Source organism: Rahnella sp. JUb53 (assembly GCF_004346065.1).
Classification (GTDB): domain Bacteria; phylum Pseudomonadota; class Gammaproteobacteria; order Enterobacterales; family Enterobacteriaceae; genus Rahnella; species Rahnella variigena.
The window spans coordinates 461373-519043 of record NZ_SLYT01000001.1; the positions used below are offsets into that span (position 1 = coordinate 461373).

The following is a 57671-nucleotide window of genomic DNA, read 5'->3' on the forward strand; positions in this document are numbered from 1 at the left end:
GCCCCCTTTGGTGCTGCTTGAAACTAACGGCGTGGGCTATGAAGTGCATATGCCGATGACCTGTTTTTACGAATTGCCGGAGCTGGGTCAGGAAGCTATCATCTTCACGCAATTTATCGTCCGTGAAGATGCCCAGTTGCTCTACGGATTTAACGATAAACAAGAGCGCGCACTGTTCCGTGAACTGATCAAGGTGAACGGTGTGGGGCCGAAGCTGGCACTGGCGATCCTGTCAGGCATGTCGGCACAGCAGTTTGTCAGTGCGGTGGAAAAGGAAGAAATCACCGCATTAATCAAGTTACCTGGCGTCGGTAAGAAAACCGCAGAACGCCTGGTCGTTGAAATGAAAGACCGGTTTAAAGGATTAAACGGTGATCTATTTAACAATCATACTGATATCACGCTACCTGCATCGGCGTCGAAAGCTAAAGAATCTGATGCCGAAGGCGAAGCCGTTGCAGCCCTGATATCCCTCGGATACAAACCACCTGAAGCCAGCCGTATGATCAGCAAAGTGGCCAAGCCGGGTGCGGAATCTGAAACGTTGATTAGAGAAGCGTTGCGCGCAGCGCTGTGAGGTAAACGATGATTGAAGCTGACCGCCTGATTTCTTCCGAAGTCTTCAGTGAAGAAGAAGTCATTGACCGTGCGATACGCCCGAAGTTGCTCAGCGAATACGTCGGGCAACCGCATGTGCGTTCGCAAATGGAAATCTTTATTCAGGCGGCCAAGCAACGCAAAGATGCGCTCGATCACCTGCTGATTTTCGGGCCGCCTGGGCTGGGTAAAACCACGCTGGCCAATATCGTCGCTAACGAAATGGGCGTGAATCTGCGTACCACGTCGGGACCGGTGCTGGAAAAAGCCGGTGATCTGGCCGCGATGCTGACCAATCTTGAGCCGCACGACGTGCTGTTCATCGATGAAATCCACCGTCTGTCGCCGGTTGTTGAAGAAATTTTGTATCCGGCAATGGAAGATTATCAGCTGGATATCATGATTGGTGAAGGTCCGGCGGCGCGTTCTATCAAACTCGATTTACCCCCTTTTACCCTGATAGGTGCCACCACCCGCGCCGGTTCTCTGACGTCACCACTGCGTGACCGTTTTGGTATTGTGCAACGTCTGGAATTTTATCAGGTGGCAGATTTACAGCACATCGTCGGGCGCAGTGCGTCTTGTCTCGGGCTGGAATTGTCGGAGGAGGGCGCGCATCAGATAGCCCGCCGTTCACGTGGTACGCCGCGTATCGCTAACCGCCTGTTGCGCCGTGTGCGTGACTTCGCGGAAGTCAAAGGCGATGGCACCATTAACGGTGATGTGGCTAACGGCGCGCTGGACATGCTGGATGTCGATGCCGAAGGTTTCGATTACATGGACCGCAAACTGTTGCTGGCGATTATTGATAAGTTCACCGGCGGGCCGGTCGGGCTGGATAACTTAGCTGCGGCGATTGGTGAAGAGCGCGAGACCATTGAAGACGTCATCGAACCGTTCCTGATCCAGCAAGGCTTTATTCAGCGCACACCGCGCGGGCGTATGGCGACCAATCATGCGTATAAGCACTTCGGGATTACCAGAGAATCAGAGTAAGCGATTTTGCACGCATAAAAACGGACGCCCTGAGCATCCGTTTTGCTTATTTCAGCCAGCAGAAATTACTGACTGACTTCACAACGGCTGACCATCCGCCAGTGACGTGGCAACTCGCGCACTTTACCCGCCAGAATCACCTTTCCTGTTGCATGAATATCGGCGCTTGAAGAGCCCACCTGAACTTCAACAGAACCCGGTTCGACGATGCGCTTACCGGCGTGACTGGTGAAATTCAGCATGTCGGTCGGGATGCTGAAATTCAGCGTTGCGGTTTGTCCGGCCTCCAGCTCTACGCGCTCAAAAGCTTTGAGTTCCTGCATCGGGCGTACCAGTGATGCCACACAGTCACGCAGATAAACCTGCACCACCTCGCTGCCCGCCTGATTTCCGGTATTGGTGACTTTGATTTGTACTGCAATATCGCCATTTTCGATAGCGACCGGTTGCTGATTGAGTTGCAGATCGTGATAGCGGAACGTGGTGCCGCTCAGCCCGAAGCCAAACGGGTATTTTGCACCGAAGTGGAACGCAATCGGCGTACCGCCACTTTTCAGTTTGTGATTGTAATAATAGGGCATGGCACCGGCGCTTTTCGGTACGGAAACCACCAGCCTGCCGGACGGTGCTTCTTTGCCGCTGACGATATCGGCAATTGCACGTCCGCCTTCCTGACCGGGCGCAAATGCCATCAGGAACCCGGCGACTTTTTCCTCCAGTCCGCCAAGGGAATACGGACGACCGCCGGTCATTACCACAATGGTCGGTTTGCCGGTCGCGACAATCTCTTCCAGCAACAGTTGCTGAACACCCGGTAATTGCAGGCTGTCCGTGTCAGAGCCTTCACCGACGGTGCCGCTCTGGAATAATCCGGCCAGATCGCCGACAAACACTAACGCGACATCACTTTCCTGCGCCAGTTTCACGGCCTGTGGGATAAGCGCGGTACTTCGTGATACCGGCGATTTTTGCATGGCTGAGCCGGCATCGCCGGGGAAGACCGGCGCGCCCGCTGTGCGTTTTTCAAGAATATGACAACCTTTTGCATACCGGATATTTTGCTCGCCGTAGGCGTCACGCAAGGCCTGTAACGGCGTGGTGACATGTTCCGTCTGCGCTTCCATTTCGCTGATGATCAGATGCACGGGGAAGCTGTAACCGCTGAGCAAGGCCAGCGGATCGTCTGCCGTCGGGCCGATCACTGCAATTTTCTGCCCGGATTTGGGTTTCAGCGGCAGGATGCCATTATTCTCCAGCAGGGTGACGGAACGGACGGCGGCTTTCCAGGCCAGTTCACGCGTGGCGGGTTGTTGCATTTGTGGCTGCGGATCAAGGGCGTAAGGCTGTTCAAACAGCCCGAGGCGGAATTTTTCGGTCAGCACGCGGGCGACGATCTCGTCAATTTTCGCCATATCAATCAGGCCACGTGAAACCGCATCGGCAAGATGCTGCGCGCAATCGCCTTTCGGCAACTCGATATCCAGTCCGGCATTAAACGCCAGCGCGGCGGATTCCGCGTCGTCATGGCTGACACCGTGATGCTGATGCAGCAGGCTGACGCCGCCGTAATCGGCAACAATCAGACCATCGAATCCCCACTGTTCGCGCAAAACTTCTGTCAGCAGGAAGTGATCGCTGTGACAAGGCTGCCCGTCGATGTCGTGATAAGCCGGCATCACCGAACCGGCATTCGCCAGCTTTACCGCCATCTCAAACGGCAGCAGAAAGGTGTCATTCAGCTCGCGAAAACCCAGATGTACCGGCGCATGATTGCGAGCCCCTTCGCTGAATGAATGCCCGACATAATGTTTCAGCGTGGCCAGCAGGTCACGTTTTTCACCCTGCAAACCACGCACGTAAGCCGTCGCCATGATGCCAACCAGATAAGGATCTTCGCCAAAGGTTTCCTCAGTTCGTCCCCAGCGGACATCGCGGGAAACATCCAGCACCGGCGCCAGTCCCTGATGACAACCAACGCTTTGCGCTTCATCGCGGATAGCGCCTGCAATTTGCTCCACCAGTTGCGGATCCCACGTCGAGGCATAACTCAGGGAAGAGGGGAACAGTGTGGCGTCTTTGCACAATAAACCGACCAGACATTCTTCGTGGAACATCGCCGGAATGCCCAGCTGTGTTTCTTCAACCAGCATTTTTTGCAGCCGGTTCAGGGCGCGCACGCCTTCTGCCGGGCTGACCACGTGCGTTCCCAGGGGGCGCGTGATTTGTCCCGCGCCCAGCGCCAGTTGCTCCTCCAGTGCCAGAGTCTGTTTATGCCCGGCAAAATCATCGCTCAGATCGGACCGTTCTTTATGCTTCCCGTTGCTGTCGAGGATCAGCCAGAACGCGTGCATCTGGGCATATTTCTCAGCGGGCGTCATGCGGGCAAGCAGGTCGGCGACGCGGGTAGCGACGGGCTGTGAAGCATCCTGATACAGGTGAGTCATTTTATATCTCCTTGATTTTCCGGATGGGAACGCAGGGATAACGCGTTAAAAGGCGAAATATAAACAGAAGTATTGAGAATGGACTGCGCGTAAACAATTGAGGAAACGAATATGCATTTTACGTTATTTAATTTTGTTTCCGGTTTGTGAGCAGGATCAGATTGAGGCTGCTCCGGTCAGATGCCTGCTTTTAGCACGAAATCTGAAGCCGATCACAGTTTCATCATCCGGCGAATATTACGACTTGTTTCTGTCTGCGATTCGCCAGAGAATCCGTTTCAGAAAGCAGGATTGTTACTGTCTGACAGGCAAAACCTAAACTTCTCGTTTCTTCGTGTATGACGAAGAGACCGGACGTTTAGGTTTTTTTTTGGCCTGAATTCAGGGGCCGGCCGCCCCTTTGAAATACACCGGCAATGTCGTGCACGACGCCATTACTCTGATGAGATAACACCATGGAATACAGTACATTAGCCGATGAAATTCTCCGCGGAGTGGGCGGAAAGGATAACGTCAACAGCGTGGTGCATTGTGCCACCCGCTTACGTTTTAAATTAAAAGATACCAGTAAGGCCGACGCTGCCGGGCTAAAAGAAAACCCGGGTGTCATCATGGTTGTCGAGAGCGGCGGCCAGTTTCAGGTGGTGATCGGCAACCACGTCGGTGCGGTGTATGAAGCGCTGGTGAAAGGCAGTGCGCTTTCCGACAGCGGCGACGATGACAGCGGTGATAAGGGCAGTTTATTTGCCCGGGCGATTGACGTTATCTCCGGCATTTTTACCCCGTTTATCGGCATCATGGCCGCGTCGGGGATCCTGAAAGGTTTTCTGGCACTGGCGCTGGCGTGCGGCTGGATGGTGCCGGAAAGCGGTACCTATAAAGTCTGGTTCGCCGCCAGTGACGCCATGTTTTACTTCTTCCCGCTGGTGATCGGTTTCACTGCCGGTAAAAAATTCGGTGGTAACCCGTTCGTTACCATGATGATTGGCGGGGCAATGGTGCATCCGCTGATGATCGCCGCGTTTGAGGCACAGCAACCTGGTGCGCAGGGCGAGCATTTCTTCGGTATTCCGCTGGTCTTTATTAATTACGCCTCATCGGTGATCCCGGTGATCCTGGCTGCGTGGGTATCAAGCTGGCTGGAAAAACGGGCCATGAAAATCCTGCCTTCTGCGCTGCGTAACTTTATCACGCCGCTTATTTGCCTGATGGTCGTGGTGCCGCTGACCTTCCTGATTATCGGCCCCGTCGCCACCTGGGCCAGCCAGCAACTGGCTAACGGCTATCAGTTTGTGTATCACATCAGCCCGATGATTGCCGGTGCCTTTATGGGTGCACTGTGGCAGGTGTGTGTGATTTTCGGTCTGCACTGGGGGCTGGTGCCGCTGATGATCAACAACTTCAGTATTCTCGGTCACGACACCATGCTGCCGCTGTTATTGCCCGCCGTGATGGGGCAGGTCGGGGCAGTGATTGGCGTGATGCTGCGCGCCAGAGATGCGCGAACGAAGGCGCTGGCGGGTTCAGCCATCAGCGCGGGGATTTTTGGGATTACGGAACCCGCGGTTTACGGCATCAATCTGCCGCGTCGGCGTCCGTTTATTTTCGGTTGCGCCGGTGGTGCACTGGGTGCGGCGATCCTCGGGTATTTCCAGACCACGGCGTATTCCTTCGGATTCGCCAGCATCTTCACTTTCACGCAGATTATTCCGCCAACCGGCTTTGATAAAACGGTGACCGCCGCCATTGCCGGGACGCTGATTGCCCTGGTGTTTGCTGCGCTGGCAACTTACTTCTTCGGCATGAAAGAAGAAGCGGCAACGCCGGAAATCACCGAAAAGGCCAAAGCGGAGGCCGTTCAGGCGCCACGCGGAAAAACCCTGATTGCCAGCCCGATGACCGGTGCCTGTATCGCACTCGATCAGGTTAAAGACCCGACGTTCGCCAGTGGTTTGCTGGGCAAAGGCGTGGCGGTGGTGCCAGCAGTGGGGCGGGTTGTATCGCCGGTAAATGGTACCGTGGTTTCCCTGTTCAAAACCCATCACGCCATAGGGATTGAATCTGATGAGGGTGCAGAGATTCTGATCCACGTCGGCATTGATACGGTGAAGCTGGACGGCAAATTCTTTACGCCACGCATCGCGGTTGATGCGGTGGTGAAGCAAGGCGATTTGTTGCTGGAATTCGATATGCAGGGCATTTCCGATGCCGGCTATGACCTGACCACGCCGGTGCTGGTCACCAACAGCGATGACTATCTTGATGTCATTCCGGCAAGCGTTGGTCAGGACACCAGCGAACAAGCGCCATTACTCACTTTATTACGATAACGACCAGAGCCAGGAGGTTCACATGAACAAGCAATTCCCAGACAGTTTCTTATGGGGCGGCGCAGTCGCAGCCAATCAGGTGGAAGGTGCATATCTGACTGACGGTAAAGGCTTATCAACATCTGACCTGCAACCGCAAGGCGTTTTTGGTCCGGTGCAGGAACGTACTGAAGGCGATTTCGGCGTGAAAGATGTGGCGATTGATTTCTATCATCGTTATCCGGAAGACATGAAATTGTTCGCCGAAATGGGCTTCACCGTGCTGCGTACCTCAATTGCCTGGACGCGTATTTTCCCGCAGGGCGATGAATTGCAGCCAAATGAAGCCGGTCTGGCCTTTTATGACCGCCTGTTTGATGAAATGGCAAAATACGGGATTACACCGCTGGTGACGCTTTCTCACTATGAAATGCCGTATGGTATCGTGAAAAACCACGGTGGCTGGGGCAGTCGCGACACCATCGGTTTCTTTGAAAACTACGCCCGTACGGTGTTCAGCCGTTACAAAAATAAGGTGAAACACTGGCTGACGTTCAACGAAATCAACATGTCGCTACATGCGCCGTTCACCGGGGTCGGATTGCCGGAAGACAGCAGCAAACAGGAAATTTATCAGGCCATTCATCATCAGCTGGTGGCCAGCGCCAGAGCGGTAAAAGCCTGCCACGAGATCATTCCTGACGGCAAAATCGGCAATATGCTGCTCGGCGGAATGTTGTATCCGCTGACCTGCAAACCGGCCGATATGATGGAAACCTTGCAGCAAAACCGCGACTGGTTATTCTTTGGCGATGTTCAGGTGCGCGGCGCTTATCCGGCATACATGAAGCGTTTCTTTAAAGATCGTGGCATGGAAATTAATATTACTGCTGAAGATAAAGCGGCACTGAAAGAAACGGTCGACTTTATTTCATTCAGTTATTATATGACCGGTTGTGTAACCACTGACGAAGAGCAAAATATTAAAGCGCGCGCCAATATATTAAATATGGTGCCTAACCCGCATCTGCAAAGTTCCGAATGGGGATGGCAGATTGATCCGGTAGGTTTGCGCTTTTTAATGAATGAACTTTATGATCGTTACCAGAAGCCATTATTTATTGTGGAAAACGGATTAGGTGCACGTGATAAAGTCGAAGCAGATGGCAGCATCAACGACGATTACCGCATTGAATATATCAATGACCATCTGGTTCAGGTACGTGAAGCCATTGAAGACGGTGTGGAAGTGATGGGCTACACCAGCTGGGGGCCGATTGATCTGGTCAGCGCCTCGAAAGCCGAGTTCTCCAAACGCTATGGTTATATCTACGTTGACCGTGATGACCAGGGGAATGGCACGCTGGAACGTCGCCGTAAGAAAAGCTTCTTCTGGTATAAAGAAGTGATCAATTCAAACGGCGCGGCTTTAAAATCCTGATCTGAACTTAACCTTTAATAATAAATAACTGATGCGGCTTATAAATTTATAAGCCGCCTGTCCGCCCTTGTATTGCCCAAAAAAAATAATGATGATTTAAAATAATAAAACGGAAATATAAAGATGAAAATTTCTCAGACTTCTGCAACACCTACCTGTAAAGTTAAAAATAATAACCGGTTACTAAAAACCAGTGTTCTGGCGCTGTGTATTTCAATCACAGGTATTCATTCAGCACAGGCTGCGGATAACTGGAATGGTACGGTATTAGGTTTTGAAGCGCCCGGCGAAGGCATGTTCGGCGATATGCTGGGTATTCGCCCGATTATTGAAGACCATGGATTTCATTATCAGCTTGGTTATCTGAGCGAGTCGTCTTATAACGCAGGCGGCGGTTATAACCATGATAAACATCTGGCGTATATCGATCAGTTCTCGCTGACGTTTACCCAGGATCTGGAGATGTACACCGGCATTCCTGACGCGGCCATTGAAGGGAACATTGTTAACCGTAACCACGATGACAACCTGACGTCCAAACGTACGCAGGATCCGCGCGTCGGGTTTAACGATCTCGCCCAGGAAAGCTGGGGCGGACAGTCGATAACCCGTCTGGGCTGGCTGACGTTTGGTCGTAGTTTCGATGACCGTAAACTGCACTGGCGCATCGGTATGATGAACAAGAATCAGGATTTCGATCAGATTATCCCGTGTGATTTCCAGCTGCTCAGCCAGTGTGGCGGTAAATCGGCTAACTCGATGACCTGGTATAACTGGAATAAACATTACTGGGGCACCACTTTCCAGTACAAGCTGACGCCAGAACTGACGCTGAAAACCGGTATTATGGAACAAAACCCCGATGCCTCTGACCGCAAATACGCCTGGAGCGGTTCGCTGAAAGGCGCACGCGGCATTCTGTTGCCGATGGAGGCCGAACTGAAAACTAAAGTGAATGGTTTGCCGGGCATTTATAACGTGGGTTTGCTGTATACCAACTCGCCGCAAACCGATTTATCGGAAGGGAAAACGCAGAGCGTGGGCGCAACAGATCCCGAAGGTTATCGCAAACACAGCAGCACCTGGTTTATGTATACCGGTTTCAACCAGCAGGTGACACAACGTGGCGACGATCCGAACCGTGGCATGAGCGTGTCATACAGCCTCGGGCTGGGGGATCAGCGCAGCAACGCCATTCATCATACGCAGGCTGCTTCCATGCGCTATCGCGGGTTGTTTGATGCGCGTCCTGACGACTGGCTGGGTTTTGGTATGACGTATATTAAAATGAGTAATCATTACCGCCAGAATCAGGAAAACCTGAATACGATTTATCAGGTGGATGATTACGGCAATCCGCTCTATACGCCGCTGTCCGGTCACTCGGTGAACGCCGATTTGTACTATCAGATAAAAGTCCGTTCGTGGCTGATTCTGCAACCGGATTTGCAGTACTGGTACCGTCCGGGCGGGGTGAAGGAAACGCAGGATGCGTGGGTGACAGGATTGAAAGCCATCGTCACGTTCTGAGTGCAAATTTTACGTCTGGCTGAGGATCGGATCTGGTAAAATTATCAGGCAGATCCAAAGACTGCGGCAGACAAAACCTGACCATCCATTCGGACGGTCGGGTTTTTCTTTTCAGGGAATAACAATGAAAATCGCCAAAATACTCAATAATAACGTGGTGGTGGTTGTCAACGATCAGCAGCGGGAACAGGTCGTCATGGGCCGCGGGCTGGCGTTTATGAAGAAAACCGGAGACGAACTCGATGACAGTAAAATCGAAAAAATCTTCGCATTACAAAGCGACGAACTGGTCGCGCATCTGACAGAACTGCTCTCGCATATTCCGATGGAAGTCATGACCACCTGCGACCAGATCATCACGCTGGCGCGCGGACGGCTGGGGAAATTGCAGGAAAATTTATACATTGCGCTCACTGACCACTGTAACTTCGCCATTGAGCGACAGAAAAAAGGCGTGCCGATCAGCAACGCGTTACTGTGGGAAACCCGCCGCCTTTATCCGAAAGAGTATGCGCTGGGACTGGAGGCGCTGGAGATTATCCATTCGCGCCTGGGTGTGCGCCTTCCGGTGGATGAAGCCGGGTTTATCGCACTGCATCTGGTGAACGCTCAGCTTAATGGTGAAATGCCGGAAGTGGCGCAAATCACCCGCGTGATGCAGGAAATCCTCAATCTGGTGAAATACCAGCTGCGTATCGAATATGACGAAGAATCGCTGAGTTATCAGCGTTTCGTCACCCATCTGAAATTCTTCGCACAGCGCATGCTCAGCCGCACTGTTGTCGCGGATGACGACATGACCCTGCATGTGGCCGTGAAAGAGAACTATCCGCAAGCCTGGCAGTGTTCGGAGAAAATCGGCGATTACCTTGCCGCCCAATATCAGCGGGATCTGACGACGGAAGAGATCATGTATCTGTCGATCAACATTGAGCGGGTGAGAAAAGAATGTTCGCCTAAAGAAACCCCGTAACCGCACGCATGCGCAAAATTCGTTGCGCGAAATATGACTGTTCACAATTTTTTATGACGGTTTTTTTTGCCACGGTTAATGAGAAAAGGTAGCATCCTTCGCCGTTATTGCACCAAAACAGTTCCGGCTAAAAAAACTACAGTGGGTAAACCCCATAAACGTTGAGGCTTGCAATCGTTTGCTTGCAGCACCCGACGTCAGGTGAAGGTTATTTTTGGAGAACAAGATCGAATGAAGTCTCATAAAAAATCGGCAGAGGCGAAGCACGCGGCGAAAAGACGCTGGCTGGACTCGCACGAACACGGGTATCACAAAAGTATGGGTAATCGTCAGGTTCAGATGATTGCCATTGGTGGTTCTATCGGCACCGGTTTATTTCTCGGCGCAGGCGCGCGTTTACAGATGGCTGGCCCGGCGCTGGCAATCGTGTATGCGGTGTGTGGTATTTTCTCATTCTTTATTTTACGTGCGCTGGGTGAACTGGTTTTACACCGTCCGACCAGCGGCAGTTTCGTCTCTTATGCCCGCGAGTTCCTGGGCGAAAAAGCCTCTTACGTTGCAGGCTGGATGTACTTCCTCAACTGGGCGATGACCGGCATTGTCGATATCACCGCAGTGGCTCTTTACATGCACTATTGGGGAACCTTCGGTGATGTCCCGCAATGGATGTTTGCGCTGGGCGCGCTGGCGATTGTCGCCACCATGAACATGATCGGCGTGAAGTGGTTCGCTGAGATGGAATTCTGGTTTGCGCTGATCAAAGTCGCGGCGATTGCCCTGTTCCTGGTTGTCGGCGTGGTGTTCCTCGGCACCGGCAAACAGCTGGACGGCAATACCACCGGTTTCCATCTGATCACCGATAACGGCGGTATTTTCCCGCACGGGTTGTTACCGGCGCTGGTTCTGGTGCAGGGCGTGGTCTTCGCGTTCGCGGCCATCGAACTGGTCGGTACGGCGGCAGGTGAAACCAAAGATCCTGAGAAAGTGCTGCCGAAAGCCATCAACAGCGTGATCTGGCGTATCGCATTATTCTACGTCGGTTCCGTGGTGCTGCTGGTTCTGCTGTTACCGTGGAATGCGTATCAGGCGGGGCAAAGCCCGTTTGTGACCTTCTTCAGCAAGCTGGGCGTGCCTTACATCGGCACGATCATGAACATCGTGGTACTGACTGCGGCGCTGTCGAGTCTGAACTCCGGCTTGTATTCCACCGGTCGTATTCTGCGTTCCCTGTCGATGGGCGGTTCTGCGCCGAAATTCATGTCGAAGATGAGCGCACAGCAGGTGCCTTACGCCGGTATTCTGGTCACTGTGGGTATTTATGTCATCGGCGTGGTACTTAACTACTACGTACCATCGCAGGTATTTGAAATTGTCCTGAACGTCGCGTCACTCGGCATCCTCAGTTCATGGGCTTTCATCATCGTATGTCAGATGAAACTGCGTAAGGCTATCAAAGAAGGCCGTGCGAAAGACGTCTCCTTCAAAATGCCGTGGGCACCGGTCACCTCGTGGCTGACGCTGGCATTTCTGGCGGGCGTGCTGATCCTGATGGCGTTTGACTATCCGAACGGCACTTACACCGTGGCGACGATTCCGGTACTGATTATCCTGCTGGTTCTGGGCTGGATTGGTCTGCGCAAACGTGCGGCGGAAGTCCATGCTGAGCAGGCCGCTCACGAAGAAGCACATCACGAAAGTCTGGATGCGAAGTAATTAATTTACTTCAGAGATTTTCAGCAAAGGGCTGCCGCAAGGTGGCCCTTTTTCGTGACATGCAGCACTAAAAATGTTGTTGCCTGTAAAAAATCCGAAAGCGTGAAAGTATCCCTCATTTTTGACTAGGCTTACTCTTTAGTTAAAAGAGGCAAACTATGTTTAAGATTATGTTACAGATTTTCTCCAGCCCGGAAAAATTCCTTGGGCTGTTCAGTGCAGCAGACATGGAAGATACGATTGAGGAGGGTGAGCGTATTTTGATTGATGAAAACGGTACCGCCTCGGTGAATCCGGCAAATCAGGATATGCGTGAAGACTTCGACCGCCATGTCAAACGCATGAGCGTGCTGTAATGGCGACAGCGGTTTTCATGGTGTTAATGGTTTGCGGGTACTGGTACACCACCCGCGACATCTCATCGCGCTTCAAACTCAAACGTACCTTCGGCTGGGACGTCTATTTTCTGGTGGCGTTATACGGCTGCATTTTTGTCCTGCAGGGTGTGCTGGTGATTGCGCTGGTTTATATGGCGCTGTGGGGAATTTCAGAAGTCGTTAACTGGCTGCCTGCTATCCCGCATTTGCATCAGGATGTGCATTACCACAGAGATTTCATCAACTGGAGTTTCTTAGGCATTCAGGCGCCGGTCGTCATCATGCTTGGTGTTTCCGTGATGCTGTGTCTGGTGCGCACCACCTGGTCGCCGGGCTTGCGGCTCAATACTGCCGGACGCAAACAGTTGTACAAACAGCTCACCCGCGCCAACGGTGTGGAAGGGCTTTTGTATCAGTGCATGGAAGAGGGCGATATGGTGTTTATCACCTTACAGTCGCGGCGCGTCTATATTGGCATGGTGCATACCGCGCGATGTGAAACCAGTTCGTCGGACAATGTGGTGGTGATCCCGATGGTCAGCGGGTATCGCGATAAAGATACGCTGGAGCTGCGCGTCGAGCATAACTATGCCCGTTATTATCAGGAACACGGCATTACGCCGGTATCGGATCCGGTGAATGCGCTGAAATTTCGCAAAGTGATTTTACTCAGTCAGATTGAAACGCTGTCGCTTTTCGACCCTTCAAGCGCCTGTGCATTTGAGAAGTTAATCCCGATTATCGAGGAAGAGAATCAGAGAAAAATCGGAGAGAAGGACGCCTGAAGCCAGACGTCCTGAATGAATCACACGATGGTGAAGCTGAAATCGCTCAGGCCTTCGATACCACCGGTAATCACATCACCGCGCACCACAGCGCCAACGCCTGCCGGTGTGCCGGTGTAAATCAGATCGCCAGGTTTAAGTTCAACGGCCTGCGACAGATAACTGATGACATCCGCCACCTGCCAGATCTGATCACGTAAATCACCGCGCTGACGTTTTTCACCGTTCACATCCAGCCAGATTTTACCGCTGGCAGGATGACCGGTCTGACTGACGGGCAGCAGCGGGTTGGCCGGTGCGGAATCATCAAAACCTTTGGCGAAATCCCACGGACGACCTTGCTTCTTGGCCTGCGCCTGAATATCGCGCCGGGTCAGATCCACGCCGACGGTATAACCCCAGACATGCGACAGCGCATCTTCAGCCGTGATATTTTTGCCACCTTTGGCAATCGCGACAACCAGTTCCACTTCGTAATGCAGATCTTCGGTCAGTGTCGGATAAGGCACGTTACCGCTGGCAGGGATAACGGCATCAGCGGGTTTGCCAAAGAAGAACGGCGGCTCGCGATCCGGATCATGACCCATTTCGCGGGCGTGCTCGGAATAGTTACGGCCAACGCAGTAAACGCGGCGCAATGGAAAACGGGCGCTCTGGCCTTCGACGGCGAGAGACGGAACTTCGGGTGCAGCAATTACATATTCGGTCATCGTATTCACTTCACAAAGTTGTCGAATTAACATATTTGCAAAGCGAATCAACATTGACCAGTAAATTTATGTTACTGGTCAATGTCTCACTGTCAGGCTTTGTAACGTGGTGCCGCGTGAGCTTGCAGGAAGTTCGGCACCATCGCGCCGCGCAGGGCATCAAAGTCGTCCCACTGTTTTTCGTCCTGCAATGGCGGAATAGTGATTTTTTCTTTGCGGTCGAAGCCCAGCAAGGCAGCATCCACCAGTTCACCGACTTCCATTACCCCTGGTACTTCATCAATATTTTTACCCGAACGTTCCCAGATTTCTGTACGCGTTGCGGCAGGTAATACGGCCTGAACGTACAAACCGCGCTCTGCCATTTCAAATTGCAGCGTCTGGCTGAAGGTCAGCACAAAAGCTTTCGTCGCGGAATACACAGCAGATTGCAGCTCCGGCGTCAGCGCCATTACCGAGGCGATATTAATAATCGCGCCGTCTTTATGCTTGATCAGGCCATCAAACGCTACGCGGGAAAGGCGTGCCACCGAGGTAACGTTCAGGGTGATCAGATTCTCGATGGCATCGGCATCACTGTTCTCAAAACCGGCTTTGAGTGACGCCCCTGCGTTATTGATCAGCAGGGAAATTTGCGGCGTCGCGCGGATAAAATCTTCGACCCGTGACAGATCTTCGCTGCGGGTTAAGTCTGCGGGTAACACAGTCACTTTTACGCCGGACTCCTGTTGCAGCTTTTCAGCCAGCGCATTCAGGCGCTGTGCATCACGGGCCACAAGAATAAGATCATAGCCGCGTTTAGCGAGACGATCGGCGTATGTTGCACCAATACCGGTGGATGCGCCGGTGATTAACGCCAAAGACTGAGAACGAATGGAATCTGACATAAGAACCTCTGGGTTGATTAAGTGGTTTAATAATGAAACTAGATGATTTTTAGCACTGGTGGTTTTATAATGCAACCAGATTCTTTAAGCAGGAGGTGCCATGAAACGAACACGTCTGGAAAACACGCCTTGTCCGGCTGGCCGCGCATTGGATCTCATTGGTGACTGGTGGACGCTGCTGATTGTCCGCGACGCCATGCGTGGCATTTCGCGTTTCAGCGAGTTCCAGCGCAGTCTGGGTGCGGCAAAAAACATTCTCAGCGCACGCCTGAAAGCGCTGGTGGCCGAAGGTATTTTGAAAATTGAACCGGCGGCCGATGGCTCGGCGTATCAGGATTACGTACTGACCGAAAAGGGGCTGGCGCTGCAACCGGTGCTGGTCGCGCTGGGACAGTGGGGAAGTGAATACCTGTTTGAGGAAGGCGAAGCCTGTACGCAGCTTGTGGACAATGAAAACGGCCAGCCACTGCGCAAACTGCAAATCCGAGCGCAGGACGGACGGGTGCTGGAGAGCCGGGATATTACGGCGATCATTCCTGAGATTTAAAATTTGAACTCGATCCGCTCCCTCACCTGCGAAGGGTAGAGCTGGAGTGGGGTATTAATGGCATCTCAGTCACAACCCTTTTTTTCGGGCTGCCTCTAACTCTTTGATTTTAATGAAACACATGAGCCGCACAAAAAAGAGGGTTTTTTTGGCAAAACAGGGATAATCTCTTGCAGTTCAAAGCATAAAGCTTAAAACTCAACTGTTCACTGCCGTACAGGCAGCTTAGAAATATGTTATATAAAATAAAGGCTCCCGCAGGAGGTTCACTGCCGTACAGGCAGCTTAGAAACAAACGGGACTTGCCTCAGCTAATGCAGTTCGGTTCACTGCCGTACAGGCAGCTTAGAAAAGCATTTTTTAAGTCTGCGACACGTCGAGTAAGTTCACTGCCGTACAGGCAGCTTAGAAAAGAAGAGCCAATCACAATGGCGCAGGCGGTTGGTTCACTGCCGTACAGGCAGCTTAGAAATTCGACACTTGAAGCCATTGCGTCAAAAATAGCGTTCACTGCCGTACAGGCAGCTTAGAAAGTGACAGGCGATGACAAGCATGACGCGAAACAGTTCACTGCCGTACAGGCAGCTTAGAAAGTGGTGGCGATTCAGGCAAGGTTTGCAGATCGGTTCACTGTCTTACAGGTAGCCGCGTGCAACTCACTGCAAACCATAAAAACTCTCTGGAAGCAGTATCTCATCCCAGCATTTTGCCCATTTTCTATGTGTGGATATCCAGTTATTGTCTGCTCGCTGCGGCAAAATCCGCAGTCGGGTGTAGGAACCTGAACCCTCGTGGCGGAAGTTTTAATTTCGCCATCGCTTTGTATTACCAGAAAATAACGAATTATTATCGTATATTATTGGTAACTCGGGCGGGGCAGCTTTAGGGCTGGTCGGAGAGGGTAACCGATATTCCTACCCCCGCCTGAGTTACCACCCAAGAGCGTAGGAACTTAAGTGGTAGCGTGGCACGCAATCTAATATTAGGTTCTGTTCAAATGGATATTACTCTTACAAACGAAACATCCCCCGATTCATGGACGCTCACCGATCGCTGTCGTTTGCTGGCAAATGCGCTGGTGAATCCGCAAAATAGAGCCGCGCAGGATCAGCTGTGCATGATGCTGCACAACCAGCTCGAAATTCTTGAAGTGGCGCTATCGGAGCCGATTCCCGAGCATCGCAAGAATTTAGGTATCCCGGAAGATGATGGTTTATTTGATTACGCCGACTCTGAACCTGATGAATTATGCGATCAGTGCATGGCGCTGAACTTCACGCTAATGACGCTGCATGACCGAAAAATAAAAGAAATCATCGCGTATATCTTGTGGGAACGGTTCGAGATGCTGCGCTGCTCGCTGTATTCCTCATCTGAGGAGCTTGCCGCATGAACAAAGACTGGCATCAGGCTGACATTATTGCGGCAATAAAAAAGAAGGGCACCACGATGGCGGCGGTTTCACGCCGCGCTGGTTTAAGCTCATCGACGCTCTCGAATGCGTTAATCCGTAAATGGCCGAAAGGTGAAAGGTTGATAGCTGAAGCCATCGGCGTAAAAGCCGAAACCATCTGGCCGAGCCGTTACACCGAAATTAAATACAACTAAGATCGGCTCCCTCCCCTGCGAAGGGGAGGGTTGGGGTGGGGTATTAAAGCGAAATCAATAAGTTGAAGTTTTCTCACGCGAGGTGTCAGTCCTTAAAACCCCCTCCCAACCTCCCCCTTCGCAGGGGGAGGAGCAAGGTAAAACCACAGTTTGCGGGAGTAAAAAACCTTACCTCGCAATCCTCTCGTGCCAGTATTTGGTGAACTCTTCCTCGCCGTTCAGGCTGACCACCATATCGCCGCTGACGATAAAGTGCGTCAGGTCGCTGCGCAGTTCGAGGGTGATTTCAGCTTCCATCCACCAGCCTTCACGTCCCATTTTCATGCTCTGCGTCAGCAGATAACGGGCGGAAAGCGGATCGCTGTTGCTGACCGTCAGTTCCCGGCGCAGATTATGATCGACCGTCGTGTCGATATCATCGAAGCGGTAAACGCCTTCACCGAAAACACCACCCACGCCGTTGGTCACGCTGGTCCAGCTGTCGGTGAGGAAATCGTAAGTGATGTTGCGATCCACGCGCCCCGGCGACAGCACGGTTTGCGGCGTCAGCGGCGCGCTTTGCGGTTCTTTGATCGGACCTGCAATTGAAACCGGCTGCTCACACACCGGCAGGCTGAGCTGCGCGCTGTGTAAATCTAACGTCAGGGTCGCCGCTTCTGCCATCGGCCAGATCATCGGCCAGAAGGTGGTCGCCAGCGAGATACGCATCCGGTGACCGGTAGCAAAACGGTGCGCGATACCATCGAGTTGTACCGGTACTTTGACTTTCTGACCGGGGATCAGCGGTACAGATTTGTCGTGACCTTGCAGATGGGAAAGGTTCAGCCAGCCGTGGGTGACGCGGTTTACTGAGCCGTCCGGCGCAACGTCTGACAGCCGGACGTACAGCATCGCCGCCGGTTTATCGCTGCTCAGTTCGACGGTAAATTCGGGGAAACCGAAAATGGTCAGCGGTTCGGCCAGCGGTTCGCCGTCGAAGATTTCTGCCATGCCGTCATCGACACGCTGGTCCGGCGGCATTTCACCGGGCACGCCTGCGCCCATCCATTCACCTGCCATCAGACCGTGATTCTGCGGCGAACAGATATTGATCACGCCCGCGTCAGCGTCGGGCTGGGTATTGAGCTGTCCGCGTGTCAGCCAGCGCGGGCTGTGATTGATATTGCTGGCGGTGCCGCGATCAAAACCCACCCATTCGCCACGGCTGACCGGACGCATCGCCGATGGCGGCTGGCTGTCCTGCAACCAGGTCTGGATCATCGGGCCTTCCATCGCGCCGTTGTCTGCGCCTTTCAGCCAGTGATCCCACCAGCGCACGGCTTCCTGTAAGAAGCCAATCGCCGGTTCCGGCGCGCCGTCCTGCGGATAGATGTGAGCCCACGGGCCGAGAATGGCGCGGCGCGGAACCTGTAAATTATCCATCAACCGGAAAACGGCATTGCTGTATGCGTCTGCCCAGCCGCCGATTGCCATCACCGGACACTGGATCGCAGACCAGTCTTCGGACACGGAACCGTGCTGCCAGTACGCATCGCGCAGCGGATGTTCCATCCACAGCGCCGGGAAGAACGGCATGTTTTCCAGACGGTTCAGCCAGTCCTGGTACCAGTTATCGCCGACCAGCGCAGGATCGGAAGGGCGGCTCTGGTACGCCAGCATAATGCCGCCCCACCAGAGGTTATCATTGAGCAGGCAGCCGCCTTTGTAATGAATATCGTCGCGGTAACGATCATCCGTTGAACAAACCGTGATGATGGCTTTCAGCGCGGCGGGGCGGCGGGCGGCAACCTGCAAACCGTTAAATCCGCCCCAGGATTTCCCCATCATGCCGACGTTGCCGCTGCACCAGGTTTGTCCGGTGATCCACTGAATGACTTCCAGTGCGTCATCCTGTTCCTGCAACAGATATTCGTCGGCCAGCAATCCGTCTGATTCGCCGCTGCCGCGCATATCCACACGTACGACTGCGTAGCCATTTCCGGCGAAAAATCCGTGCATCGGTTCATCGCGGGTGCGGGTGCCGTCGCGTTTGCGGTAGGGAATGTATTCGAGAATAGCTGGCACCGGCTGGCGCTCGGCGTCATCCGGCAGCCATAAACGTGCGGCGAGACGCGTGCCGTCGCTCAGCGGGATCCACAGATGTTCGGTCACGGTGACGGCGTGAGGGAATTCGGTCACGATGCGTTTGGTGCTCATAAGACTCCTGTCGAAGGAATGGCTGCCGCAGGAAGCGCCGTGCCACGCAGGGCGAGAACCTCGTCCAGCCAGCTGGTGCGCATCTCCGGTACGGAGGTCAGCAGTTTTTCGGTATAGCTGTGCATTGGCGCGCTGAAGACCACGTCGGTATCGCCGCTGGCGACCACCTGACCCTGATACATCACCGCTACCTGATGGGCGATACGTTTTACCGTGCCCAGATCATGGGTGATAAACAGATACGACAGACCGAGCTGTTTCTGTAAGCGGCGCAGCAGATTCAGCACTTCTTCTGCCACCAGCGGATCCAGCGCTGAGGTGGCTTCATCGCAGATGATCAGTTCCGGCTGCGCAGCCAGTGCGCGGGCGATACAGACTCGCTGCTTCTGCCCGCCGGACAGTTCACCGGGACGACGGTCGATCAGTTTGACCGGCAGTTCAGTCAGGCGCAGTAATTCTTCTACACGTTCGCGAACGTGCTTTTTGTTCATGCCAAAGTAAAAGGTCAGCGGGCGTCCGATGATGTCCAGCAGCGTCTGGCGCGGATTGAGCGCCACGTCAGGTAACTGATAAATCATCTGCATACGGCGCAGCGTTTCTTTATTGCGCTGGTGAAAATTGTGCGAAAGCGACACGCCGTCGAAATCCACCGTGCCTTCAGTGTCGGGCAGCAATCCGACGAGCGCCCGTGCCAGCGTGCTTTTGCCGCTGCCGGATTCGCCGATAATCGCCAGCGTTTTGCCGCGCGGCAGTTGCAGGCTGACATCGTTCACCACGCGTTTACCATTGTAGCCGGTACTCAGTTTACGCATCGTCAGCAGCGGCTGTCCGGCAGTTTCATGGCCTTCTGCCAGCGGCGTCAGTGCCTGTTCGCGCTCCGCAACCAGCCTGCGGGTATATTCCTCCTGCGGATTTTCCAGAATGGTTTGCGTGTCGCCGGTTTCCACTTCTTTGCCGTGACGCAGCACCATAATCCGGTCGGCAAGCTGGGCGACAACGGCCAGATCGTGGGTGATGTATAGCGCGGCGGTATTGAATTCGCGCACCAGTTTGCGCAGCATCACCAGCACTTCAATCTGCGTGGTGACGTCCAGCGCGGTGGTTGGCTCATCCATGATCAGCAAATCGGGTTTACAGGACATCGCCATTGCAGCCATTGCGCGCTGGAGCTGTCCGCCGGAAAGCTGATGCGGATAGCGTTTACCGATGTTTTCCGGATCCGGCAAATCCAGCGAGCGGAACAGTGAAATCGCCCACTGACGACTCTCTTCTTTGTTCATCAGACCGTGGCGAATGGGGCCTTCGCAGACCTGTTTTTCGATGGTCAGCGCCGGGTTAAACGAGGCGGCTGCGCTTTGTGCCACATATGCCACGCGCCTGCCACGCCATTCACGCTTTACGCTGGAAGGCTGAGAAACAATGTCAGTGCCATCCAAAAAGACTTCGCCACCGGCAATCCGGCAGCCCTGACGCGCATAGCCTAACGCTGCCAGACCAATAGTGGATTTGCCCGCACCGGATTCGCCAATCAGGCCGAGCACTTCACCCGCCGACAGCTTCAGGGAAATATCCTGCACCAGCGGTGATCCGTCGAGGGTGTCGATGCGCAGCCCGCGCATTTCTAAAATCGTGCGTGTCATGCTTCATCTCCATGCGGCAGGCTGTTACGCGCCAGCAGCCAGTCGACCACCAGATTGACGCCAATCGTCAGCAGGGCAATCGCCGCCGCCGGATACAACGGCGCGAACTGACCAAAGTTTATCGCCTGCGCATTGTCGCGCACCATGCTGCCCCAGTCGGCATACGGCGGCTGAATGCCCAGACCTAAGAAGCTTAAGCCAGCGATAAACAGGAAGGTAAAGCAGAAACGCATACCAAACTCTGCCAGCAGCGGTGGCAGGGCGTTGGGCAGAATTTCTTTGAACAGCACCCAGCGTAAGCCTTCACCTCGCAGACGAGCCGCTTCGACGTATTCCTGACAGACAATTGCCTGCGCTACCAGCCTTGCCAGACGAAACACGCGTGTGGCATCGAGCAGGGCGATGGTCAGTACCAGCACCGGAATGGACGTACCCATAACGGACAGCACGATCAGCGCGAAAATCAACACCGGAATCGACATCACGGTATCAACGATGCGTGAGAGCACCACATCGACCCATTTACCGTAAATCGCCGCCGTAAAGCCGGTGACGATGCCGATGATAAATGAACTGAAAGTGATGGTCAGCGCGATAGCAATGGTGGTGCGCGCACCGAACAGAATGCGGGAAAGCATGTCGCGCCCGAGACTGTCAGTACCGAACGGCGTGGCGGCGGAAGGCAGCAGCCAGATATCGCCGACCTGTTCGGTTTCGCTGTGCGGAGCGAGCCATGGCGCAAAAATAGCCGCCAGCAGGTTCACCGCAATAATCACAATACCAATCCAGGCCGAGAGCGGGATGTTAATGAAATATCGGTTCATGAGTTCCCTCTTTTAGCGCGCATGGCGCAGGCGTGGATTGCACCAGATCGCCAGTAAGTCGGCGGTGGTGTTGAGGAAAATATAGGTGCCGCCAAACAGCAGACCGCAGGCCTGAACCACCGGCAGGTCGCGCTTGGTTACCGCGTCCACCATGTATTGCCCGATGCCCGGATAGACAAACACCACTTCCACCAGGATCACCCCGACCACCAGATATGCGAGGTTAAATGCCACCACGTTGATGATGGGGGCAAGGGCGTTTGGCAGGGCGTGAGAAACCACAATGCGCCAGCGGGGAATGCCCTTTAGCACGGCGCTTTCGATATACGGGCTGGCCATGACTGCCGTCACCGAGGCACGCGTCATGCGCAGCATGTGCGCCAGTACCACCAGTGTCAGGGTGAGCATCGGCAGGGTGCAGACGTAAAGACGGTCAATAAACGACGAACTGCTGTCGACCATCGCCAGACTGGGGAACCACGTCAGGCGGATGGCAAAGGCAATCACCAGAATGTAACCGACGAAGAACTCCGGCACCGAAATGCTGATAAGCGTCAGCGTATTTGCCAGCCGGTCAAAAACAGAACCGCGCCATATTGCCGACGCGATACCCAAACCTACCGCCAGGGGAATGGCGATCACCGCCGCGTATCCGGCGAGGAACAAGGTGTTAGCCAGACGCGGCAGCAGTTCGTCACTGATGGCGCGCCCGTTCGCCAGTGAATGCCCTAAGTCGCCGTGCATAATACCCGCCAGCCAGTGCAGGTAGCGCAGCACTGACGGTTCATCCAGCCCGAGTTGCAGGCGCAACGCGGCAACGGTTTCAGGCGTGGCACTCTGACCTAAAATGGCCGTGGCGACATCACCGGGCAGCATTTCCGTGCCGATAAAAATCAGCACAGAAACCAGCCACAGCGTGATAATGCCCAACAGAACCCGCTGTAAAATCCGTTTTTTCATCATGCCTCCAGCCAGACGCGCTCTGCCAGACGACCACCCATAAAGTTGAACATCGGGTGCGGCTTGATACCGCCGACTTTTTTACTGGCGGCGTCGAGATAATCGCCAAACAGCGGGATCATCGCGCCGCCGTTATCGCGCACAATACTTTGCAGTTCGCCATAGATTTCCGCACGTTTGCCTTCATCAAGCAGTGAACGGGCCTGCAACAGCAGGGCATCAAATTTCTCATCTTTCCAGTGCGTGTCGTTCCATTTGGCGGTGGACTGATAAGCGGTGGAGAACATCTGATCAGCCGTCGGACGTCCGCCCCAGTAACCCATGCTGAACGGCGCTTTCATCCACACATCGTCCCAGTAGCTGTCGGCAGGCTGGCGCTTGATGTTGACCTGAATGCCGCCTTTCTGCGCCTGTCCCTGGAACAGGGCGGCAGCATCGAGCGCACCGGCAAAGGCGGCGTCAGAGGAAGACAGCTCGATCTTGAGATCCGTCAGACCGGCCTTTTTCAGATAGAACTGTGATTTATCCGGATCGTAAACGCGCTGTTCCAGACTGTGGTTGAAGAAGCGGTCGGTTTTGGGGATCGGATGATCGTTACCCAGCGAACCGTAGCCACGCAGAACGGTATCGAGGATCTTCTGACGGTCGATACCGTGTTTAATCGCCATGCGCACGTCGTTGTTGTTGTACGGTGCGACGCTGCAATCCATCAGGAAGGTGAAGTGCTGGCCGCCGGAAGAACGCACAATGTTGAGCGCCGGGCTGCGTTTGAGGAAATCGACAGTTTTAAAATCGACGCGGTTAATCGCGTGAACCTGACCAGAAATCAGGGCGTTGGTACGTGCAGTCGGGTCGTTGATGACCAGCACTTCTACGGCATCGACAAAGGCGCGATCCGGTTTCCAGTAGTTCGGGTTGCGCTTGAACAGCGAACGCACGCCCGGTTCGTACTGGTCAAAGACATAACCGCCGGTACCAATCGGGTGCGACCAGTCGGTGAAGCCGTCCGGAACCACGACCAGATGGTAATCCGCCAGCAGATACGGCAGGTCGGCGTTACCGCTGTCGAGGGTAATGAGGATCTGGTTATTGCCCTGTTTAGTCAGGCCGGTAATCGGTGCCAGCTGGCTTTTGATGGCACTTTTTGATTTGTCGCCGCGATGCAGGTTGATGGAGTAGAGAATGTCATCGGCATCGAGTTTTTTGCCGTTATGGAAAGTCACGCCATCGCGAACGGTAAACACCCATTCGGCGGCACCCGGTTTGGCTTCCCAGGCGGACAACAGTTCCGGCGTGGCTTTGTTATTTTCATCAATTTCCACCAGACCGTTCATCAGCATATATGCCTGATTTAAGGGCACCCAGTCGCTGAATAATGTCGGGTCGAGCGTATCGCTGGTATTTCCCCCTGACATACCCAGTTTTAATACGCCGCCTTTTTTCGGTTCCGCCGCAAAAGCAGAGAACGGTGAAAAACCTAAGGCACTGGTAATACCCACAGCGGAAGCGCTGGTAATAAAGCCGCGACGGCTAAGTTGTGCATCCTGCATTAATTTCGTCAAAGGGGAATTATTATCTTTCATTAATTATCTCCATAGTACGTGCTGGAATTTTATAGGTGCAGGCGAAATACCCCGGGTGTGTCTAATTGGCGCAATGGATTGCCTTGATGATTTATATCAAAACCCCCTGTTGAACTTGCATGAGAATTTATCATGAGGGTATGCGAAAAATGCGCGGCAGAACACCCTGAAAAGCTTTATTTTTCCAGCTAATCACTATGAGGAAAGGAAAGGGACCCGTGGAACTGCATACGGTTGTCGGCTTAATTGGCGTGTTTTGCTACCTTCTGGCTTATGCGCTGGTTCAGATGCGCAGGCTAGCGGTTGATGCTAACAGTTACGCCTATCTTAATATAATCGGCGGTGTGTTTGGCCTGTATTCGTTAAGCCATGATTTTAACCTTGCATCCTGTATTTCACAGTCATGCTGGCTGTTGTTTACATTAATTGGTATGAATTCTGCGAGAAAACGCAGATATCTGGAGAAAAATAAAATCCCGCCGGCTGATGTCAATTCATAATATTTTATTATGATGTCGGATTATTATTATTTTTTATAAAACACTGTGATCGTGGTCTCGTCAATCCTGCTGAATATTCTTCGCCAGACCGGATATCTGGTCTGGCAAATTTATTCGCTTAAGGCTGTTTTAGCCAGTTAATCACTTTATGCACCACAGGTTTCAGGAACCTGTCCTGAGGCGTCAGCATGTAGCATTTTCCGGCAGCAGCCAGTTTGCCGGGATGCGCCGCAACCAGCTGACCACTGTTAACGTAATCCTGCACCAGTCCTTCCCAGCCCAGCAAAATTCCATCTCCGAGCACCGCTGACTGCACCAGAAACGGATAGTTATTGGCGCGCCAGGTTCTGCGCGGCGTCACGAAACTCACCTCCTGTGAGGCAAACCAGTCGCGCCAGCCGGTCCATTCGCGCTGCGGGTCATCCTGTATAAGCAAGGTTTGTTCGAGTAAATCGGCGGCGCTGGCATCAGGCGGCAGGCGTTTGAGAAATTCCGGTGAACACATCGGATAGCACACTTCATCGAACAACGCCTGTACGTGATAACCGGGCGGCGGCTCGCGCAGATAGAAGATAGCCAGATCGAATTCTGATGACTTGAGATCAGAAAAGCTGTCGGAAATCTTCATGCGGATTTGCAGGTCCGGCAGAAGCTGGCGCAAAGACGAGAGACGGGATGAAAGCCACAGACCACTCATGGCGCTGGTGCAGGCCAGCGTGACCTGCGGTAAACCGTTCCAGCCCATCACCTCAGCGGTGGATTGTGAAATATCCCCCAGCAGCTTTCGCACCTGCTGGGCATAGGTTTCCCCGCGCGGTGTCAGCGTGGTTTTCCGCTGGGCACGCTGGAAAAGCTTACAACCCAGCATTTCTTCCAGCTGGATAATCTGCCGGCTGATGGCGCTTTGGGTGAGATTCAGCTCGTCCGCTGCCCTTGAAAAACTGCAATAACGCGCCACGCATTCAAAAGCCACCAGCGTGTTGAGTGGCGGTAACGGTTCTATCTGCACGGTAAAAATCTCTCCGGATGGCGTTTAGCAGTTTTCCAGCATCTGTGAAATGGTCAGGCCAACCTGCTGAACGGCGCGCTCAGTTTTCGCCGTCAGCGTCTGGGCATAGTTGATGCGCAGACAATTGCGATATTTCCCTGAGGCAGAGAATATCGAACCGATGGCGATTTGCACTAAATGTTCTTCCAGCAGCCGGTTCAGCCGCTGCGTATCCACGCGTTCGTCGAGTTCGATCCACAACAGAAATCCTCCCTGCGGACGGCTGACACGCGTGCCACATGGGAAATATTTCATCACCCAGTCGGTCATGGTGCACAGATTGCGCTGGTACTGATTACGCATGCGGCGCATGTGTTGCAGATAATGCCCCTGTTTGATGAAATCCGCGATGGCGATTTGCGGCAACGTGGCTGATGCGCCGGTGGTGATGTATTTCATGTGCAGGGCGCGGTCATGATAACGGCCCGGCGCAATCCAGCCGACGCGCAAACCGGGCGCCAGCGTTTTGGAAAACGAGCTGCACAGCAGCACGCGGCCATCTTCATCAAACGAGGTAATGGTCGCCGGGCGCGGATACTGATAGGCCAGTTCACCGTAAACATCGTCTTCAATAATTGCGATATCGTAGCGTTGCGCCAGACGCAACAGGCTTTTTTTACGGTCATCCGGCATGTTGTAACCGAGCGGATTATTACAGTTGGGCGTCAGCTGTATGGCTTTAATCGGCCACTGCTCCAGCGCCATCTCCAGTGCTTCCAGACTGATTCCGGTAACCGGATCGGTAGGGATTTCCAGCGCTTTCATGCCAAAGCCTTTCAGAGTCTGCATTGCGCCGTGAAAACTCGGGGAGTCCACCGCCACGATATCGCCGTGTTCACATACTGAACGGATGGCGATAGACAGGGCTTCATGACAACCGGTGGTGATCAGGATGTTGCTGGCATCCATATGGCTGCCGCTGTCAATCATCAGACGGGCGATCTGTTCACGTAAGTCTTCGGAGCCATAAATACTGTCGTAATGAAACGCGCTCAGATTCTGATGCTGTCCGGCGCGCCCCATCAGACGGCTGAGAGGTTTGAGCGTGGCGGCAGTGACATCCGGCGAGCCGCGGCCTAACTGAATCACACCGGGACGATGCGGAGAGGTAATCAGCTCCAGTACCTGATCCCACTGGGAAATGTCCACCGGACGTTGCGTCGGGCGACATACCGCCGGAAGGGCAGCCTGAATGCGGGCATCTTTCACGAAGTAACCCGATTTCGGGCGGGCTTCCACCAGTTGTTTTTCTTCCAGCACGCGATACGCCTGCTGAACTGTACTGACACTGACGCCATGTTCACTGCTTAACACCCGCACTGAAGGCAGACGGATACCCGCCGGATACAGCCCCTGTTCAATGCGATCACTCAGGACATTTGCCAGATTTTCGTAACGATTCATTATCTTTTCCTCAACGCCTGCGCAAAGAAAGCAGTACAGATGAACACAATCTAACGCTGAATCTGTCATCAGATCCAGATCTGTATGGTTGAAATACAAAAAAACTGAATCTGTAATGTTTTTGCCCGTTGTTAGATCCTGATGTCAGGTCGTCAACGGGAGCAGAATATGAAAAATATCATTGAAGAACGGCAGTTTGCCGGTTGTGAGACAAGGGTTTGTGCAGATATCGCGGTGCATGAACGTGCAGTACAGATGCCGGTGAGAAAGGGCAGTTGGCTAAAACAGTTGTTTGCAGTGGTACATGGCTGGAATGAGCGCCGCGTAAGCCGCAAGATTTTGCATTCACTGAGTGCAGATCAGTTGAAGGATATCGGGCTGGCGAAATCGGATATCGACAGGGAGTATCCGAAAGCCATATGGCCAAACTGGCCAAAATAAAATACCCGTCATCTTTCTTGCGCCAGATGCGTTGGCTGCGTTCGTGCGCCCCGGTCACTTACTGATGTAAGCTCCCGGGGACTTTCTCACTTGCCGCCTTCCTGGCACCCGAAATCTATAGGGTATTTGGGGGGGGTACGGGTTTACAAAATCATAAAAAGCCCGATGAATTCATCGGGCTTTTTCGTCACTCAGAAACTCTCTTACTTCACCTGCATACCAGGCTGTGCGCCGGAATCCGGGCTGAGCAGGAAGATGTCTTTTCCGCCAGGGCCCGCCGCCATCACCATTCCTTCAGAGATGCCGAAGCGCATTTTACGCGGTGCAAGGTTGGCGACCATGATGGTCAGACGGCCTTCCAGTGCTTTCGGATCAGGATATGCAGAACGGATACCGGAGAAAATCTGACGGGTTTCGCCGCCCAGATCCAGTTGCAGACGCAGTAGTTTGTCTGACCCTTCCACGAAATCAGCGCTTTTAATCAGCGCGATACGCATATCCACTTTGGCGAAATCATCAAAAGTGATGGTTTCCTGAATCGGATCATCCGCCAGCGGACCGGTTGCCGGTGCTTTCGCAGCCGCAATGTCTTCTTTCGACGCATCAACCATCGCAGTCACTTTATCCAGCTCAATACGGTTAAACAGCGCTTTGAACGGATTCAGCTGATGCGACAGCAGCGGCTGGGCAATAGCGCCCCAGTCCAGTGTGGTATTCAGGAAGGCTTCTGTGCGCTCTGACAGTGAAGGCAGAACCGGCTTCAGGTAAGTCATCATCACGCGGAACAGATTGATGCCCATTGAGCAGATGGCTTGCAGGTCAGCGTCGCGGCCTTCCTGTTTTGCAACTACCCACGGCGCCTGCTCATCGACATAGCGGTTGGCCAGATCAGCCAGCGCCATGATTTCACGGATTGCGCGGCCTGATTCACGGCTGTCATACGCCTGAGCGATGCTTTCAGCGGCATCGGTGAAGGTTTTGTACAGCGCTTCATCGGCCAGTTTGTCAGCCAGTTTGCCGTCAAAACGTTTGGCAATGAAACCGGCATTGCGTGACGCCAGGTTAACCACTTTGTTCACGATGTCTGCGTTAACGCGCTGCACGAAATCTTCCAGATTCAGGTCGATATCGTCGATGCGTGAAGACAGTTTTGCGGTGTAGTAATAACGCAGGCAGTCCGCATCCAGATGATTCAGATAGGTGCTGGCCTTGATGAACGTGCCGCGCGATTTGGACATCTTCGCGCCATTCACGGTGACATAACCGTGCACGAACAGGTTGGTTGGCTTGCGGAAACCGCTGCCTTCCAGCATCGCCGGCCAGAACAGGCTGTGGAAATAAACGATGTCTTTACCGATGAAGTGATACAGCTCGGTAGTCGAATCCTTTTTCCAGAACTCGTCGAAATTCAGGTCGCTGCGACGGTCGCACAGGTTTTTGAAAGAACCCATGTAGCCGATTGGCGCGTCCAGCCAGACGTAGAAATATTTGCCCGGCGCATCAGGAATTTCAAAACCGAAGTACGGTGCATCGCGGGAGATATCCCACTGTTGCAGACCGTGCTCGAACCACTCCTGCATTTTGTTCGCCACTTGTTCCTGCAGTGCACCGGAACGGGTCCACGCCTGCAACATCGCGCTGAATTCCGGCAAATCAAAGAAGTAGTGCTCGGAATCACGCAGCACCGGCGTCGCACCGGAAACCACAGATTTCGGGTCGATCAGTTCAGTCGGGCTGTAGGTTGCGCCACACACTTCACAGTTATCGCCGTACTGATCTGGCGATTTACATTTCGGGCAGGTGCCTTTGACGAAACGGTCAGGCAGGAACATGCCTTTCTCCGGATCGTACAACTGAGAAATGGTGCGGTTCTTGATGAAGCCGTTTTCTTTCAGGCGACCATAAATCAGCTCGGACAGCTCACGGTTTTCGTCGCTGTGCGTGGAGTGATAGTTGTCGTAGCTGATACCGAAGCCGGCGAAATCTTTCTGATGCTCCTGGCTCATTTCGGCAATCATCTCTTCCGGCTTGATACCGAGCTGCTGCGCTTTCAGCATGATCGGCGTGCCGTGCGCATCGTCCGCACAGATGAAATGCACTTCATTGCCGCGCATTCGCTGGTAACGGACCCAGACGTCAGCCTGGATGTGCTCGAGCATGTGACCGAGATGGATGGATCCGTTGGCGTACGGAAGTGCACAGGTTACCAAAATTTTTTTCGCGACTTGAGCCATAGTAAGAGCTTGCTTTCTGTAGTTGAAATCAGGGGCATTGATGTTAACCGAAAGCGCCGCCCCGCGTAAACAAACGGGGGGATCTCCTTACGTGTGTTCTGTTATGCTTATGGGTAGATAAATAGTCTGATAACCAGTTTTCAAGGAGCCGGGATGACATCTCAATCCCCACAGCAGACCACACCCGCAGGGCTGCGCGCACTAGTGACCGGCGTACTGGCCACCTTCCGCCATTCCACATTACAAAAAGATTTACTCGCGATAAAAGCATTGCATCACTGCGTGCTGATGGACGGTGTTTTACATATTGACCTGACGCTGCCGTTTGCCTGGAACAGCGGTTTCGATGTGCTGAAAGATGAAACCAGCGGAGAATTGCTGCGGGTCACCGGCGCTACGGCTATACAGTGGAACCTGCGTCACGATATCGCCACCATGAAACGCGCTAACGATCAGCCGGGTATTAAAGGTGTGCGCAATATTCTTGCTGTCAGCTCGGGTAAGGGCGGGGTCGGTAAATCGACGACTGCTGTGAATCTGGCGCTGGCGCTGGCCGCTGAGGGCGGAAAAGTCGGTATTCTGGATGCCGATATTTACGGTCCGTCAGTCCCGAATATGCTGGGTACGGAAGAAGAGCGTCCGACATCACCGGATGGTGTGCATATGTCGCCGATTATGGCGCACGGACTGGCGACCAATTCCATTGGTTATCTGGTTACCGACGAAAACGCCATGGTGTGGCGCGGCCCGATGGCCAGTAAAGCGCTGATGCAGATGCTTTCCGATACGCTGTGGCCTGATCTCGATTATCTGGTGATCGACCTGCCGCCGGGCACCGGTGATATTCAGCTGACGCTGTCGCAAAATATTCCGGTCACAGGCGCGGTGGTGGTGACGACGCCGCAGGACATCGCGCTGCTGGATGCCATGAAAGGCATCGTCATGTTTGAGAAAGTGCATGTGCCGGTTCTGGGCATCGTCGAGAACATGAGTATGCACGTGTGCAGCAACTGCGGACATCACGAACCGATTTTCGGCACCGGTGGCGCGCAGCGTCTGGCTGAGAAATATCGCTGTGAATTACTGGCGCAATTACCGCTGCATATTTCACTGCGCGAAGATTTAGATCGTGGCGAGCCGACAGTCGTCTCTAATCCTGAAAGTGAATTCACTGCAATTTACCGCGAACTGGCGGCAAAAATTGCGTCGCAATTGTTCTGGAGAGGTGACGCTATCCCGACTGAAATTGCTTTCAGAGCGGTTTAATCCCCCAACTCAGTGAATTATTGCCGGATGTCAGCGATTACACAGCCTTAACGCTGGCATCAGGCAGTGTCTTGTACTTATAATTGGCGCGTTCAAAGCACACGTCTGTGCTTGCCTTCCAACTTCCAAATCAGGTCTTTAATTTTATGTCTGACAAATTCCATCAGTGTGTCATCGTGGGTATCGCTGGCGCATCTGCTTCGGGAAAAAGCCTCATCGCCAGTACGTTATACCGTGAACTTCGTGATCAGGTTGGTGATGAGCACATCGGGGTTATCCCGGAAGATTGCTACTATAAAGACCAAAGCCACATGACCATGGAAGAGCGGGTCAAAACCAACTACGACCATCCAAGTGCGATGGACCACAATTTACTGTTTCAGCATTTACAAGCCATGAAGTCTGGTCAGGCGATTGAATTGCCGAGCTACAGCTTCATTGAGCACACTCGTCTGCCTGAGACGGTGACACTAAAACCGAAGAAAGTGATCATTCTGGAAGGGATCCTTCTCCTGACCGATGCGCGTTTACGTGACGAAATGAATTTCTCCATCTTCGTCGATACCCCGCTGGATATCTGTCTGATGCGCCGCATGAAACGTGACGTCAACGAACGTGGCCGCTCTATGGATTCCGTGATGGCGCAATATCAGAAGACCGTACGCCCGATGTTCCTGCAATTTATCGAACCCTCAAAACAATACGCAGACATCATTGTGCCGCGCGGCGGCAAAAACCGCATTGCGATTGATATTCTCAAGGCGAAAATCAGCCAGTTCTTCAATTAATCGCGGAACCATTTGCAGAAAACATACCGGAGATACGATGAGACTTTGCGACCGAGATATAGAAGCCTGGCTCGACAGCGGCAAATTAGGCATTTCACCCCGTCCGCCGGTTGAACGAATTAACGGTGCGACCGTAGATGTGCGTCTGGGTAACGGCTTCCGCGTTTTCCTAGGCCATAACGCGGGTTATATCGACCTGAGTGGCCCGAAAGACGAAGTCAGCGCCGCGCTGGATAAAGTGATGAGCGATGAAATTGTTTTGCCTGAAGGCGAAGCATTCTTCCTGCATCCTGGTGAACTGGCGCTGGCGGTTACTTATGAGTCGGTCACCATTCCTGACGATTTGGTCGGCTGGCTGGACGGGCGCTCTTCACTGGCGCGTCTCGGGCTGATGGTACACGTAACCGCACATCGTATTGATCCGGGCTGGAAAGGGCGGATTGTTCTCGAGTTCTATAATTCAGGTAAGCTCCCGCTGGCGCTTCGACCGGGAATGCTGATTGGTGCGCTGAGCTTTGAACCGTTATCCGGTTCTGCTGCGCGTCCTTATAACAGCCGTCAGGATGCGAAATACCGCGACCAGCAAAGCGCAATTGCCAGTCGTATTGATGAAGACTGATTCAGTTTTTTATCCGCATAACGGATAAAAACGTGAGGAAGGCATGAGAAGACTACTGACAACACTGGTGATTTTACTGGTGGTTATCATTGCCGGCATGACTTCGCTGGTGTTTCTGATCAACCCGAATGATTTCCGCCAGTACATGGTGGAACGGGTCGAGGTGAAAAGCGGATATCAGCTGGCCATCAACGGATCGCTGCGCTGGCATGTCTGGCCACAGCTGAGCATTATTGCCGGTCAGACGTCGCTTACAGCGGCGGGTGCTAAAGAGCCGGTTGTCAGTGCTGAAAACATGCGGCTGGACGTTAAACTCTGGCCTCTTATTTCTCATCAGCTGGCGGTGAAACAGGTACTGTTGAAAAACGCAGTAATACGTCTGACGCCTGAAACTGAAGAGAATCAGCCCGATGCACCTGTTGCGCCTTCAATGCCAACGCCGGTCGCTCCCGGAGCTTCTGAACTTGAAGCTGGCTGGAAGTTTGATATCGATAAAATCAGCATTGCTGACAGTCTGCTTATCTGGCAGCGCGGCGATGATGATCAGATAAACGTTCGTGATATCAATATGGAAATTGATAAAAACGACAACCGTCAGGCTACCATTCAGCTTTCAAGCCGCATAAACCGCAATCAGCGTGACCTTGCATTCACCATGAATGCAGACGTGGATATGCAGCATTATCCGCAGGCTTTTTCGGCTAAGATCAGTAAATTCACTTATCAGCTGAGTGGCGCTGACATCCCTGTGAAAGGTGTTCAGGGTAATGGTTCGATGCAGGCCAGTTATCAGCGCGATAATGATTCACTGGAACTCACCCAGCTGGCGTTAACGGCGAATGATAATCAGATTTCAGGGACTGCTTCTGCCACGATGGGTGGCGATATCGGTAATTATCAGCTCAATTTAAACGCTGACAAACTCGATCTGGATGCGCTTTCCGGCTGGCAGCCTAAAACTGCTGAGCAGACGGCGCAGAGCACCCAATCAATCACCTCCGCGCCGGTCATTGCGCGTGATGTCGATGAGCAGCCGAACGGCCTGAGCATTTTGCGGACTTTCAATGCGAATCTGGCACTGAAAGTAGCGGATTTAACCTATCGCGGGATGAAGATCCAAAATCTGGCACTGAATGCTAATAACCGGTTGGGTAAGGTTGCGCTGCCGACGTTCAGTGGCAATCTCGGGTCGGGAAGTTTTTCCCTGCCAGGTGATATGGATGTGACCGGCAAAAGCATTCAGGTTCACATGACGCCGGATGTGAATAATATTGAGCTGGCTGATCTGCTGACTGCTTACGGATTGCCGAAAGCGCTGACCGGCAACTTCTCTATGAAAGGTGACGTGAGCGGAAAAGGGCTCTCTGCAGAAGACTTTGCGCGTAACTGGCAGGGCAATGCTGAACTTGCTATGACCAATGCGCATCTGAACGGACTTAATATTCAGCAGCTTATCCAGCAGGCAATCAGCCGTAATACCAGCAGCGTTCAGGGGCTGGATAAATACGAGCATTACAGCCAGATTGATGCACTGAAAGCGCAGGGGCAGCTGAAAAACGGCACCCTGAAACTAAACGATCTGGAAGGCCAGTCGCCAATGGTTTACGCAAAAGGTGATGGCTCTGTTGATCTCGCCGGCGAAAAAGTAGATATGAATCTGTTGATCCGCGTGACCGGTGGCTGGAAAGGCGACAGCAATCTGATCAACACCCTGAAAACCACGGATATCCCGCTGCGAGTGTACGGGCCGTGGGCGCAACTGGGTTATCAGCTTCAGGTTGATCAGATCCTGCGCCGGACAGTGGAACAGAGTGCCCGTAGCGCCATTCAGAACTGGGTGGATAAACGCAAAGACAGCAAAGAAAAAGACGATGTGCAGAAGTTATTAAATAAATAATCTTTCTGTACCTCAATTTGTACGACTCAGTAAAAACGGGACGCCTCATCAGCGTCCCGTTTTCTTTTTAATGTCCATCTGAACGGAGGATTACACTTCGTAATCATCATCCATGTCGGTTTTGAGCGGCGTAATTTTCACTTTCAGAATACGATGACTGCTGACCTCAAGTGGTTCAAACAGATAGTTATCGATGTGGATTTGCGCACCGACCTGCGGGATGCTCTGCGTATGTTCCATCAGTAATCCTGCCAGCGTGTGATATTCGCGTTTTTCATCAACCGGCAGGGCGATGTACATCACCAGATCTTCCAGCGGCATATAACCGTTGGCAATCCATGTGCCGTCTTCCTGTTGCGAAATATCGTGGCGCGCATCCGGCGTTTCATCAGACTCAGGCAAATTACCGGCGATCGTTTCCATCACGTCAGTCAGGGTCACAATGCCTTCAACTGAACCGAACTCATCGACGACAAATGCAAAGTGAGTTTTGGCCAGGCGGAACTGCTCAAGCGCCATCAGCAGGGAAAGCTGCTCCGGGAAAATCAGCGGCTGGCGGATCAGTGCCTTTAGATCTAACTCATTTTGCAGGAGTTGTTGTTTCAGCAAGTCGACAACATGCACGACGCCCAGCGGTTCATCGGTAGAGCTGTCTTCGGTCACCAGAATACGCGTGTGCTGGTTTTCCGCTATTTGCTGCTTCAGCAGCTCAACCGGGTCATTGAGTTCAAGATTATCGACGTCGTGGCGGGAAGTCATCACGCTGCTGACGGTACGCTGCCCGAGGCCCAGAACGCGCTCAATCATATGGCGTTCCTGCTGATTGAAGATGGCATCCTCTTCGCCAGCACTGTCAGCAATCATATTTGAGGAATGCGTATCAAGTTCGGCTTCCTCATGTTTACCACGAAGAACACGTAAAACGGTTTCTGCAGTACGCTCACGCAGAGAGCGACGTGATGACAAAAAGCGTTTGCGGTTGAAGTGCGCCAACTGATTCAGGCCTTCGATGATGACTGAGAAACCGATGGCCGCATAAAGATAACCTTTCGGGATCGCATAGCCAAAGCCTTCAGCTACCAGGCTAAACCCAATCATCAGCAGGAAACTCAGACACAAGATCACAATAGTCGGGTGCGCATTGACGAAACGGGTCAGTGGCTTACTCGCCAGCAGCATCAGCCCGATTGCAATACATACAGCAGCCATCATGACGGCCAGATGGTCAACCATACCGACAGCGGTAATCACCGAGTCGAGGGAAAATACCGCATCCAGCACCACAATCTGAGCGACAACGGGCCAGAACTTTGCCCCGCGTTGCTGCTGGCTTTGCTCCTCATCCTTACCCTCAAGGCGTTCATTCAACTCCATCGTTGCCTTGAACAACAGGAATATGCCGCCGACGAGCATAATCATGTCACGCGCGCTGAACGGGTGACCCAGCACCGTAATGAGCGGGCGGGTGAGTGTCGATAACCATGAGATTGAAGCAAGGAGCAGCAAACGCATAACGAGCGCCAGCATCAGCCCTGTGACGCGGGCTTTATCACGCTGGCTGCGCGGAAGTTTCTCCGCCAGAATGGCAATAAAGATGAGATTGTCTATCCCCAGAACAATTTCAAGAATTACCAGGGTAGCCAGCCCGGCCCAAATCGACGGATCGGCGATCCATTCCATATAGCGTTTTCCACCTTTAGTTACGCGGCGTTTGCCGCACGTTGAATAATGGGCGTCAGGGCATGAAATTTCAAATCTAAAACAGTGGGCTAGGCAAAACCGTTCGACAGAGCAGGGGAGATCCGGGGCAACGCTCAATGGGCAGACACTGATGTTTTCGAAAGCAGCAATTTATGATTATAAAATCACCGAATAGGTTTAACATTCCTAAAATTAGGTCTTTACCTTACCGTTTCGTGCGGCTTACTGGTATCGTAATCAAATACAGAGAATCGTGCTGGAGTCCTAAAGTCAGCAGTATGGCCTCCCTAAAGTAAATGGCAGGGACTATACTCAGGGAAGAAATAGCGTTGCGGGAAATAATTTGTATTTACAATTTCAGTCCGGTGAATTCCCTGACATGTTTGAATTCTAACTGACTGGATTTACACACTAATAGGTTTCAAGGAGTATCCTTTACAATGTTAAAAGCTGTTATCCCTGTTGCCGGTCTGGGCACACGTATGTTGCCAGCGACGAAGGCCATTCCAAAAGAAATGCTGCCGATCGTCGATAAGCCTTTAATCCAGTACATCGTTAATGAATGTGCTGCAGCGGGCATCAGAGAGATCATTCTGGTCACGCATTCTTCTAAAAATGCGATCGAAAACCACTTCGACACGTCATTCGAACTGGAAAGCATGCTGGAGTCCCGTGTTAAGCGCCAGTTGCTGGAAGAAGTGCAGTCCATTTGTCCGAAAGGCGTGACAATCATGAACGTGCGTCAGGGCCAGTCAAAAGGTCTAGGTCACGCCGTTCTGTGTGCAAAACCTCTGATCGGCAATTCGCCATTTGCGGTTATTCTGCCTGACGTTCTGATGGACGATTCCACCAGCGATCTGCGTAAAGACAACCTTGCTGCGATGCTTCGCCGCTTCCAGGAAACTGGCAACAGCCAGGTCATGGTTGAAGAAGTGCCGGAGAAAGACGTTTCTAAATACGGTATCGTTAACTGTAACGGTGTAGAAGTTGAGCCGGGCGAAAGCGCGCCAATGACGGCTATCGTTGAGAAACCAGAGCTTAAAGATGCGCCATCGAACCTCGCGGTTGTCGGCCGTTATGTGCTTTCCGAAGCCATCTGGCCACTGCTGGCAGTGACACCATACGGTGCCGGTAACGAAATACAGCTGACCGATGCCATCGCGATGCTGATGAAAAAGCAAACCGTGGAAGCCTTCTCCATGACCGGCCGTTCACATGACTGTGGCGACAAACTCGGTTATATGAAAGCCTTCGTAGAGTATGGTATTCGCCATAACTCACAGGGTGAAGCGTTTAAAGCGTGGCTGAAAGAGTTTACTGAAAAATAGTTAGCGGGCTTTAAAAAGCACCGAATAAATCGGTGCTTTTTTTTTGTTGGCTATAGAAAACCCCCAGCTAGGCTGGGGGTTCCGTAAAGCTTCCAGCTTTGAGCCGGATATAAAAACCCCTTTTGATTTGTTAAAACACCTTGCGGTCTGGCAACTGCATTGGTCAAACAAGAAATCAAAAGGGGGTCCCAATGGGGGACGAAAAGAGCTTAGCGCACACCCGATGGAACTGTAAATATCACATAGTTTTCGCGCCTAAATACCGAAGGCAGGTCTTCTACGGCGAGAAACGCCGTGCTGTAGGGAGTATTTTAAGAAAACTGTGTGAATGGAAAAATGTGCACATTCTGGAAGCAGAATGCTGTGCAGATCACATCCATATGCTTGTGGAGATCCCGCCGAAGATGAGTGTATCGAGCTTCATGGGGTATCTGAAGGGCAAAAGTAGTCTGATGCTCTATGAACAATTTGGAGATCTTAAATTCAAATACAGGAACAGGGAGTTTTGGTGCCGAGGGTATTATGTAGATACGGTGGGTAAAAATACATCGAAGATCCAGGAATACATAAAGCACCAACTGGAGCAGGATAAACTAGGGGAACAGTTATCAATCCCGTATCCAGGGAGCCCGTTTACGGGCAGTAAGTAACGAATTTGGATGCAAATGTCAGATTGCTATGCGCCTGTTAGGGCGCGGCTGGTAACAGAGCCTTACAGGCGCATATGAAAATCCTCCGGCTATGCCGGAGGATATTTTTTCAAATGCTCAGACCAATAAGAAAAGGTTAATGAGGCAAAGTGAGACAAATCCGCTGTGGTACTCATATTCAAGCTATTATATTAGTCGATTACAAAGGTTGCCACGAGTTTACAAAAGAATAATAAGCACTCTGACAAGATCTCGAAAACATAAGTAGTCTTTAATCTTGATTAAAAAATGACTCATTGTTCGAGGTTAGACAGGTGAAATGATGAAGTTAGAGGTTTATGGCATGGAGCATATGATAATATAAGGAGTTGAATGTGGTGCCTTGTGCCAGTTTGCACAATTTAAATGCTGAGTTTAAAGAGAAATTTTAATCTGTGAGCACAAGGACCTTCAGATTTGTCATGCGCTAAATGCTGGTGCAAGCGTAAAATTAATCACGTGAGACCTTTTATAATGAACATACTGATAACGGGCGGTGCGGGTTTCATCGGTTCTGCGGTAGTGCGTCACATCATCTCTGAAACAAACGACAATGTGCTTGTGGTTGATAGTTTGACGTACGCAGGTAATTTAGAATCCCTGAAAGAAGTCGAAAATGATCCTCGCTACCGTTTTGTCCTCGCGAACATTTGTGACCGTGACTCTCTGGATGCGATATTTTCAGAGTTTAAGCCAGATGCAGTGATGCACCTTGCGGCAGAAAGCCATGTAGACAGGTCAATTGATGGACCTTCGGCCTTTATTGATACTAATATCACCGGCACATACACTCTTTTAGAATCAGCACGACATTATTGGTCCGGTCTGGATGATGAGAAAAAGAATGTATTCCGTTTCCATCATATTTCAACTGATGAAGTCTACGGTGATCTGCATGGAACCACCGACCTATTCACCGAGACTACGCCATATGCTCCGAGTAGCCCGTACTCTGCTTCCAAAGCGGCAAGCGATCACCTCGTACGCGCATGGAACCGAACGTATGGATTGCCAACTTTAATAACGAATTGCTCAAATAACTACGGTCCTTACCACTTTCCTGAGAAGTTGATCCCCCTTGTTATCCTTAATGCTATAGCCGGTAAACCTCTTCCTGTTTATGGTGATGGTGCTCAGATCCGGGACTGGTTATTTGTAGAAGATCACGCCAGAGCCCTTTATGAGGTTGTGACGAAAGGTGTTATTGGCGAGACGTATAATATTGGCGGGCATAATGAGCGTAAAAATATTGATGTCGTGAAGACAATTTGCTCAATTTTGGATCAATTAGTGTCTGACAAACCAGCGGGACTTACACATTTTAATGAATTGATCACCTTCGTTAAAGATCGCCCTGGTCATGATATGCGTTATGCCATCGACGCGAGCAAAATTGAACGTGAACTTGGATGGACACCGGTTGAGACTTTTGAAAGCGGAATTTTGAAAACAGTAAAATGGTATCTTGAAAATGAAACCTGGTGGAAACGTGTTCAGAATGGGTCTTATGCAGGTGAGCGTTTAGGTTTGAAAGACTAAATAGAAGAGGTCTTAGTAAATGAAAGGTATTGTTCTGGCAGGCGGTTCTGGTACAAGGCTGCATCCGATAACGCTTGGAGTTTCTAAACAGTTATTGCCTGTTTATGATAAGCCAATGATTTATTATCCACTATCAGTGCTTATGTTGGCGGGCATTGATGATATTTTGCTCATTTCCACCCCGGAAGATTTGCCTTCGTTCAAGCGATTGCTGGGAGATGGTTCTCAGTTCGGCATAAAATTACAATATGCAGAGCAGCCATCTCCGGACGGTTTAGCGCAAGCATTCATTATTGGTGAAGATTTCATTAATGGTGAACGGTGTGCATTGGTCCTTGGTGACAACATCTATTTTGGTCAGGGCTTTGGTAAGAAGTTAGAAGATGTTGCTTCAAGAAAAACAGGTGCGACAGTTTTCGGCTATCAGGTATTGGACCCAGAGCGTTTTGGAGTAGTTCAATTTGATAATGAATTCAATGCATTATCCATAGAAGAAAAACCAGCCAAGCCTAAATCACAATGGGCGGTAACTGGGCTTTATTTTTATGACAACGATATTGTTGAAATGGCAAAACAGGTCAAGCCATCAGAACGTGGTGAGTTAGAAATTACCACATTGAATGAGATGTACCTGAAAAAGGGTAAGCTCAAGGTTGAATTACTTGGCCGCGGTTTTGCCTGGCTGGATACCGGAACTCACGATAGCCTGATCGAAGCTTCTCAATTTATTCATACAATTGAAAAACGGCAGGGACTTAAAGTTGCATGTCTTGAAGAAATTGCATACCGGAAAGGTTGGATTACTCGAGAACAACTTGAGGCACAAGCAAAATCCATGAGTAAAACACCTTATGGACAGTATCTTACTAACCTCCTAATTGAAGACTGAGTAATACAAACTTAATTATTAAGGAGTTATTCTAAACTAAGAGTAACTCCTGGCTACCCGTTGGAAGTAAGACGATCATGGTCACAATGAAATTTAAGTTGACATAGGCTTTGGTTAGAATCTTGTGTTTGTGTAGCCTCGCTAAACTTCAATATTTACATAAGAGAAAGTAACAAAATAACTTTTATGTAAATACTGAAAAATAATGACGTTCAGTGCATTGGTAGCTGTAGAGCCAAGGGCGGTAGCGTGTGTACAAGATATAAGGTGAAAATTATTCCTTGAGACTGAAAAATTGACTAAATCACTATCAAATATCGCGACTTAGTTCGCGAATAAAACTTACTTTATTAATGGTTTGTGATAATTTCGGATTTGACTAGTTGAGTAATTAAATTTCAAACGAGTAATATATGAAAACAATTTTAATTGTTGGTGGCTCAGGATTTATAGGCACCAATTTGAGCGAATATTTCTGCGAGAGAGGGATTAAGGTTATTAATTTTAGCCGGTCAGCATCCCATGTTCACCATGAGAATCTTATTGACATTTGTGGTGACTGTAAAAATACAACTATATTAAATGAAATATTTGCAAATTATAAGATAGATATTGTATTGCATTCATTAACAAGCTTTACCGCAATGGATGAGGTTGGTTCCTCTCAGGAAGTATTAGCAACGAACCTATCTGCGTTCATTGATCTCATTGGTATTATGAAAAACCATGGCGTAAAAAAACTTGTTTATATATCTTCTGGCGGTTCTATCTATGGCATGGCAGATGCTCCGATAAAAGAGACGCACATTATATCTCCAGTAAGTTTTTATGGATGGATGAAGGAATCTTGTGAACATTATTTAGAATTTGCTTCAAGATTAGATTCCGAGTTTAAATTCCTCATTTTACGTCCAGCGAATGTTTATGGAAAATATCAAAAAATTGAGCGAATTATTGGTGTTGCCTTAAGAAATGCAATTATTGGTAAATCAATGGATATTTATGGAGATGTAACTACTTGCAAAGATTATATTCACATAGATGACTTTTGTGAAATTGTCGAAAAATTGATGCAATCTCAAAGGTGGAATGAAATTTATAACGTCGGTTCAGGGGTTGGAACAAGTATTGAAGATATTCTCAAGTATGCTCAAATAATTGCAAATAATAAAATTGAGATAAATTACCACGAGAGAAAATCGGGTGACGTGCCATATAATATTCTAGATATTGGCAAGCTGAAAAAGACTATCAATAAATCTAATTTCGTTTCTGTTGAATCTGGCATGCACGATATGTATGAATATGTCTTATCCATAACAAATAGAGAAAGTTATTAATTTCTTGCGATTAAGTTAACAAATATATACGGGTTTCACTGTCAACAAAACTCAGTCATTGCTAGTGAAATACTTATCCACAAGAATTCATTAATAAGAGAAGTGTATGAAGTACAGTTTAGGTTATTTATTTGATTTGGCTACTGTAATCACTGAAAAAGAGCTTAAGGTTAGATACAAAAGTAGTTTTTTTGGTTATCTATGGTCGATTGCTAACCCTCTGCTATTCGCCATGATTTACTATTTTATTTTCAAATTAATAATGAGAGTACAAATACCAAATTATACGGTGTTTATCATTACAGGGCTTTTCCCTTGGCAATGGTTTGCAAGTTCTACTTCGAATTCTTTATTTTCGTTTTTAGCTAATGCGCAAATTATAAAAAAGACTGTTTTCCCACGCTCTGTAATACCAATGAGCAACGTATTGATGGAGTGTTTGCATTTTATTTGCACTATCCCAGTAATTATAATTTTTCTTTATGTCTACGACATGCGACCATCTTGGGATTGGATTTGGGGAATTCCATTAATCGGTTTTGCACAAATCATTCTAATGCTAGGGGTAGCGCTTACTTTATCTACACTTAATTTATTCTTCCGCGATCTCGAACGTTTTATAACTCTCGGCATTATGTTGCTATTTTATTGTACACCAATTCTGTATTCCTCCGACATGATACCTCAGGATTATCGTTGGCTCATTGATTATAACCCTCTGGCCAATATGATCATAAGTTGGCGTGATTTATTTATGAACAATACAGTCAATTATACTGACATAGCTACTTTGTACGGATATGGGATAGTGATGCTCATCATCGGTAGTAGTATTTTCAATAAATTAAAATATCGCTTTGCAGAGATTCTATAATGAGTGTTGTTATTGAGTTTAAAAATGTAACAAAAAGATATCCCCTTTATCACCATATTGGCTCAGGAATAAAAGAATTAATCTTCAATCCTCGCAGAGCGTTAAGTCTGCTAAGTGGCAGAAGTTATCTGGCAATTGAAGATATTAATTTTATTATTGAAAAGGGTGAGTCTGTTGCCTTGATTGGCCGCAATGGTGCGGGTAAGAGCACTTCACTAGGGCTTGTCGCTGGAGTAATGAAACCTTCTTCCGGAACGGTTTGTGTTACGGGTAGAGTGGCATCAATGCTTGAATTAGGTGGCGGGTTTCATCCTGAATTGACTGGCCGTGAAAATATTCGCTTGAATGCCACACTGCTAGGATTGCGTAGAAAAGAACTTAAACAACGAATGGATAAAATAATCGAATTCTCTGAGTTAGGGGATTTCATCGATGAACCGATTCGTGTCTATTCGAGCGGTATGTTAGCAAAATTGGGGTTTTCGGTCATCACACAAGTTGATCCGGACATACTTATAATTGACGAGGTTCTTGCAGTTGGTGATATATCATTTCAAAGAAAATGTCTTGCGACTATTAACGATTTTAAAGCAAAAGGTGTAACCATTCTTTTTGTTAGCCATAACTTGGCTGATGTATCTAACGTATGTGATCGTGTTATATGGATAGAAGATCACAAGCTTAGACAAATGGGTAAATCTGCTGATGTCATTGCTGCTTATAAAGAAGCAATGGCGTGAATTAAAAATTATATTATAGTGATGGAATGAAGGATGAAAACTGTATCTATTTATACTTGTCATCATAAACCGAGTGCCTTTCTCGATTCTTCGGTGATTAAGCCAATACATGTTGGGAAAGCAAATTCATTTAATGTCATTTGCTGCGACGGTGATGATACTGGCGATAACATATCTTATAAAAATCCATTCTACTGCGAACTTACAGCACATTATTGGGTATGGAAAAATGCAATACCTACAGATTATGTAGGTTTTATGCATTATCGGAGACATTTTAATTTTTCCGACGATCAACAAAAAGCAGAAGATAATTGGGGTATGGTTAATTGGGATGAAATTAATCAGGAATACCAAGAAGAATTTGGCTTGAATGAGAAGCAGATATTAAAATTATTAGAAAATGTGGATCTGATCGTCCCTTGTAAATGGTCAGTTAAGTCAGCTGGCAGTAAAAATAATTATCATCATTACAAAGTGTCAGATCACTTACATATTAAAGATTATCAGTCAGCAATTGATGTTCTTTTAAGGAAGCATCCTGAGTATTATTCAGCTGTTAAAACCTTTAATGCAGCTGTAGATGGCTATTACACAAACATGTATGTAATGAATAAGCCATTATTCGACGAATATTCAACTTGGCTTTTTGGCATACTTGAAGAACTTGAAGAAGAAATTGCATTCGAAAATTATTCTGCTCAAGAGAAAAGAGTTATCGGACATATTTCTGAACGTTTGTTCAATATATTCATCATTTTCAAATTAGCTAGCGAAAATTTACGCATCAAAGAAGTACAAAGAACATTCATAAAAAATGAAACTTTCAATGGTAAGCTGGGGCCTCATTTCACTGAGAGAAATGTTCCAATTGTGATTTGTTCCGACGATAACTATGCAATGAGTCTTGGTGCACTTGTAAATTCTATCGTCAAGAACGCAAGCATAAATCACAATTACGATCTAGTCGTGCTAGATAATGGGCTAAGTCAGCGCAACAAAGAACGTGTTAAAAATTTGGTAGCGAATACTACCAATATGAACGTGCGTTATTTTGATATAAATGCATTCAAGGAAATAAAAGACGCTTACATCAGGCCTCCATTTACCGCAGCTACATATTCCAGACTTTTTATTCCAAAGTTATTTAGAGATTTCTCAAAAGTTCTTTTCATCGATACCGATACGGTTGTTGAGAGTGATCTTGCGGAACTCATTGAGACGCCACTGGGCAATAATCTGGTTGCTGCAGTACAAGACATCGTCATGGAAGGATTTGTTAAATTTGGTAATGTGGCTCAGTCTGATGCAGGTATTCAAACTGCTGAGGAATACCTCAAAACCAGGCTAGAGATGGCGAACACGGATAATTATTTCCAGGGAGGTATAATTGTCTTTAATATTGCACAGATGAATGAAGAAAACATTTTCGAAAAATTAATGACTGCATTGAAAGGACAAAGCTATTGGTTCCTTGACCAGGATATAATGAATAAAGTTTTCTACAACCGTGTTCATTTCTTGCCGCTTGATTGGAATGTGTATCATGGAAATGGGCATACAGATGTTTTTTATCCGAATCTGAAATTTTCCACATATATGAGATTTCTTAACGCCAGACGAAATCCTAAAATGATTCACTTTGCGGGTGAAAATAAACCGTGGAATACTGACAAAGTCGATTTCTATGACAATTTTATAAAAAATATTCAAGGTACTCCTTGGGAAAGAGAAGTTTATGTCCGTTTGATGGGGGCTCATACATCCGTCCCGTCAACTGAAGTCGCTCTGCAACCTATTTTATTCCGTACGAAAATTAAAAATAGATTAATGCCACATGTAAATCGTTTTGCACCAAGAGGTTCAAAACGTAGAACTGTGATTGCTAAGTGTTATTATAAATTCCGACGTGTCGTCTTAGGTTAATAAGGTATAAATCATGAGTAAAAAAAATATTCTCATCGTAGGCGCAGGTTTCTCTGGTGTCGTTATCGGACGACAACTTGCTGAGCAAGGTCATTTAGTTAGAATTATTGACAAAAGACCTCATATTGCAGGAAATTGCTATGATGCGCGCGATGAAAAGACTCAGGTCATGGTGCATACCTACGGACCTCATATCTTCCATACCGATAACCAGGAAGTATGGAATTTTATCCAAAAATATTCTCAGATGATGCCGTATGTAAATCGAGTAAAAGCGACTTATAACGGAAAGGTTTTTTCGTTGCCTATAAATCTGCATACCATAAATCAATTTTTCGAAAAGACTTGTTCTCCCGACGAAGCTCGTGAATTGATTCGAGATAAAGGTGACAGCTCAATAACTGATCCCAAGACTTTCGAGGAACAGGCATTAAGATTCGTTGGCAAAGAATTGTATGAAGCCTTTTTCAAAGGGTACACGATTAAACAATGGGGAATGTCACCGGCAGAATTGCCGGCTTCAATACTGAAGAGATTACCAATCCGTTTTAATTATGATGATAATTATTTCAACCATAAATTTCAAGGTATGCCTAAAGATGGATACACTGAAATGGTCAAAAAAATATCTGAACATCCCAATATTAAAGTAGAATTAGAGACTGAGTTTGATTTAAGTGAAAGAAATGCTTATGACCATGTTTTTTACAGTGGTCCTCTTGACGCCTTTTATCAGTACCAGTTTGGCCGTTTGGGCTACCGTACGTTAGATTTTGAGAAGTTTACTTTTACGGGTGATTACCAGGGATGTGCAGTAATGAACTACTGTGAAAAAAATGTCCCTTACACACGCATAACAGAGCACAAATATTTCTCACCATGGGAATCACATGAAGGATCTGTTTGTTATAAGGAATATAGTCGTAGTTGTGAGCCGGAAGATATTCCTTATTATCCAATCCGTCAGGTTGGTGAAATGGCATTACTTGATAAATATTTAGCTCTCGCTAAATCTGAAAAGAATATCACGTTTGTTGGTCGGTTAGGGACTTATCGATATCTAGATATGGATGTTACGATTGCTGAAGCGCTTAAGACTGCGGAAGTATATCTAAAAAGTATCGATGGGGCCGATAAGATGCCTGTTTTTACGGTCGACGTTAGATGAATACAACAGCATTAATTGTCACTTTTAATCGGCTCGACAAGTTGAAAAACTGTTGGTTATCGACTTCGATGTTGCCTTTCGACAATATTGTTGTTGTAAATAATTGCTCCACTGATGACACTGCCACGTGGCTTGAAAGTATTGAAGATTCACGATTGAGCGTTCTATCCTTGACTGAAAACACCGGCGGTGCCGGTGGTTTTAGAAAAGGGGTTGAGTATATAACTTCACAAATCAAAACTGAGTGGATATTCATGTATGATGATGATGCATATCCAACTCCTGATTTGCTTAAGAACTTTCAAGATTTCACTCTTGATGGGATCTCAGCTTTAAGTTGTCGTGTGATAGATGCAAATGGCATTGACTGCAAAATGAATAAACCATTTGTTAAATTGCCAAAAACTTTATGGGAGAATGTTAAGTATTTCTTAGACCCACAAGGTTTTATCCCTGATAATAAAAAAGTTGAGTCATGCGTGACCCTGTCATTCGTTGGAACAATCGTTCGACAAGATGTAATGCGAACTGCATCACATTACATACATGATGATCTATTTTTATATTATGATGATGTTTATTTTTCACACCATCTTATTCTAAATGGTCATAAATTTCTCTATGCCCCTCAGTTAAAATTTATTCATGATATTAGTATCACTGGTAATTCCATAACGCCTGTTTGGAAAGTTTATTATCTTGTTCGAAATCTGTTGCTTGCTAAAACATACTTCAAATGTAATGGTCCATATTCAGCAATTGGAGTTACTTTACGTATTGTAAAAGTATTTTCAATTGTTTCAAAACAAGATAATAAGTTCAGTTATCTTAAATATATCATAAGGGGTGTTGTTGATGGAGTTTTCTCTAAGTCAGGTAAGCGCCATTGATGGTAGATAAGTAATGAGAAAAATATGTTATTTCATAAATGCTGATTGGTATTTCGATCTACATTGGATTGAAAGAGCAGAGTGTGCACAGCAAGCTGGTTACCAAATTCATATAATAAGTAATTTTGTTGATCAATCGTTACTTACTAAGCTTAATAATCTCGGCTTTATTTGTCATAACTCATCAATTTCTGCCCAGTCTGTAAATCCATTCAAATTCGCTTGTGAGTTAATAAATACCACAAAGTTGATTAAATCAATCAACGCGGATGTCCTACATTGCATTACAATTAAGCCTGGGGTGTTCGGTGGATTATATGCTAAATTATTCTCTAAAAATATCATTATAAGCTTCGTCGGTTTAGGTCGAGTTTTTACAGAGAATACTTTTAAGTTTTGTCTGATAAAAAGGCTTATAAAACCGCTGTATAGTTTTATCTTTTCGAATAAGCAGTGTTTAGTTACCTTCGAGCATCAAAGCGACAGGTCATGCATTTTAAATTTCTCCAAAATTGACATGGATAGAACGGTAGTTATAGATGGTGCAGGAATAAATATCATCGAATTTCCCTATTCTCGAGAGCCCATCAGAGAAACTCCTGTTGTCTTGTTTGCCAGTCGGTTGTTGTGGAGTAAAGGACTAACTGACTTGATTGTAGTAAAAAAACGTCTCGCTTTGGAGGGAGTAGCGTTTACACTGAATGTTGCAGGTATTTCAACGCCCGATGATCCTGATTCAATCCCTCTTAGTTTTCTTGAAGACGCTCACAAAAATGGGGAAATAAACTGGTTAGGAAAATGTGATGATATGAAAGAGTTGATCAAAGACTCAAATATTGTCGCACTTCCGTCCATCTATCCTGAAGGAATACCTCGAATTCTCCTTGAGGCGTGTTCTGTCGGTAGGGTAGTAATTTCATATGATGTTGGCGGTTGCAGTAGTCTTATTAAAAATAATAACAACGGATTTATCATCGACAAAGGAAACGTTAAAGCCTTAGCAGAAAGTCTAAAGAACTTAGTAATAAATACAGATGTTAGAGCAAGAATGGGTGAAAATGGAAGAAGTTTAATAGAGGGAAAATTTTGCTCAAAAATAATCACAAAGGAAACTATTAATCTTTATGATTATTTGTCTAATAATAAAAATGAATAAGACCATAAGGATCTAAATATGAATTTTTTTGGCCTTTTCCCTAGTAGTGAAAAAAAAGAAATTGTTGAAACTCTCCAAATGCCTACTCCTATTCATAATCCTATCCCCAAAAAAACCTTCTATCTTGTATCTGCCTCCGGGATGCCAAACTATGGTGACGACATACTCACCAGAGGTTGGATTAATTACATCAAAAATATATATCCGGACGCAATAATTTATCTTGATGCAGTAGACCCGCTAGTTGCGTCGAATCTGTATGAGGATGTGAATTGCGTCAATTTTTTATGGCAACTTGCTCAGGCGCTGGGTGAAAACGGTAGCATTGAGGATAAATTTTCGGATCATAGTGTCCTTCCAATTCGTGAACGATTGATGAGTGAAATATTCAACAATACAGATAGCATTCATTTGTTGGGTGGAGGTTATATAAATGAATTATGGGCAGCTAATCTTCGTTTAATCGAACTTGTTTCATATTTCGGTAAAAAGAATAATATTCTGACCTACGCCACTGGGCTGGGCTTACAACCTCTGTCGGAAGAGAAAGCCTCACAGATCTGTCAATTTATTGAAAGTTATTTTTGTTTTGATGTACGTGATTATGAAAGCTATCGAGTTTTGGAGAAGTTTCTTCCTGGTAAAATTTCTTTTATCGGTGATGATTATTTTTGTTTCCCATTTTCTGATGTTGTCAGTTTAGTTGAAAAGGAAACCCCTGTACTACGTTTATGCCTTCATAATGAATTTTCAGAAGGTGACGAGAATGAAAAGCTTTTCATAGAGCAAGTTGAAATAGCCATCAGCGCTTTCATCCAAAGATTTCCGGGTTCACTGATCCGTTTTTATGAATTTAGGCCGGGATCTGATGGTTATTTTTATAAAAGACTTAAACAAAAGTTTCCTATAATAGAAATGGTCTTTTTTGAGACGATTTGGAAGCATGGTTTACAGTTTTCGACGAAAGATTATTTCCTCTCGACCCGATTCCATTTTCAATTGATAGCTTCTAGTGTTGGACTGTCAGGTACATCATTTTATTGGTCAGAGTATTATAAAAATAAATTTGATAGCTTGAAGTATGTGAGTGACTGGTCCTTTTTGAATTTGGGCGAGGAACAACTGGATCTTGAATCTTTCTTTGAGATACGTGGCCCTTCATTTCTGATTGATTTCGGACGTGTCGAACGTGAGAAAAAATTTTTGGCAAACAGACTTTACCAGTCGACCAATCTGCAGCATTTATCTTAGCATTTGTTGGACGCGGATTCCTAAGCCCTTAACGGCTGGGATGAACAGCTCTTTTTTACCTGCATTCCCCACATGTTACCGGTAAAGTGAAACCGGCCTCTGAGAAAGGCGAGGCGGGTGGCTGCCGGTACGTGCGATCAGAATATTGTTATGGCTGCAATAGGTTCACCCATCGCCATTCTCATGTACAATGCTTGTGTTCATTTGTATGGCTCGGTGCAGTTAAACTCACTGTTAACAGGAGTTTAGACTAAAAACTGGGCGATCAACTATTTCAGACAGGAGTTGCTAATGTCCAAACAACAGATCGGCGTTGTCGGTATGGCGGTCATGGGCCGTAACCTCGCGCTTAACATCGAAAGCCGTGGTTATTCCGTTTCCATTTTTAACCGTTCTGGTGACAAGACTGATGAAGTCATCGCCGAAAACCCGGGTAAAAATCTGGTCCCGCACTACACCGTCGAAGAGTTTGTTGACTCACTGGAAAAACCTCGTCGTATCTTGCTGATGGTGAAAGCCGGTGAAGCAACTGACAAAACCATCGCATCCCTGACTCCGCACCTGGATAAAGGCGACATCCTGATCGATGGCGGCAACACGTATTATAAAGACACCATTCGTCGTAACCGCGAATTGTCTGAGCAAGGTTTTAACTTCATCGGTACCGGTGTTTCCGGTGGTGAAGAGGGCGCACTGAAAGGCCCGTCCATCATGCCTGGCGGTCAGAAAGAAGCGTACGCGCTGGTGGCTCCGATTCTTGAGAAAATCGCAGCGCGTGCTGAAGATGGCGACGCTTGCGTAGCTTACATCGGTGCAGATGGTGCTGGTCATTACGTTAAGATGGTTCATAACGGTATCGAATACGGCGACATGCAACTTATCGCAGAAGCGTATTCCCTGCTGAAACAGTCCCTGAACCTGAGCAACGAAGAGCTGGCAACCACCTTCGCTGACTGGAACAAAGGCGAGCTGAGCAGCTATCTGATCGACATCACCAAAGATATCTTCACTAAGAAAGACGAAGAAGGTAAATATCTGGTTGATGTGATCCTGGACGAAGCTGCGAACAAAGGTACCGGTAAATGGACCAGCCAGAGCTCGCTGGATCTCGGCGAACCACTGACCCTGATCACTGAGTCCGTATTTGCCCGTTATCTTTCTTCCCTGAAAGATCAGCGCGTTGCAGCCTCTAAGGTATTATCTGGCCCGGCTGTGAAACCTTTCTCTGGTGACAAAGCTGAGTTCATCGAAAAAGTGCGTCGTGCGCTGTATCTGGGTAAACTCGTTTCTTACGCTCAGGGTTTCTCACAGCTCAAAGCTGCTTCAGACGAGAACAACTGGGACCTGAACTACGGCGAAATCGCGAAGATCTTCCGTGCTGGTTGTATCATCCGCGCGCAGTTCCTGCAGAAAATCACCGATGCGTATGCTGAAAATGCCTCTATCGCTAACCTGCTGCTGGCTCCTTACTTCAAAAACATTGCTGACGAATATCAGCAAGCGCTGCGTGATGTTGTGTCTTATGCCGTTCAGAACGGTATCCCGACGCCAACCTTCTCTGCTGCGATCAACTACTATGACAGCTACCGCTCAGCGGTTCTGCCAGCTAACCTGATCCAGGCACAGCGTGACTACTTCGGTGCGCATACTTATAAACGTACTGATAAAGATGGCGTATTCCATACCGAATGGTTGGATTAATAGCCTGACCGGCGCGTGTTAAGCGCGCCAGTTTTGTAGCGCCAATAAAAAGCCGCCAATGCATAAGCAAAGGCGGCTTTTTTACGTCTGGACTTTTTTAGCGTTAAAGCCTGCTGTTATTTCTTATGACGCTGACGCAGATTTTCGATCACTGCGCTCAGATTCAGATCCTGATCCTGCAGTAAGACCAGCAGGTGATAAATCAGATCAGAGGCTTCGTTTTTCAGTTCGAAGCGGTCATTGACGGTGGCGGCCAGCGCAGTTTCCACGCCTTCTTCACCGACTTTCTGCGCGATACGTTTGGTCCCGCTGGCGTACAGTTTGGCGGTATAAGAGCTTTCCGGATCGGCGGTTTTGCGCGATGCCAGCAGTTCTTCCAGCTGATACAAAAACGCCCAGTCGGTTTCGGCAGGATGGAAGCAGCTGTTATTGCCTTTGTGGCAGGTCGGACCCACCGGATTAACCAGAATCAGCAACGTATCGTTATCACAATCTGGCGTGATGCTGACCACATTCAGATAGTTTTCTGACGTTTCGCCTTTTGTCCAAAGACGTTCTTTGGTGCGGGAATAAAAGGTGACTTTACCGGAAGACTGGGTAACGCTCAGCGCTTCCTGATTCATATAACCGAGCATCAGTACTTCACCCGACACCGCATGCTGGATGATGGCCGGCATCAGGTTGTCCACTTTTTCCCAGTCGAGCTGGCTGATCTGTTCATCGGTTAACAGACAGGTTTTTACGTCCTGAATACTCACAAGCGGATCTCCACGCCATTTTCGGCTAAGTAGCTTTTCAGCTCACCAATATTAATAATTTGTTTGTGGAACACAGAGGCGGCCAGTGCGCCGTCAACCTGTGCTTCGCGGAAGGCATCGAGGAAGTGTGGCATGGTGCCGGCACCGCCGGAGGCGATCAGCGGAACGTGACACACTTCGCGGATCATCTTAAGTTGCGCCAGGTCGTAACCGTTACGCACGCCGTCCTGATTCATCATATTCAGTACAATTTCACCGGCGCCGCGTTCCTGAACTTCTTTCACCCAGTCAACCGTCTGCCAGGTAGTGACTTTAGTACGCGCTTCGTCGCCGGTAAACTGATGCACCTGATAGGTGCCGGTCGCTGCATCGTGCCACGTATCAATGCCAACGACGATACACTGTACACCATAGCGGTCGGCGAGGCGGCTGATCAATGTCGGGTCAGCCAGTGCGGGGGAATTAATGGAAATCTTGTCTGCACCAAACTGCAAAATCTGGCCTGCATCTTCCAGGCTCTTAATGCCACCCGCGACACAGAAGGGGATATCGATGACTTCCGCCACGCGTGATACCCAGCTTTTGTCTACCACGCGACCGTCGCTGGACGCCGTAATATCGTAAAACACCAGTTCGTCTGCGCCTTCCTCAGCGTAACGCTGCGCTAAAGGCACGATGTCGCCGATAATTTCGTGATTGCGGAACTGCACGCCTTTCACAACCTGACCGTCTTTAACGTCGAGGCAGGGGATTATCCGTTTTGCCAGCATGAAATTGCCTCCGTCGCAGTAAATTTACCGTCGAGCAATGCGCGCCCGACAATGACACCTTTTACGCCGCTGTCGCGTAATGCCGCAATATCATCAAGCGAGCCGATGCCGCCGGATGCCTGAAATTCTACCTGCGGATAACGTGCGGTCACTTCACGATAAAGTTCAACGTTAGAACCCGCCAGCGTGCCGTCACGGGAAATATCGGTGCAAAGTACATGTTTCAGGCCGAACGGCAGATATTGCTCGACGACCTGTTCCAGTGTGGCGTTGGAGTTTTCCTGCCAGCCGCTGATGGCGACATTTTTAGTGCCTTCTGCATCGATGCGGACATCAAGTGCCAGCACCAGCGCATCTGCGCCGAAACGGGTGAACCAGCCCTGTACGGTCTGCGGATCTTTTACCGCTGTCGAGCCGACCACCACGCGGGTTGCCCCGGCGCTGAGCAAAGCCTCAACGTCTTGTTCGGTGCGGATGCCGCCGCCGACCTGCACCGGCACGGAAACACCAGCCAGCAGTTTGGTCAGCAAAGGGATCTGACGCGCTGCCGGATCCTTTGCGCCAGTCAGATCCACCAGATGCAGAACCTGCGCGCCTTGTTGCTGATAATCCTGCAACCGTGGCAGCGGATCATTGCCGTAGTCACGCTGCTGGCCGTAATCGCCCTGATGCAAACGCACCACGCTGCCTTCGATCAAATCTAAAGCGGGAATAATCATGCTGTTTACATCTCCAGAAAGTTTTTCAGCAACTGTGCGCCAGCGGCACCGGAGCGCTCGGGATGAAACTGCACGCCGAAGAAGTTGTCTTTTTGTACGGCTGCGCTGAAGGGCTCACCGTATAGTGTCTGCGCGATGGTGTTTTCGCATACCGGCATGGCAAATCCATGGACAAAATAGAAGTAGGCGTTTTCGTCGATACCACGGAAAAGATGGCTGTCGGCGTTGGCAATGACCTGATTCCATCCCATGTGCGGCAGTGGCAGCCCCATATCCTGCATACGAGTTACCGGTGTTTCGATAATGCCCAGCGTATCAATCCCGCCATTTTCTTCACTCGAAGAAGCCAGCAGTTGCATCCCCAGACAAATACCCAGCACCGGTTGCGTGCAGGCTTTGATGAGTTCGATCAGCTCGCGTTGTTCAAGTTGTTCCATTGCGGCCTGTGCGGTACCAACGCCCGGCAGAAATAACTTGTCGGCCTGCAACACAATTTCCGCTTCACGGCTAACCGTCGGCTCGTAGCCCAAACGTTGCACCGCGTATTTTACGGAAGAGAGGTTGGCACAGCCGGTATCAAGGATAACGACATTCATCACAGCACTCCTTTCGAACTCGGCAGGGTGTTGCCATCGACGCGAATTGCCTGGCGCAGTGTGCGGCCAAAGGCTTTGAACAGGCTTTCGACGCGGTGGTGATCGTTCTTGCCTTTGGTGCGCAGGTGCAGGGTACAGGCCATCGCGTAGGACAGGGAACGGAAGAAGTGTTCGACCATTTCCGTGCTCAGGTCACCGACGCGCTGATAGTTAAATTCTGCTTTGTATTCCAGGTGCGGACGGCCGGAGATATCCAGCGCACAGCGTGCCAGACATTCATCCATAGGCAGCACGAATCCGAAACGGCCAATGCCACGTTTATCGCCCAGCGCTTTGTTCAGCGCTTCGCCCAACGCCAGTGCGGTATCTTCTACCGTGTGGTGATCGTCGATATACAAATCGCCTTTCACTTCGATGTTCATACGGAAACCGCCGTGCGTGGCAATCTGATCCAGCATATGGTCGAAGAAGCCCACACCGGTGCGGATTTTGCTTTCGCCTTCACGATCCAGCCAGACATCGACATCAATCGCCGTTTCACGCGTCACGCGGTTCACTTTCGCATGGCGGTCACGTTTAGTCAGCTGTTCAGCAATGGCTGCCCAGTTCAGGGTATCGCGCTGATAACGCAGCCCGGCGATGCCCATATTGGCTGCCAGCTGAATATCGGTATCACGATCACCAATCACATAGCTGTTTGCCGTGTCCAGCACGCCGCTTTCCAGATAACCGGTCACCAGTTTGGTTTTCGGTTTACGGCAATCACAGTGATCGGCCGGAAGATGAGGGCAGATCAGTACTTCATCAAAAACGATGCCCTGCGAGGTCAGGATTTGCATCATCAGGTTGTGCGGCGGATCGAAAGTTTCCTGAGGGAAACTGGCGGTCCCCAGACCGTCCTGATTGGTGATCATCACCAGTTTGAAACCGGCGTCTTGCAGCGCCAGCAGTGCCGGAATAACGCCCGGCTCGAGAGCCAGTTTATCCAGACGGTCCACCTGGAAATCTTCCGGTGGCTCAGAAATCAGCGTACCGTCGCGGTCGATAAACAGTGTTTTTTGCAATAACGGGCTCTGGCTCACATGTGCTCCTTGCGGGGGCTATTTTGATTATCGTTGATGGTCGTGGCGGTCGCGCCCGGTAACGGTTGCAGTGCGTCAATCACGCGTTGCAACTCGTTACGCGTACCAATGGTAATTCGCAGGCAGCCGGAAAGTCCCGGTTGCTTATTCTGGTCACGCAGGATAATGCCCTGATCCCAGAGGTTTTTAAATACTGCACTTGAAGCAGAGAAACGGGCAAGCACATAGTTCGTGTCGCTGGCAAAAGCCTCTTCAACGCAGGCGCATTTTTCCAGTTCTTTCAGTAACCACTCGCGGTTCTCTGTTACTTCAGCCACGCGCTGACGCATAATCGCCAGTCCTTCAGGGCTCAGCGCCTGTGCAGCGATATCGGCGACCGGCGTAGATAAAGGATAAGGCGCGATGACTTTCATTAATAAGCCAATCAGCTCGCTGTTGGCGATCGTGAAGCCGCAGCGCAGACCGGCAAGTGCGAAGGCTTTAGACAGCGTGCGCAAAATCGCCAGATGTGGGTATTCCTGCAACCAGCCGGAAACTGTCGCCTGCGGGCAGAATTCGATATAAGCCTCATCGACGGCGACAATCGCGCGGCCACGGGTCATTTCCAGTACGGCGCGGATTTCATCCGGGTCGATAATGTTGCCGGTCGGATTATTCGGGCTGCACACATACACCAGTTTCACGCCGTCGACGGCAGCTTCAATGGCAGGAATATCCAGAGACCAGTCGGCTTTCGCGGCCACCGTGCGGCCTTCAACGCCAATGGTTTCGGCACTCACGCTGTACATGCCATACGTTGGCGGACAATAAAGGATGGCGTCTTTGCCCGGTTCGCAGAATGCGCGGATCAAAAGCTCGATGCCTTCGTCTGCGCCGCGACTGACCAGCACCTGTTCCGGATCCACACCCGCATAAGCTGCATAACGGTTGATGACCAGCGCAGGCTGACATTCCGGGTAACGGTTAAACGTTTGCTGTGTCAGTTGGAACTGTGGCGCGATGGCATATTCGTTGGCATTCAGCCAGACATCACCGTTGCCCCCCAGACGGCGGGCGGACTGATACGGCGTCAGTTCCTGCACATTCTTACGTGCCAGCGCCTGAACGCTGAGGTTGTTTTCGTTGCTCATCAGCGTTGCTCCTTTAAAGCGTTAACGCGCAAAGTCACGGCATTTTTGTGTGCGGTCAGCTGTTCAGCCTGCGCCAGAGTTTCAATGGTATTTGCCAGACCGAGCAAACCTTCAGGTGTTAACTGCTGAACGGTCATGCGTTTCTGGAAATCGGCCAGCCCGAGACTGGAACAGGTCGCGGTGTAACCGTACGTCGGCAAGACGTGGTTGGTACCGGAGGCGTAATCGCCCGCAGATTCCGGTGACCAGTCACCGAGAAAGACCGAACCGGCGCTGGTAATCCTGTCGACAAGCTGTTCCGGCTCGCGGGTTTGCAGGATCAGGTGCTCCGGACCGTAGGCATTGCTGATGTCGATACATTGCGCGAGGTCTTTCGCCACAATCAGACGGCTGCTCGCCAGCGCCTGACGGGCGATCTCGCTGCGGGATAATGTCTGTAACTGACGTTCAACGGCTTCGCCAACGGCTTGTGCCATTTTCAAATCAGGTGTCAGCAAAATCACCTGAGAATCCGGGCCGTGTTCAGCCTGTGAAAGTAAATCAGAGGCCACGAAATCCGGTGTGGCACCGCTGTCGGCAATCACCAGCACTTCGGAAGGCCCGGCAGGCATATCAATCGCTGCGCCGTCCAGGCTCTGACTGACCTGACGTTTAGCCTCGGTCACATAGGCATTACCTGGTCCGAAGATTTTCGCCACACGTGGCACGGTTTCGGTGCCGAAGGCCAGCGCGGCAATTGCCTGCGCACCGCCAAGCTGATACACCTCTTCCACACCGCAAAGTTGCGCGGCATACAGAATTTCATCGGCAATCGGTGGCGGAGAACACAGCACTACTTTCTGGCATCCGGCAATACGCGCCGGCGTGGCTAACATTAATACGGTCGATACCAGCGGCGCAGAACCGCCCGGAATATACAGCCCGACGGACTGAATAGGGCGGGTCAGTTGCTGGCAGCGTACGCCCGGCTGAGTTTCGATATCCACCACCGCCAGTTTTTGCGCCTGATGGAAGGTATCGATATTGCGCACGGCGTGGGCCATCGCCTGTTTAACGTCATCACCTAAACGCGCGGATGCTGCCTCGATTTGCTGTGCGGTGACGCGC

The 57671-nt window shown here is 49.7% G+C and carries 50 protein-coding genes and 1 CRISPR repeat array (2 of these 51 cut by a window edge); of the genes, 31 read left to right on the plus strand and 19 right to left on the minus strand.

The window, feature by feature from the left end; genetic code table 11:
• Positions 1-577, plus strand: the 3' portion of a protein-coding gene (gene ruvA / locus EC840_RS02250; protein ID WP_013575037.1) for a Holliday junction branch migration protein RuvA. Its footprint begins 38 nt before the window's first position; only the last 577 of its 615 coding nucleotides appear in the window; the start codon falls outside the window, past its left edge; the stop codon is at positions 575-577.
• Positions 578-585: 8 nt separating this feature from the next.
• Positions 586-1593: a Holliday junction branch migration DNA helicase RuvB gene (gene ruvB, locus EC840_RS02255; RefSeq protein WP_120162671.1), complete on the plus strand. Its 1008-nt coding sequence runs from the start codon at positions 586-588 to the stop codon at positions 1591-1593.
• 65 nt (positions 1594-1658) lie between these two features.
• On the opposite strand, the gene EC840_RS02260 is transcribed toward ruvB, so the two are convergent.
• Entirely contained in the window at positions 1659-4037 is a 2379-nt protein-coding gene (locus EC840_RS02260; protein WP_132963880.1) for a glycoside hydrolase family 3 N-terminal domain-containing protein, read from the minus strand.
• 455 nt (positions 4038-4492) lie between these two features.
• Between EC840_RS02260 and bglF the strand changes: the two genes are divergently transcribed.
• The 7 genes from bglF to EC840_RS02295 all read left to right on the plus strand — a co-directional run bounded on the left by bglF (position 4493) and on the right by EC840_RS02295 (position 13165).
• Positions 4493-6367, plus strand: a complete 1875-nt coding sequence (gene bglF / locus EC840_RS02265; RefSeq protein WP_132963881.1) for a PTS beta-glucoside transporter subunit IIABC — start codon at positions 4493-4495, stop codon at positions 6365-6367.
• A 22-nt stretch (positions 6368-6389) separates the two neighbouring features.
• A complete protein-coding gene (ascB, locus tag EC840_RS02270; RefSeq protein WP_132963882.1) occupies positions 6390-7787 on the plus strand; it encodes a 6-phospho-beta-glucosidase in 1398 nt (465 codons plus the stop codon).
• 294 nt (positions 7788-8081) lie between these two features.
• Positions 8082-9317, plus strand: a complete 1236-nt coding sequence (locus tag EC840_RS02275) for a carbohydrate porin (RefSeq protein WP_232829849.1) — start codon at positions 8082-8084, stop codon at positions 9315-9317.
• Positions 9318-9441: 124 nt separating this feature from the next.
• Positions 9442-10290 (plus strand): transcriptional antiterminator BglG, encoded by an 849-nt coding sequence (bglG, locus tag EC840_RS02280; protein ID WP_132963884.1) that lies wholly within the window; start codon positions 9442-9444, stop codon positions 10288-10290.
• A gap of 231 nt (positions 10291-10521) precedes the next feature.
• Positions 10522-12003, plus strand: a complete 1482-nt coding sequence (gene ansP, locus EC840_RS02285) for an L-asparagine permease (RefSeq protein ID WP_129638645.1) — start codon at positions 10522-10524, stop codon at positions 12001-12003.
• A gap of 158 nt (positions 12004-12161) precedes the next feature.
• Positions 12162-12359, plus strand: coding sequence for a hypothetical protein (locus EC840_RS02290; protein ID WP_112288224.1), 198 nt, complete (start codon positions 12162-12164; stop codon positions 12357-12359).
• Positions 12359-13165 (plus strand): hypothetical protein, encoded by an 807-nt coding sequence (locus tag EC840_RS02295; RefSeq protein ID WP_129638646.1) that lies wholly within the window; start codon positions 12359-12361, stop codon positions 13163-13165. Before EC840_RS02290 ends, EC840_RS02295 begins: the two co-directional genes overlap by 1 nt.
• A gap of 20 nt (positions 13166-13185) precedes the next feature.
• Here the strand turns inward: EC840_RS02295 and EC840_RS02300 are convergent, their stop codons facing one another.
• Positions 13186-13875: a fumarylacetoacetate hydrolase family protein gene (locus EC840_RS02300; RefSeq protein WP_129638647.1), complete on the minus strand. Its 690-nt coding sequence runs from the start codon at positions 13873-13875 to the stop codon at positions 13186-13188.
• A 92-nt stretch (positions 13876-13967) separates the two neighbouring features.
• Positions 13968-14762: an SDR family oxidoreductase gene (locus EC840_RS02305; protein WP_132963885.1), complete on the minus strand. Its 795-nt coding sequence runs from the start codon at positions 14760-14762 to the stop codon at positions 13968-13970.
• Positions 14763-14862: 100 nt separating this feature from the next.
• On the opposite strand from EC840_RS02305, the gene EC840_RS02310 reads away from it, so the two are divergent.
• The 3 genes from EC840_RS02310 to EC840_RS02320 all read left to right on the plus strand — a co-directional run bounded on the left by EC840_RS02310 (position 14863) and on the right by EC840_RS02320 (position 16917).
• Positions 14863-15309, plus strand: coding sequence for a helix-turn-helix domain-containing protein (locus EC840_RS02310; protein WP_132963886.1), 447 nt, complete (start codon positions 14863-14865; stop codon positions 15307-15309).
• A 204-nt stretch (positions 15310-15513) separates the two neighbouring features.
• Positions 15514-15902: a CRISPR direct-repeat array (repeat unit 28 nt; unit sequence GTTCACTGCCGTACAGGCAGCTTAGAAA).
• A 371-nt stretch (positions 15903-16273) separates the two neighbouring features.
• A complete protein-coding gene (locus tag EC840_RS02315) occupies positions 16274-16702 on the plus strand; it encodes a hypothetical protein (protein WP_243700999.1) in 429 nt (142 codons plus the stop codon).
• A complete protein-coding gene (locus EC840_RS02320) occupies positions 16699-16917 on the plus strand; it encodes a helix-turn-helix transcriptional regulator (RefSeq protein WP_120162682.1) in 219 nt (72 codons plus the stop codon). Before EC840_RS02315 ends, EC840_RS02320 begins: the two co-directional genes overlap by 4 nt.
• Before the next feature lie 168 nt (positions 16918-17085).
• Here the strand turns inward: EC840_RS02320 and EC840_RS02325 are convergent, their stop codons facing one another.
• The 5 genes from EC840_RS02325 to EC840_RS02345 are packed head-to-tail and all read right to left on the minus strand — an operon-like array spanning position 17086 to position 24120.
• Positions 17086-19113 (minus strand): CocE/NonD family hydrolase, encoded by a 2028-nt coding sequence (locus EC840_RS02325; RefSeq protein WP_132963887.1) that lies wholly within the window; start codon positions 19111-19113, stop codon positions 17086-17088.
• Positions 19110-20753 (minus strand): ABC transporter ATP-binding protein, encoded by a 1644-nt coding sequence (locus EC840_RS02330; protein ID WP_132963888.1) that lies wholly within the window; start codon positions 20751-20753, stop codon positions 19110-19112. Before EC840_RS02330 ends, EC840_RS02325 begins: the two co-directional genes overlap by 4 nt.
• Entirely contained in the window at positions 20750-21577 is an 828-nt protein-coding gene (locus tag EC840_RS02335) for an ABC transporter permease (RefSeq protein ID WP_120162685.1), read from the minus strand. The genes EC840_RS02330 and EC840_RS02335 overlap by 4 nt, the downstream gene beginning before the upstream one ends.
• Positions 21578-21589: 12 nt before the next feature.
• Positions 21590-22537: an ABC transporter permease gene (locus EC840_RS02340; RefSeq protein WP_119822365.1), complete on the minus strand. Its 948-nt coding sequence runs from the start codon at positions 22535-22537 to the stop codon at positions 21590-21592.
• The gene (locus EC840_RS02345) at positions 22537-24120 is read right to left on the minus strand and encodes an ABC transporter substrate-binding protein (protein WP_129638653.1); all 1584 of its coding nucleotides are present in this window, start codon (positions 24118-24120) and stop codon (positions 22537-22539) included. The genes EC840_RS02340 and EC840_RS02345 overlap by 1 nt, the downstream gene beginning before the upstream one ends.
• A 218-nt stretch (positions 24121-24338) precedes the next feature.
• Here EC840_RS02345 and EC840_RS02350 point away from each other — a divergent pair, with 218 nt between their 5' ends.
• Positions 24339-24620 (plus strand): hypothetical protein, encoded by a 282-nt coding sequence (locus EC840_RS02350; RefSeq protein ID WP_013575058.1) that lies wholly within the window; start codon positions 24339-24341, stop codon positions 24618-24620.
• Between the two features lie 118 nt (positions 24621-24738).
• Here EC840_RS02350 and EC840_RS02355 read toward each other — a convergent pair whose 3' ends face one another.
• Complete coding sequence (locus EC840_RS02355) at positions 24739-25629, minus strand: LysR substrate-binding domain-containing protein (protein ID WP_132963889.1); 891 nt, start codon at positions 25627-25629, stop codon at positions 24739-24741.
• 24 nt (positions 25630-25653) lie between these two features.
• Positions 25654-27072, minus strand: coding sequence for a PLP-dependent aminotransferase family protein (locus EC840_RS02360; protein ID WP_112291991.1), 1419 nt, complete (start codon positions 27070-27072; stop codon positions 25654-25656).
• A gap of 168 nt (positions 27073-27240) precedes the next feature.
• Here EC840_RS02360 and EC840_RS02365 point away from each other — a divergent pair, with 168 nt between their 5' ends.
• On the plus strand, positions 27241-27513 hold the full coding sequence (locus tag EC840_RS02365; protein ID WP_132963890.1) for a DUF1127 domain-containing protein: 273 nt from the start codon (positions 27241-27243) through the stop codon (positions 27511-27513).
• A 203-nt stretch (positions 27514-27716) separates the two neighbouring features.
• Here the strand turns inward: EC840_RS02365 and metG are convergent, their stop codons facing one another.
• Complete coding sequence (gene metG, locus EC840_RS02370; RefSeq protein WP_279432762.1) at positions 27717-29789, minus strand: methionine--tRNA ligase; 2073 nt, start codon at positions 29787-29789, stop codon at positions 27717-27719.
• A 111-nt stretch (positions 29790-29900) separates the two neighbouring features.
• Between metG and apbC the strand changes: the two genes are divergently transcribed.
• The 4 genes from apbC (at position 29901) to asmA (ending at position 34317) form a co-directional block, all read left to right on the plus strand.
• Positions 29901-31013, plus strand: a complete 1113-nt coding sequence (apbC, locus tag EC840_RS02375) for an iron-sulfur cluster carrier protein ApbC (protein WP_132963892.1) — start codon at positions 29901-29903, stop codon at positions 31011-31013.
• A gap of 146 nt (positions 31014-31159) precedes the next feature.
• On the plus strand, positions 31160-31801 hold the full coding sequence (gene udk, locus EC840_RS02380) for a uridine kinase (RefSeq protein WP_013575064.1): 642 nt from the start codon (positions 31160-31162) through the stop codon (positions 31799-31801).
• Positions 31802-31838: 37 nt separating this feature from the next.
• A complete protein-coding gene (dcd, locus tag EC840_RS02385) occupies positions 31839-32420 on the plus strand; it encodes a dCTP deaminase (RefSeq protein WP_112290978.1) in 582 nt (193 codons plus the stop codon).
• Between the two features lie 43 nt (positions 32421-32463).
• The gene (gene asmA / locus EC840_RS02390) at positions 32464-34317 is read left to right on the plus strand and encodes an outer membrane assembly protein AsmA (RefSeq protein WP_132963893.1); all 1854 of its coding nucleotides are present in this window, start codon (positions 32464-32466) and stop codon (positions 34315-34317) included.
• 90 nt (positions 34318-34407) lie between these two features.
• Here the strand turns inward: asmA and EC840_RS02395 are convergent, their stop codons facing one another.
• Positions 34408-35997 (minus strand): TerC family protein, encoded by a 1590-nt coding sequence (locus EC840_RS02395; protein WP_129638658.1) that lies wholly within the window; start codon positions 35995-35997, stop codon positions 34408-34410.
• Between the two features lie 461 nt (positions 35998-36458).
• On the opposite strand from EC840_RS02395, the gene galU reads away from it, so the two are divergent.
• The 13 genes from galU to gndA all read left to right on the plus strand — a co-directional run bounded on the left by galU (position 36459) and on the right by gndA (position 51509).
• Positions 36459-37346: a UTP--glucose-1-phosphate uridylyltransferase GalU gene (galU, locus tag EC840_RS02400; RefSeq protein WP_132963894.1), complete on the plus strand. Its 888-nt coding sequence runs from the start codon at positions 36459-36461 to the stop codon at positions 37344-37346.
• A gap of 191 nt (positions 37347-37537) precedes the next feature.
• Positions 37538-37996: an IS200/IS605-like element IS1541D family transposase gene (gene tnpA, locus EC840_RS02410; protein WP_132963895.1), complete on the plus strand. Its 459-nt coding sequence runs from the start codon at positions 37538-37540 to the stop codon at positions 37994-37996.
• A 510-nt stretch (positions 37997-38506) separates the two neighbouring features.
• On the plus strand, positions 38507-39574 hold the full coding sequence (gene rfbB, locus EC840_RS02415; protein ID WP_132964098.1) for a dTDP-glucose 4,6-dehydratase: 1068 nt from the start codon (positions 38507-38509) through the stop codon (positions 39572-39574).
• Between the two features lie 19 nt (positions 39575-39593).
• Entirely contained in the window at positions 39594-40463 is an 870-nt protein-coding gene (rfbA, locus tag EC840_RS02420; RefSeq protein WP_129638660.1) for a glucose-1-phosphate thymidylyltransferase RfbA, read from the plus strand.
• Positions 40464-40876: 413 nt separating this feature from the next.
• Positions 40877-41803: an NAD-dependent epimerase/dehydratase family protein gene (locus tag EC840_RS02425; RefSeq protein ID WP_132963896.1), complete on the plus strand. Its 927-nt coding sequence runs from the start codon at positions 40877-40879 to the stop codon at positions 41801-41803.
• 106 nt (positions 41804-41909) lie between these two features.
• Entirely contained in the window at positions 41910-42677 is a 768-nt protein-coding gene (locus EC840_RS02430) for an ABC transporter permease (RefSeq protein WP_013575072.1), read from the plus strand.
• On the plus strand, positions 42677-43417 hold the full coding sequence (locus tag EC840_RS02435) for an ABC transporter ATP-binding protein (protein ID WP_132963897.1): 741 nt from the start codon (positions 42677-42679) through the stop codon (positions 43415-43417). The genes EC840_RS02430 and EC840_RS02435 overlap by 1 nt, the downstream gene beginning before the upstream one ends.
• A 33-nt stretch (positions 43418-43450) precedes the next feature.
• Positions 43451-45343, plus strand: a complete 1893-nt coding sequence (locus EC840_RS02440) for a DUF4422 domain-containing protein (RefSeq protein WP_132963898.1) — start codon at positions 43451-43453, stop codon at positions 45341-45343.
• A gap of 13 nt (positions 45344-45356) precedes the next feature.
• The gene (gene glf, locus EC840_RS02445) at positions 45357-46511 is read left to right on the plus strand and encodes a UDP-galactopyranose mutase (protein WP_129638664.1); all 1155 of its coding nucleotides are present in this window, start codon (positions 45357-45359) and stop codon (positions 46509-46511) included.
• Complete coding sequence (locus EC840_RS02450; protein ID WP_132963899.1) at positions 46508-47401, plus strand: glycosyltransferase; 894 nt, start codon at positions 46508-46510, stop codon at positions 47399-47401. Before glf ends, EC840_RS02450 begins: the two co-directional genes overlap by 4 nt.
• Positions 47402-47414: 13 nt before the next feature.
• The gene (locus tag EC840_RS02455; protein WP_132963900.1) at positions 47415-48557 is read left to right on the plus strand and encodes a glycosyltransferase family 4 protein; all 1143 of its coding nucleotides are present in this window, start codon (positions 47415-47417) and stop codon (positions 48555-48557) included.
• Positions 48558-48575: 18 nt separating this feature from the next.
• The gene (locus tag EC840_RS02460) at positions 48576-49808 is read left to right on the plus strand and encodes a polysaccharide pyruvyl transferase family protein (RefSeq protein WP_132963901.1); all 1233 of its coding nucleotides are present in this window, start codon (positions 48576-48578) and stop codon (positions 49806-49808) included.
• A gap of 291 nt (positions 49809-50099) precedes the next feature.
• Positions 50100-51509 carry an NADP-dependent phosphogluconate dehydrogenase gene (gene gndA / locus EC840_RS02465; RefSeq protein ID WP_013575079.1) on the plus strand — a complete coding sequence of 470 codons (1410 nt, stop codon included), beginning with the start codon at positions 50100-50102 and terminating at the stop codon, positions 51507-51509.
• A gap of 116 nt (positions 51510-51625) precedes the next feature.
• Here gndA and hisIE read toward each other — a convergent pair whose 3' ends face one another.
• The 7 genes in view from hisIE to hisD are tightly spaced (at most 23 nt apart) and all read right to left on the minus strand, a layout consistent with a single transcriptional unit that may run on beyond the window.
• Positions 51626-52240: a bifunctional phosphoribosyl-AMP cyclohydrolase/phosphoribosyl-ATP diphosphatase HisIE gene (hisIE, locus tag EC840_RS02470; protein WP_132964099.1), complete on the minus strand. Its 615-nt coding sequence runs from the start codon at positions 52238-52240 to the stop codon at positions 51626-51628.
• 23 nt (positions 52241-52263) lie between these two features.
• On the minus strand, positions 52264-53037 hold the full coding sequence (gene hisF, locus EC840_RS02475; protein ID WP_113878366.1) for an imidazole glycerol phosphate synthase subunit HisF: 774 nt from the start codon (positions 53035-53037) through the stop codon (positions 52264-52266).
• Positions 53019-53756, minus strand: a complete 738-nt coding sequence (hisA, locus tag EC840_RS02480; RefSeq protein ID WP_132963902.1) for a 1-(5-phosphoribosyl)-5-[(5-phosphoribosylamino)methylideneamino]imidazole-4-carboxamide isomerase — start codon at positions 53754-53756, stop codon at positions 53019-53021. Before hisA ends, hisF begins: the two co-directional genes overlap by 19 nt.
• Positions 53757-53761: 5 nt before the next feature.
• Positions 53762-54352 carry an imidazole glycerol phosphate synthase subunit HisH gene (gene hisH, locus EC840_RS02485; protein WP_112291012.1) on the minus strand — a complete coding sequence of 197 codons (591 nt, stop codon included), beginning with the start codon at positions 54350-54352 and terminating at the stop codon, positions 53762-53764.
• Positions 54352-55434, minus strand: coding sequence for a bifunctional histidinol-phosphatase/imidazoleglycerol-phosphate dehydratase HisB (gene hisB, locus EC840_RS02490; RefSeq protein WP_112291014.1), 1083 nt, complete (start codon positions 55432-55434; stop codon positions 54352-54354). Before hisB ends, hisH begins: the two co-directional genes overlap by 1 nt.
• Positions 55431-56564, minus strand: a complete 1134-nt coding sequence (gene hisC, locus EC840_RS02495) for a histidinol-phosphate transaminase (RefSeq protein ID WP_132963903.1) — start codon at positions 56562-56564, stop codon at positions 55431-55433. The genes hisB and hisC overlap by 4 nt, the downstream gene beginning before the upstream one ends.
• Positions 56564-57671 carry the 3' portion of a histidinol dehydrogenase gene (hisD, locus tag EC840_RS02500; RefSeq protein ID WP_129638671.1) on the minus strand. 206 nt of this gene lie beyond the right edge of the window, so only the last 1108 of its 1314 coding nucleotides appear in the window; the start codon falls outside the window, past its right edge; the stop codon is at positions 56564-56566. The genes hisC and hisD overlap by 1 nt, the downstream gene beginning before the upstream one ends.

Coding starts and splice junctions, on each gene's coding strand:
- ruvB (WP_120162671.1), top strand. CDS start 586: ATGATTGAAGCTGACCGCCTGATTTCTTCCGAAGTCTTCAGTGAAGAA.
- EC840_RS02260 (WP_132963880.1), bottom strand. CDS start 4,037: ATGACTCACCTGTATCAGGATGCTTCACAGCCCGTCGCTACCCGCGTC.
- bglF (WP_132963881.1), top strand. CDS start 4,493: ATGGAATACAGTACATTAGCCGATGAAATTCTCCGCGGAGTGGGCGGA.
- ascB (WP_132963882.1), top strand. CDS start 6,390: ATGAACAAGCAATTCCCAGACAGTTTCTTATGGGGCGGCGCAGTCGCA.
- EC840_RS02275 (WP_232829849.1), top strand. CDS start 8,082: ATGTTCGGCGATATGCTGGGTATTCGCCCGATTATTGAAGACCATGGA.
- bglG (WP_132963884.1), top strand. CDS start 9,442: ATGAAAATCGCCAAAATACTCAATAATAACGTGGTGGTGGTTGTCAAC.
- ansP (WP_129638645.1), top strand. CDS start 10,522: ATGAAGTCTCATAAAAAATCGGCAGAGGCGAAGCACGCGGCGAAAAGA.
- EC840_RS02290 (WP_112288224.1), top strand. CDS start 12,162: ATGTTTAAGATTATGTTACAGATTTTCTCCAGCCCGGAAAAATTCCTT.
- EC840_RS02295 (WP_129638646.1), top strand. CDS start 12,359: ATGGCGACAGCGGTTTTCATGGTGTTAATGGTTTGCGGGTACTGGTAC.
- EC840_RS02300 (WP_129638647.1), bottom strand. CDS start 13,875: ATGACCGAATATGTAATTGCTGCACCCGAAGTTCCGTCTCTCGCCGTC.
- EC840_RS02305 (WP_132963885.1), bottom strand. CDS start 14,762: ATGTCAGATTCCATTCGTTCTCAGTCTTTGGCGTTAATCACCGGCGCA.
- EC840_RS02310 (WP_132963886.1), top strand. CDS start 14,863: ATGAAACGAACACGTCTGGAAAACACGCCTTGTCCGGCTGGCCGCGCA.
- EC840_RS02320 (WP_120162682.1), top strand. CDS start 16,699: ATGAACAAAGACTGGCATCAGGCTGACATTATTGCGGCAATAAAAAAG.
- EC840_RS02325 (WP_132963887.1), bottom strand. CDS start 19,113: ATGAGCACCAAACGCATCGTGACCGAATTCCCTCACGCCGTCACCGTG.
- EC840_RS02330 (WP_132963888.1), bottom strand. CDS start 20,753: ATGACACGCACGATTTTAGAAATGCGCGGGCTGCGCATCGACACCCTC.
- EC840_RS02335 (WP_120162685.1), bottom strand. CDS start 21,577: ATGAACCGATATTTCATTAACATCCCGCTCTCGGCCTGGATTGGTATT.
- EC840_RS02340 (WP_119822365.1), bottom strand. CDS start 22,537: ATGAAAAAACGGATTTTACAGCGGGTTCTGTTGGGCATTATCACGCTG.
- EC840_RS02345 (WP_129638653.1), bottom strand. CDS start 24,120: ATGAAAGATAATAATTCCCCTTTGACGAAATTAATGCAGGATGCACAA.
- EC840_RS02360 (WP_112291991.1), bottom strand. CDS start 27,072: ATGAATCGTTACGAAAATCTGGCAAATGTCCTGAGTGATCGCATTGAA.
- EC840_RS02365 (WP_132963890.1), top strand. CDS start 27,241: ATGAAAAATATCATTGAAGAACGGCAGTTTGCCGGTTGTGAGACAAGG.
- apbC (WP_132963892.1), top strand. CDS start 29,901: ATGACATCTCAATCCCCACAGCAGACCACACCCGCAGGGCTGCGCGCA.
- udk (WP_013575064.1), top strand. CDS start 31,160: ATGTCTGACAAATTCCATCAGTGTGTCATCGTGGGTATCGCTGGCGCA.
- dcd (WP_112290978.1), top strand. CDS start 31,839: ATGAGACTTTGCGACCGAGATATAGAAGCCTGGCTCGACAGCGGCAAA.
- asmA (WP_132963893.1), top strand. CDS start 32,464: ATGAGAAGACTACTGACAACACTGGTGATTTTACTGGTGGTTATCATT.
- EC840_RS02395 (WP_129638658.1), bottom strand. CDS start 35,997: ATGGAATGGATCGCCGATCCGTCGATTTGGGCCGGGCTGGCTACCCTG.
- galU (WP_132963894.1), top strand. CDS start 36,459: ATGTTAAAAGCTGTTATCCCTGTTGCCGGTCTGGGCACACGTATGTTG.
- tnpA (WP_132963895.1), top strand. CDS start 37,538: ATGGGGGACGAAAAGAGCTTAGCGCACACCCGATGGAACTGTAAATAT.
- rfbA (WP_129638660.1), top strand. CDS start 39,594: ATGAAAGGTATTGTTCTGGCAGGCGGTTCTGGTACAAGGCTGCATCCG.
- EC840_RS02425 (WP_132963896.1), top strand. CDS start 40,877: ATGAAAACAATTTTAATTGTTGGTGGCTCAGGATTTATAGGCACCAAT.
- EC840_RS02430 (WP_013575072.1), top strand. CDS start 41,910: ATGAAGTACAGTTTAGGTTATTTATTTGATTTGGCTACTGTAATCACT.
- EC840_RS02435 (WP_132963897.1), top strand. CDS start 42,677: ATGAGTGTTGTTATTGAGTTTAAAAATGTAACAAAAAGATATCCCCTT.
- EC840_RS02440 (WP_132963898.1), top strand. CDS start 43,451: ATGAAAACTGTATCTATTTATACTTGTCATCATAAACCGAGTGCCTTT.
- glf (WP_129638664.1), top strand. CDS start 45,357: ATGAGTAAAAAAAATATTCTCATCGTAGGCGCAGGTTTCTCTGGTGTC.
- EC840_RS02450 (WP_132963899.1), top strand. CDS start 46,508: ATGAATACAACAGCATTAATTGTCACTTTTAATCGGCTCGACAAGTTG.
- EC840_RS02455 (WP_132963900.1), top strand. CDS start 47,415: ATGAGAAAAATATGTTATTTCATAAATGCTGATTGGTATTTCGATCTA.
- EC840_RS02460 (WP_132963901.1), top strand. CDS start 48,576: ATGAATTTTTTTGGCCTTTTCCCTAGTAGTGAAAAAAAAGAAATTGTT.
- gndA (WP_013575079.1), top strand. CDS start 50,100: ATGTCCAAACAACAGATCGGCGTTGTCGGTATGGCGGTCATGGGCCGT.
- hisF (WP_113878366.1), bottom strand. CDS start 53,037: ATGCTGGCAAAACGGATAATCCCCTGCCTCGACGTTAAAGACGGTCAG.
- hisA (WP_132963902.1), bottom strand. CDS start 53,756: ATGATTATTCCCGCTTTAGATTTGATCGAAGGCAGCGTGGTGCGTTTG.
- hisH (WP_112291012.1), bottom strand. CDS start 54,352: ATGAATGTCGTTATCCTTGATACCGGCTGTGCCAACCTCTCTTCCGTA.
- hisC (WP_132963903.1), bottom strand. CDS start 56,564: ATGAGCAACGAAAACAACCTCAGCGTTCAGGCGCTGGCACGTAAGAAT.